The 56098-nt window shown below is 68.1% G+C and carries 48 protein-coding genes, 1 tRNA gene and 7 pseudogenes (1 of these 56 cut by a window edge); 29 read left to right on the top strand and 27 right to left on the bottom strand.

The genetic code is table 11. From position 1 onward, the window contains the following. The 3 genes from recD to IMZ29_RS09680 all read left to right on the top strand — a co-directional run. Positions 1 to 1315 carry the 3' portion of an exodeoxyribonuclease V subunit alpha gene (gene recD, locus IMZ29_RS09690; protein WP_216183186.1) on the top strand. It extends 770 nt beyond the left edge of the window, so only the last 1315 of its 2085 coding nucleotides appear in the window; its start codon lies off the left edge, out of view; it ends in the stop codon at positions 1313 to 1315. 81 nt (positions 1316 to 1396) lie between these two features. Next, complete coding sequence (locus IMZ29_RS09685; RefSeq protein ID WP_216183184.1) at positions 1397 to 2179, top strand: EAL domain-containing protein; 783 nt, start codon at positions 1397 to 1399, stop codon at positions 2177 to 2179. A 256-nt stretch (positions 2180 to 2435) separates the two neighbouring features. Then, the gene (locus IMZ29_RS09680; protein WP_216183182.1) at positions 2436 to 3401 is read left to right on the top strand and encodes a Bug family tripartite tricarboxylate transporter substrate binding protein; all 966 of its coding nucleotides are present in this window, start codon (positions 2436 to 2438) and stop codon (positions 3399 to 3401) included. Between the two features lie 7 nt (positions 3402 to 3408). Here the strand turns inward: IMZ29_RS09680 and IMZ29_RS09675 are convergent, their stop codons facing one another. Further along, positions 3409 to 4140, bottom strand: coding sequence for a TetR/AcrR family transcriptional regulator (locus tag IMZ29_RS09675; RefSeq protein WP_216183180.1), 732 nt, complete (start codon positions 4138 to 4140; stop codon positions 3409 to 3411). A 108-nt stretch (positions 4141 to 4248) separates the two neighbouring features. Between IMZ29_RS09675 and IMZ29_RS09670 the strand changes: the two genes are divergently transcribed. Continuing rightward, positions 4249 to 5580 carry an aspartate aminotransferase family protein gene (locus tag IMZ29_RS09670; protein ID WP_216183178.1) on the top strand — a complete coding sequence of 444 codons (1332 nt, stop codon included), beginning with the start codon at positions 4249 to 4251 and terminating at the stop codon, positions 5578 to 5580. On the opposite strand, the gene IMZ29_RS09665 is transcribed toward IMZ29_RS09670, so the two are convergent. The 6 genes and pseudogenes from IMZ29_RS09665 to IMZ29_RS22715 form a co-directional block, all read right to left on the bottom strand. Further along, entirely contained in the window at positions 5577 to 6653 is a 1077-nt protein-coding gene (locus IMZ29_RS09665) for a DUF1176 domain-containing protein (protein ID WP_216183176.1), read from the bottom strand. The genes IMZ29_RS09670 and IMZ29_RS09665 overlap by 4 nt on opposite strands. An 83-nt stretch (positions 6654 to 6736) precedes the next feature. Then, complete coding sequence (locus IMZ29_RS09660) at positions 6737 to 7594, bottom strand: transglutaminase-like domain-containing protein (RefSeq protein WP_216183174.1); 858 nt, start codon at positions 7592 to 7594, stop codon at positions 6737 to 6739. Positions 7595 to 7652: 58 nt separating this feature from the next. Next, a complete protein-coding gene (locus IMZ29_RS09655; RefSeq protein WP_216183172.1) occupies positions 7653 to 8768 on the bottom strand; it encodes a lipocalin-like domain-containing protein in 1116 nt (371 codons plus the stop codon). 72 nt (positions 8769 to 8840) lie between these two features. Further along, positions 8841 to 11423 (bottom strand): ABC transporter permease, encoded by a 2583-nt coding sequence (locus IMZ29_RS09650; RefSeq protein WP_216183170.1) that lies wholly within the window; start codon positions 11421 to 11423, stop codon positions 8841 to 8843. Continuing rightward, positions 11420 to 12013: pseudogene (locus tag IMZ29_RS22720) on the bottom strand (ABC transporter ATP-binding protein); the annotation flags it as partial. The gene IMZ29_RS09650 and the pseudogene IMZ29_RS22720, both read right to left, overlap by 4 nt. A gap of 129 nt (positions 12014 to 12142) precedes the next feature. Further along, a pseudogene (locus tag IMZ29_RS22715) lies at positions 12143 to 13126 on the bottom strand (Lrp/AsnC family transcriptional regulator); the annotation flags it as partial. 80 nt (positions 13127 to 13206) lie between these two features. Between IMZ29_RS22715 and IMZ29_RS09640 the strand changes: the two are divergent. Both IMZ29_RS09640 and IMZ29_RS09635 read left to right on the top strand, forming a co-directional pair. Then, complete coding sequence (locus IMZ29_RS09640) at positions 13207 to 14502, top strand: MFS transporter (RefSeq protein ID WP_216183166.1); 1296 nt, start codon at positions 13207 to 13209, stop codon at positions 14500 to 14502. Positions 14503 to 14513: 11 nt separating this feature from the next. Continuing rightward, positions 14514 to 15941, top strand: coding sequence for an amidase (locus IMZ29_RS09635; protein ID WP_216183164.1), 1428 nt, complete (start codon positions 14514 to 14516; stop codon positions 15939 to 15941). Between the two features lie 36 nt (positions 15942 to 15977). Here the strand turns inward: IMZ29_RS09635 and IMZ29_RS09630 are convergent, their stop codons facing one another. Beyond that, entirely contained in the window at positions 15978 to 17093 is a 1116-nt protein-coding gene (locus IMZ29_RS09630; RefSeq protein WP_216183163.1) for a Zn-dependent alcohol dehydrogenase, read from the bottom strand. Positions 17094 to 17246: 153 nt separating this feature from the next. Beyond that, the gene (gene garD, locus IMZ29_RS09625) at positions 17247 to 18800 is read right to left on the bottom strand and encodes a galactarate dehydratase (protein ID WP_216183161.1); all 1554 of its coding nucleotides are present in this window, start codon (positions 18798 to 18800) and stop codon (positions 17247 to 17249) included. 230 nt (positions 18801 to 19030) lie between these two features. Between garD and kdgD the strand changes: the two genes are divergently transcribed. Further along, the gene (gene kdgD / locus IMZ29_RS09620; protein WP_216183159.1) at positions 19031 to 19945 is read left to right on the top strand and encodes a 5-dehydro-4-deoxyglucarate dehydratase; all 915 of its coding nucleotides are present in this window, start codon (positions 19031 to 19033) and stop codon (positions 19943 to 19945) included. A gap of 243 nt (positions 19946 to 20188) precedes the next feature. Here kdgD and IMZ29_RS09615 read toward each other — a convergent pair whose 3' ends face one another. Further along, positions 20189 to 21175, bottom strand: a complete 987-nt coding sequence (locus IMZ29_RS09615; RefSeq protein WP_216183157.1) for a Bug family tripartite tricarboxylate transporter substrate binding protein — start codon at positions 21173 to 21175, stop codon at positions 20189 to 20191. A 226-nt stretch (positions 21176 to 21401) separates the two neighbouring features. On the opposite strand from IMZ29_RS09615, the gene IMZ29_RS09610 reads away from it, so the two are divergent. The 8 genes from IMZ29_RS09610 (at position 21402) to IMZ29_RS09575 (ending at position 27388) form a co-directional block, all read left to right on the top strand. After that, a complete protein-coding gene (locus IMZ29_RS09610) occupies positions 21402 to 22145 on the top strand; it encodes a FadR/GntR family transcriptional regulator (RefSeq protein WP_371820195.1) in 744 nt (247 codons plus the stop codon). A gap of 78 nt (positions 22146 to 22223) precedes the next feature. Then, positions 22224 to 23069, top strand: a complete 846-nt coding sequence (ypfJ, locus tag IMZ29_RS09605; RefSeq protein WP_216183155.1) for a KPN_02809 family neutral zinc metallopeptidase — start codon at positions 22224 to 22226, stop codon at positions 23067 to 23069. A 158-nt stretch (positions 23070 to 23227) separates the two neighbouring features. Beyond that, entirely contained in the window at positions 23228 to 24031 is an 804-nt protein-coding gene (locus IMZ29_RS09600) for a PAS domain-containing protein (RefSeq protein ID WP_216183153.1), read from the top strand. Next, the gene (locus IMZ29_RS09595) at positions 23956 to 24555 is read left to right on the top strand and encodes a methyl-accepting chemotaxis protein (RefSeq protein ID WP_216183151.1); all 600 of its coding nucleotides are present in this window, start codon (positions 23956 to 23958) and stop codon (positions 24553 to 24555) included. Before IMZ29_RS09600 ends, IMZ29_RS09595 begins: the two co-directional genes overlap by 76 nt. 52 nt (positions 24556 to 24607) lie before the next feature. Then, a complete protein-coding gene (locus IMZ29_RS09590; protein ID WP_216183149.1) occupies positions 24608 to 25273 on the top strand; it encodes a thiopurine S-methyltransferase in 666 nt (221 codons plus the stop codon). Between the two features lie 15 nt (positions 25274 to 25288). Continuing rightward, positions 25289 to 25561, top strand: coding sequence for a hypothetical protein (locus IMZ29_RS09585; RefSeq protein WP_216183147.1), 273 nt, complete (start codon positions 25289 to 25291; stop codon positions 25559 to 25561). Further along, positions 25561 to 26307, top strand: coding sequence for a hypothetical protein (locus IMZ29_RS09580; protein WP_216183145.1), 747 nt, complete (start codon positions 25561 to 25563; stop codon positions 26305 to 26307). The genes IMZ29_RS09585 and IMZ29_RS09580 overlap by 1 nt, the downstream gene beginning before the upstream one ends. 103 nt (positions 26308 to 26410) lie before the next feature. Continuing rightward, entirely contained in the window at positions 26411 to 27388 is a 978-nt protein-coding gene (locus IMZ29_RS09575) for a Bug family tripartite tricarboxylate transporter substrate binding protein (RefSeq protein WP_216183143.1), read from the top strand. Positions 27389 to 27409: 21 nt separating this feature from the next. Here IMZ29_RS09575 and IMZ29_RS09570 read toward each other — a convergent pair whose 3' ends face one another. After that, positions 27410 to 27859, bottom strand: a complete 450-nt coding sequence (locus IMZ29_RS09570) for a DUF6389 family protein (RefSeq protein WP_216183141.1) — start codon at positions 27857 to 27859, stop codon at positions 27410 to 27412. A 79-nt stretch (positions 27860 to 27938) separates the two neighbouring features. Here IMZ29_RS09570 and IMZ29_RS09565 point away from each other — a divergent pair, with 79 nt between their 5' ends. The 3 genes from IMZ29_RS09565 to IMZ29_RS09555 all read left to right on the top strand — a co-directional run bounded on the left by IMZ29_RS09565 (position 27939) and on the right by IMZ29_RS09555 (position 30986). Next, complete coding sequence (locus IMZ29_RS09565) at positions 27939 to 28514, top strand: DUF1415 domain-containing protein (RefSeq protein WP_216183139.1); 576 nt, start codon at positions 27939 to 27941, stop codon at positions 28512 to 28514. 207 nt (positions 28515 to 28721) lie between these two features. Then, a complete protein-coding gene (locus tag IMZ29_RS09560) occupies positions 28722 to 29858 on the top strand; it encodes a hypothetical protein (RefSeq protein WP_216183137.1) in 1137 nt (378 codons plus the stop codon). Positions 29859 to 29873: 15 nt separating this feature from the next. Beyond that, a complete protein-coding gene (locus tag IMZ29_RS09555) occupies positions 29874 to 30986 on the top strand; it encodes a hypothetical protein (protein WP_216183135.1) in 1113 nt (370 codons plus the stop codon). Positions 30987 to 31080: 94 nt separating this feature from the next. Here IMZ29_RS09555 and IMZ29_RS09550 read toward each other — a convergent pair. Next, positions 31081 to 31156, bottom strand: a tRNA-Ala gene (locus IMZ29_RS09550). A 150-nt stretch (positions 31157 to 31306) separates the two neighbouring features. Between IMZ29_RS09550 and IMZ29_RS09545 the strand changes: the two genes are divergently transcribed. Next, the gene (locus IMZ29_RS09545; protein ID WP_216183134.1) at positions 31307 to 31867 is read left to right on the top strand and encodes a helix-turn-helix domain-containing protein; all 561 of its coding nucleotides are present in this window, start codon (positions 31307 to 31309) and stop codon (positions 31865 to 31867) included. A gap of 19 nt (positions 31868 to 31886) precedes the next feature. Here the strand turns inward: IMZ29_RS09545 and IMZ29_RS09540 are convergent, their stop codons facing one another. Next, positions 31887 to 32306: a DUF2069 domain-containing protein gene (locus IMZ29_RS09540; RefSeq protein WP_216183132.1), complete on the bottom strand. Its 420-nt coding sequence runs from the start codon at positions 32304 to 32306 to the stop codon at positions 31887 to 31889. A 59-nt stretch (positions 32307 to 32365) separates the two neighbouring features. On the opposite strand from IMZ29_RS09540, the gene IMZ29_RS09535 reads away from it, so the two are divergent. Together IMZ29_RS09535 and IMZ29_RS09530 are read left to right on the top strand one after the other, a co-directional pair. Next, positions 32366 to 33700: a YihY family inner membrane protein gene (locus tag IMZ29_RS09535; protein WP_371820194.1), complete on the top strand. Its 1335-nt coding sequence runs from the start codon at positions 32366 to 32368 to the stop codon at positions 33698 to 33700. A 46-nt stretch (positions 33701 to 33746) separates the two neighbouring features. Beyond that, the gene (locus IMZ29_RS09530; RefSeq protein ID WP_216183130.1) at positions 33747 to 34211 is read left to right on the top strand and encodes a CBS domain-containing protein; all 465 of its coding nucleotides are present in this window, start codon (positions 33747 to 33749) and stop codon (positions 34209 to 34211) included. A gap of 17 nt (positions 34212 to 34228) precedes the next feature. Here the strand turns inward: IMZ29_RS09530 and dusA are convergent. Both dusA and IMZ29_RS09520 read right to left on the bottom strand, forming a co-directional pair. Continuing rightward, positions 34229 to 35202, bottom strand: a pseudogene (gene dusA / locus IMZ29_RS09525) (tRNA dihydrouridine(20/20a) synthase DusA). Positions 35203 to 35307: 105 nt separating this feature from the next. Beyond that, positions 35308 to 35826 carry a hypothetical protein gene (locus IMZ29_RS09520; protein WP_216183128.1) on the bottom strand — a complete coding sequence of 173 codons (519 nt, stop codon included), beginning with the start codon at positions 35824 to 35826 and terminating at the stop codon, positions 35308 to 35310. Positions 35827 to 36072: 246 nt separating this feature from the next. Between IMZ29_RS09520 and IMZ29_RS09515 the strand changes: the two genes are divergently transcribed. The 6 genes and pseudogenes from IMZ29_RS09515 (at position 36073) to urtE (ending at position 42108) form a co-directional block, all read left to right on the top strand. After that, on the top strand, positions 36073 to 36330 hold the full coding sequence (locus tag IMZ29_RS09515; RefSeq protein WP_216183126.1) for a hypothetical protein: 258 nt from the start codon (positions 36073 to 36075) through the stop codon (positions 36328 to 36330). Positions 36331 to 36532: 202 nt separating this feature from the next. Continuing rightward, a complete protein-coding gene (gene urtA / locus IMZ29_RS09510; RefSeq protein WP_216183124.1) occupies positions 36533 to 37792 on the top strand; it encodes an urea ABC transporter substrate-binding protein in 1260 nt (419 codons plus the stop codon). Positions 37793 to 37932: 140 nt separating this feature from the next. Continuing rightward, entirely contained in the window at positions 37933 to 39474 is a 1542-nt protein-coding gene (gene urtB / locus IMZ29_RS09505; protein WP_216183122.1) for an urea ABC transporter permease subunit UrtB, read from the top strand. Beyond that, positions 39471 to 40595 carry an urea ABC transporter permease subunit UrtC gene (gene urtC, locus IMZ29_RS09500; RefSeq protein ID WP_216183119.1) on the top strand — a complete coding sequence of 375 codons (1125 nt, stop codon included), beginning with the start codon at positions 39471 to 39473 and terminating at the stop codon, positions 40593 to 40595. Before urtB ends, urtC begins: the two co-directional genes overlap by 4 nt. Positions 40596 to 40654: 59 nt before the next feature. Beyond that, positions 40655 to 41413: pseudogene (gene urtD / locus IMZ29_RS09495) on the top strand (urea ABC transporter ATP-binding protein UrtD); the annotation flags it as partial. A gap of 2 nt (positions 41414 to 41415) precedes the next feature. Next, positions 41416 to 42108 (top strand): urea ABC transporter ATP-binding subunit UrtE, encoded by a 693-nt coding sequence (urtE, locus tag IMZ29_RS09490; RefSeq protein ID WP_216183116.1) that lies wholly within the window; start codon positions 41416 to 41418, stop codon positions 42106 to 42108. A gap of 30 nt (positions 42109 to 42138) precedes the next feature. On the opposite strand, the gene IMZ29_RS09485 is transcribed toward urtE, so the two are convergent. From IMZ29_RS09485 to IMZ29_RS09475, 3 genes are all read right to left on the bottom strand, one after another. Next, positions 42139 to 42984 carry a DUF817 domain-containing protein gene (locus tag IMZ29_RS09485; protein WP_371820201.1) on the bottom strand — a complete coding sequence of 282 codons (846 nt, stop codon included), beginning with the start codon at positions 42982 to 42984 and terminating at the stop codon, positions 42139 to 42141. A gap of 115 nt (positions 42985 to 43099) precedes the next feature. After that, positions 43100 to 43921: an ethanolamine ammonia-lyase subunit EutC gene (gene eutC, locus IMZ29_RS09480; protein ID WP_216183114.1), complete on the bottom strand. Its 822-nt coding sequence runs from the start codon at positions 43919 to 43921 to the stop codon at positions 43100 to 43102. Then, the gene (locus IMZ29_RS09475) at positions 43918 to 45312 is read right to left on the bottom strand and encodes an ethanolamine ammonia-lyase subunit EutB (RefSeq protein ID WP_216183112.1); all 1395 of its coding nucleotides are present in this window, start codon (positions 45310 to 45312) and stop codon (positions 43918 to 43920) included. Before IMZ29_RS09475 ends, eutC begins: the two co-directional genes overlap by 4 nt. Positions 45313 to 45507: 195 nt before the next feature. Between IMZ29_RS09475 and IMZ29_RS09470 the strand changes: the two genes are divergently transcribed. Continuing rightward, positions 45508 to 45768: a DUF2789 domain-containing protein gene (locus IMZ29_RS09470; RefSeq protein ID WP_443083796.1), complete on the top strand. Its 261-nt coding sequence runs from the start codon at positions 45508 to 45510 to the stop codon at positions 45766 to 45768. Between the two features lie 98 nt (positions 45769 to 45866). Here IMZ29_RS09470 and IMZ29_RS09465 read toward each other — a convergent pair. From IMZ29_RS09465 to IMZ29_RS22710, 4 genes and pseudogenes are all read right to left on the bottom strand, one after another. Next, positions 45867 to 46604 (bottom strand): annotated as a pseudogene (locus tag IMZ29_RS09465) (Bug family tripartite tricarboxylate transporter substrate binding protein); the annotation flags it as partial. Positions 46605 to 46940: 336 nt separating this feature from the next. Beyond that, positions 46941 to 47912 (bottom strand): arginase, encoded by a 972-nt coding sequence (rocF, locus tag IMZ29_RS09460; RefSeq protein WP_216183108.1) that lies wholly within the window; start codon positions 47910 to 47912, stop codon positions 46941 to 46943. Then, a pseudogene (gene ocd, locus IMZ29_RS09455) lies at positions 47909 to 48762 on the bottom strand (ornithine cyclodeaminase); the annotation flags it as partial. The gene rocF and the pseudogene ocd, both read right to left, overlap by 4 nt. Beyond that, complete coding sequence (locus IMZ29_RS22710; RefSeq protein ID WP_253207001.1) at positions 48735 to 48881, bottom strand: hypothetical protein; 147 nt, start codon at positions 48879 to 48881, stop codon at positions 48735 to 48737. The pseudogene ocd and the gene IMZ29_RS22710, both read right to left, overlap by 28 nt. A 122-nt stretch (positions 48882 to 49003) precedes the next feature. Here IMZ29_RS22710 and IMZ29_RS09450 point away from each other — a divergent pair, with 122 nt between their 5' ends. Further along, positions 49004 to 49453, top strand: a complete 450-nt coding sequence (locus tag IMZ29_RS09450; protein ID WP_216183106.1) for an Lrp/AsnC family transcriptional regulator — start codon at positions 49004 to 49006, stop codon at positions 49451 to 49453. Positions 49454 to 49532: 79 nt separating this feature from the next. Here the strand turns inward: IMZ29_RS09450 and IMZ29_RS09445 are convergent, their stop codons facing one another. From IMZ29_RS09445 to infB, 5 genes and pseudogenes are all read right to left on the bottom strand, one after another. Then, on the bottom strand, positions 49533 to 50231 hold the full coding sequence (locus IMZ29_RS09445) for an aspartate/glutamate racemase family protein (protein ID WP_216183105.1): 699 nt from the start codon (positions 50229 to 50231) through the stop codon (positions 49533 to 49535). Between the two features lie 156 nt (positions 50232 to 50387). Further along, positions 50388 to 52210 (bottom strand): annotated as a pseudogene (typA, locus tag IMZ29_RS09440) (translational GTPase TypA). Continuing rightward, a complete protein-coding gene (truB, locus tag IMZ29_RS09435; RefSeq protein WP_216183103.1) occupies positions 52207 to 53136 on the bottom strand; it encodes a tRNA pseudouridine(55) synthase TruB in 930 nt (309 codons plus the stop codon). The pseudogene typA and the gene truB overlap by 4 nt, the downstream one beginning before the upstream one ends. A 41-nt stretch (positions 53137 to 53177) precedes the next feature. Next, the gene (gene rbfA / locus IMZ29_RS09430) at positions 53178 to 53594 is read right to left on the bottom strand and encodes a 30S ribosome-binding factor RbfA (RefSeq protein WP_216183101.1); all 417 of its coding nucleotides are present in this window, start codon (positions 53592 to 53594) and stop codon (positions 53178 to 53180) included. Then, on the bottom strand, positions 53594 to 56098 hold a 2505-nt coding region (gene infB / locus IMZ29_RS09425; protein ID WP_216183099.1), incomplete at its 5' end, for a translation initiation factor IF-2. The genes infB and rbfA, both read right to left, overlap by 1 nt.

Here is a 56098-nt window from a genome sequence, read left to right as displayed (position 1 = left end):
AAACGCCGTGGCCTCGCTGCCGCTGGGCGGGCTGGCCGGCGGCGAAGCCGTGCGCGAGCACATCCCTCGCCAGGTGACGACGCTGCATCGGCTGCTGGGCACGCGACCCGGCAGCCGGCAATTCCGCCACGATAGGCACCACCCGCTCGCGCTGGACGTGCTCGTGATCGACGAGGCCTCCATGGTGGACCTGGAGATGATGGCCGCGGTGCTCGATGCCCTGCCCGAACGCGCACGGCTCGTGCTGCTGGGCGACAAGGATCAGCTGGCCTCGGTGGAGGCCGGCGCAGTGCTGGGCGAACTCTGCCGGCGAGCCGCCGACGGCCATTACACGCCGGCCACGGCACAGTGGCTCACGGCTGTCAGCGGCCAGGCAATTCCGCCTGCGCTCGTCGATGACGCCGGCACGCCCCTGGACCAGGCCGTCGTCATGCTGCGCCACAGCCACCGCTTCTCCGCGGCAAGCGGCATCGGCCAGCTCGCCGGCGCCGTGAACGCCGGCAACCCGCGCAGCGTGGAGGCGGTGTGGCGGCAGGACCACGAGGACATCGCCCGGGTGAGCCTGACGGACGCGACCGATCCGGCGTTCACGGCGCTGGTCGTCGCCGGCGGCACGCCTGCCCAGGGCCAGGCACAGGCGGATCTCTTTGCCGAGCCCGCGACGCTCGCGCGGCACGGCTATGCGCATTACCTGCAGGTGCTGCGCGACGGGCACCCTGCGCTGCACGCCGGGCGCGACGCATTTGACGCGTGGGCGCGCCGCGTACTGGCCGCCCACACCGCGTTCCAGGTCCTGTGTGCACTGCGCCGCGGGCCATGGGGCGTGGAGGGGCTGAACCTGCGGATCGCGCGGCTGTTGCGCGAAGCGGGCCTGATCGACGACGCCCACGAGTGGTACCTGGGCCGGCCGGTGCTCGTCACGCGCAACGACTATGGTCTGGGCCTCATGAATGGCGACATCGGTATCACGCTCGCGCTGCCCTCGACCGACGCCCGCGGCTGGACGCTGCGCGTGGCTTTCCCCGCCGGGGATGGCGATGCCGGCATCCGCTGGGTGCTGCCCAGCCGGCTGCAGGCCGTGGAGACGGTCTTCGCGCTGACCGTGCACAAGTCGCAGGGCTCGGAGTTCGGGCACGCGGCGCTCGTGCTGCCGGACACGCTCAACCCGATCCTGACACGCGAGCTGCTCTACACCGGCATCACCCGGGCGCGCCACTGTCTGACGGTGACCGAGCCCGCGGGCCGGCATCTGCTGGGGCAGGCCGTGCAACGGCGCGTCCTGCGGGCGAGCGGGCTGGCCGACACGCGTCTCTGAACCATCGGGAAAGCCCGCCACGAGGCCCGGGCACGAATCCCGCTACACACGCTGTCACTTCTTGCCTGCCAGCCCCATCCCATGCCCCTCGCCCTGCACCGCCCGCGCGCGACACTCGCTTCGCCGACGGCCTGCGCCGGCTGCCGAAGTGACGTCGCCACGCCCGACATCGCGTTCGCCTTCCAGCCGATCGTGGATCTCTCGTGCGGGGAGATCTTCGCGCACGAAGCCCTCGTGCGTGGCATCAACGGAGAATCCGCGGCCAGCGTGCTGGCACAGATCGACGCCAGCAACCGCTACCGCTTCGACCAGCAATGCCGGCAGGTGGCCATCGAGCAGGCAGCCGAGCTCGGCCTGCCGGGCGGGCTCTCGATCAACTTCATGCCCAACGCGGTGTATCGCGCCGAGGCCTGCCTGCGCAGCACGCTGAAAGCGGCCGAGAAGCACAATTTTCCGATCGAGCGCATCATCTTCGAGACGGTCGAGTCCGAGGATACGGCCGGGCAATCGCACTTCATCGAAGTCTTCAAGGCTTACCGGCGTCTGGGCTTTCGTACCGCCATCGACGATTTCGGCTCGGGCTACTCAGGGCTGTCCTTGCTCACGGAATTCCAGCCCGACATCGTCAAGCTCGATATGACGCTCTTGCGCGGGATCGACACGGATCGCGTGCGACAACGCATCGTGGCCGGCGCCATGGCGATCTGCCGCGACCTTGGCATCGATGTGATCGCCGAAGGGATCGAGACCCGCGAAGAACGCGACTACCTGGCGGCGCAGGGCGTGCAACTCATGCAGGGCTATTACTTCGCGCGTCCGGCCCTGCGCGCGCTGCCGGCCGTGGCGCACGCCGCCCTGCACTGAGGCTGTCGCCCAGCGCCCGTCCCGGCACCACACCCCTGCACGGAAGCACCGAGAAGGTGCGCTGGCCATCCGTCCCGATGCCGCCAAACACCCCGCGCGTGCAGCGTCGGGATACTCCCTAGTCGCCCCGTCGAATAATTGATCTATGATCGATTAATAAAAAATCAAAGTTCGATAAGTGGATGGACGGGAGATGATTCTGGCGCGGTTCGTGCAACCGTCGCAGCATCCCGTGTCTACCTCGATGGAGACTGTCATGCTGCTCTCACGCGCTTTCGTCACACTCCTGTCCACCTGCGCGCTGGCAGGGCCGATCATGGCCCAGCCCGTCTTTCCCACGCAGCCCGTCACCCTGGTGGCTCCGGTGCCGCCCGGTGGAACGGGCGACACCATCGCGCGTCTGCTGGGCAACGCATTGGAGCCGCGGCTGGGCAAGACCGTGGTGGTGGACAACCGCCCGGGGGCCAACACCAGCATTGGCACGGTGCATGTGCTGCGCGCCAAGCCGGACGGCCACACCTTGCTCGTGACCGGCGCGCCGACGCTCATCATCAACCCCGGCCTGTATCCCGACAATGCCTACGGCATTGCGGATTTCGACTACGTCGGCAAGGTTGCGGCCATGCCCATGGTGCTGCTCACGCATCCCAAGTCGGGCCTGCGCACGGTCGACGCCGTGGCGGCGGCAGCGCGCAAAGATCCGGGTGGCCTGAGCTATGGCTCGTTTGGCAATGGCTCCATGCCCAACGTGATTGGTGAGCGCTTCGCGCAGCGCGCCGGCGTATCCCTGCTGCACGTGCCGTTCCAAGGCAGCGCGCCCTCGCTCACCGCGCTGATGGGCGGGCAGACCCAGCTCGCCGTCGACAGCCTGGTCGCAGCCGCGCCGCATCTGCGCTCGGGCGCCCTCACGGCGATCGCCATCACCAGCGCGACGCGCTCACCACTCTTGCCAGATGTCCCTACATTCGCCGAACAAGGCCTGGATGATCTGGTCGTGGACAACTGGGTGGGCGTGGTGGGCCCCAAAGGGATCCCGGCGCCAACGCTCGAGCGCCTGCGCGCCGTGCTGGCCGAGACGCTCGCCGACGCGAGTGTGCAGCAACGACTGGTGACGCTGGGCTTTCAACCCGCGTGGGAAGATGGCGATGCGCTCGAGGCGCGCGCCACGCGCGAGCTTGCGGCGAACACCGAGATCCTGAAACTCGGCGGCCTGCGCCCCTGAACGTGGCTCAGCCAGCCGTTTGCCGCTGGGCGCGCGCAAACGCGTCCAGGCCGGCCACGATGATGGCGGCATGGCGCTCGAAGCTGGCGTCCATTGGCGCGGTCACCCCGTTTTCCCAGCGCACGATGAACGCACGATTGGCCAGCACCGGCAGCGCGCGGGCAAGACTCGGATGATCCAGCGGGCGCACGGTGTGTACGCGCTCGCGCAGTTCGTCGGCCCAGCGCTGGGGATTCTCTGCCGGGAGCGGGGCGAATTCCATCGTGAGAAAGCCGAGCATCGCGGCGATGACGGTGTTGTAGGCCTCGAGCAGGGACTCGTCCGCAAAGCCCGCACGCTCCAGCGTACGCAGCACGCCATCGACGAGATCGGCCGGCAGGCTGGCATTGGAGACGAGTTGCGCACCGATGAGGGGTGTCACGTTGGGATGCCGACGCACGGCCTGCCGGCAACGCCGAAAGAGGGCCACGATCCAGGCCTGCCACGGCATGTCGTCCGCCGGCACGGAGATGTCGGCCATGACCGAGCCCGCAACGGCTGCGAGCAGGTCATCCTTGGTCTTGACATGCCACTGCACGGATGCCGGATACACCTGCAGGCGCGCGGCGATGTCGCGCATCGTGAGGGCTCCGAGACCGGCTTCATCGATGAGGGCAAGCGCCACCTCGACGATGCGCTCGCGCGAGATGGCTGCGCCGCCCGCCGGACGGCCTGCCTTCTTGCGTGGCGGTGAGGTCATGCCCGGTGCCCCGTCGATAAAACGTTGATTGTATCGCCGGCTTTATTTGTCCAACGTATAATTAATGCATCGATGGTCGATTGGACCGTCGCACCGAGAGAGTCCGCCATGACCGATGTCACTGCCGCCCCGAGCCGTCACGCCGATCTCGATGCCGCACTCGCGGCGAGCGTCGAAGCCTTCGCCAACGCCAACCCAGCGAGCCGCGCGGCCTTCGAGCAGAACGCTCGCCACATGCCGGCGGCCAACAGCCGATCCGTGCTGTTCTACCCCCCCTTTCCGCTCACGATCGTGCGCGGGGAAGGCGCGCGCGTCTGGGATGCGGATGGTCATGCTTACATCGACGTGATCGCCGAGTACACCGCGGGTGTCTATGGCCATTCGCCTGAACCCATCCAGGCCGCTGTGACGGCGGCGATGCGCAACGGCATCAGCCTCACCGGCCACAACCCCTACGAAGGCAGGCTGGCGGCCCTCTTGTGCGAGCGCTTCGCGCAGCTCGAGCTGGTGCGGTTCACGAACTCGGGCACGGAAGCCAACCTGATGGCCGTGACCGCCGCCCGCCACTTCACGGGCCGCAACCGGATCGTCGTCTTCGCCGGTGCCTATCACGGCGGCGTCCTGGGCTTTGGCGATGCGCCCCTGCCCACGACCGTCCCGTTCGATTTCATCGTGCTCCCCTACAACGATCCCGATGCTGTGAGCGCAGCTTTCGTCGAACACGGCGACCAGATTGCGGCGGTGCTCGTCGAGCCGATGATGGGCGCAGGCGGATGCATCCCCGGCACGGCAGCATTCCTCACGCGCGTACGCGAGGCGAGCCTGGCGGCTGGCGCACTGCTCATCGTCGATGAAGTCATGACCTCGCGACTTGCCCCCCACGGACTCGCCGCCCTGCATGGCATCCGACCGGATCTCACCACGCTCGGCAAGTACCTGGGCGGTGGCATGCCCTTCGGCGCCTTCGGCGGGCGCCGCGAGATCATGGCGCTCTTCGACCCGCGCACCGGGCCACTCGCGCACTCGGGCACCTTCAACAACAACGTCGTCACGATGGCTGCGGGCCATGCCGGCCTGACCGAGCTCTTCCCGCCCGAGGCCGCCGCCCGGCTGTCCGCCCGGGGTGAAGCCCTGCGCGCACGGCTCAATGCCCGATGCACCTCGCTGGGCGTGCCGCTGCAGTTCACGGGGGTGGGCTCCGTCATGAACGCCCACCCGGTGGCAGGCGACATCGCCCGCCCGGCGGATCTGCTCACGTGCGATCCGCGCGTGCGGCAGCTGCTCTTTCTGTGGCTGATCGCCCAGGGCATCTACACCGCACCGCGCGGCCTCATGGTCCTGTCCCTGCCCCTGTCCGACGAGGACATCGAGCGCCTCGTCGAGACCATCGAGGGCTTCGTGCAGACCTACGGCGCCCTGCTCGGCCGCAGGGACGGCTAAGGCCGCACCCGGGCCCGATACCAGATGGGCCAATCCTGCGGCACGCCGCCGCACACGGCCTGCTCGGCGTACTCGATGAGCTCGAAGGCGACGCCGTCATACTGCCAGGTGGCGCGCAGGCCGCAATCGCCGTCGCTCAGCGGCGAGTAGCCCCCCGCCCCCTCTGCCATGGTCAGCCGGCCGTGCTCGGCATCGAGCGTCGGCCTGGGCACGCCCTCCATCTGCAGGTATTGGGCATTGGCCACCATGGTCAGGATGAGTCGCTCAGGCGGCGCACTCGCGTCGTGCCGGACCCGCAACGGCACATAGCGACTGCTGTGTGCCAAGCGCTCACACTCCAGGAAGACCAGCGCCTCGTCCTTCGTGAAGCCAAAGCCCAGATCGCGCGGCGCGTCTGGCGCCCTGGGGCATTCCCAGTGCTGATCCGCGGCCCGGTGCTCACGCGCCTGCGCCATCATGGCTGGCGTGGGGGGCGTGGTATCGAAGGCCACCGCGCGGGCCACCACCGGCAACGGCGAGGCCGGCCACGCACGGTTGTCGTCGAGGGGACCCTGCCGGATGATCGCGGTGGTCGTATCGAGCCGGCCCTGGTGATCCTCCATGGCAAGCAACGATGCGGTCATGCCGGCCAACGCCAGATCCGAGTCTCCCAGGCGCAGCGTCTCGGCATTGCGCAGCAGGGTCACGGCTTGTACGGCTGCCTCGCCGTCGACGGTCCACGCCGTGACACCCGACGGCGCAGCCTGCGCCGCCCAGGACAGCTGCGACAGGGCGGACGGCATGCCATCGACCGTCAGGTCTTCCAGCGGCAGCGGGCCCTGACGGGCGAGGCGCACGATCACGGGCTGCGCCGGGCCGCCGTTGCGGATCACGCTGACGGTGGCATCGGCCCGGTGCGTGAGCGAGCGTGCCTCGCACCGTCGCACGTTGTCGCACACGAGCCCCCACTGCTTGAAGGTCGCGACAAGCGGATTGATGTCGGCTCGCGCCAGCGGCGCAATGGCACACAGCGCGAGGGCCAGGATGAACACGCCGGAGCGGCGCGGGAACGACAGAGCGGGCGACGGGTGCATGGCGGTCAGGATCAACGCGATGTGCGCAGCCTACACGGGCCCGCGCCGACGCTCAACGGTGCGGCCCGGACCCGCGCCAACGGCTAGGCGGTGCTGAGCGCCAGCGAGGTCGCCGCCGGCCATGCATGGCCATCCTCGGCCAGCGCCACCACGGTGATGGCCGGTGGGGCGACAGGCACGACGGCACCGAAGAGCGAGGCGAACGGGATATCACTGGCATCGCGCCCGGTACCGATGCGCAACAGCCCCGTTGGCAACGCCACACCGGACGGATCGAACAGATACCAGCGCCCCGAGAGAAAGACTTCGACCACGGCATGGAAATCCGAGGGCCCCAGAGCCGGATCCTTGCCGTAGTCCAGGCTGGTCGTGAATCGTGCCGGCAGGTTCAGCGCACGGCACAGGGCGGCCATCAGATTGGCGAAATCCCGGCACACGCCGACACGCGTGATGATCGAATCCGTGGCCGACGTCGTCTCCACGCTCGATTGCGACACGTATTGCAGATGCTGCTGGACCCAGGCCCGCACGGCCATCACGCGACCGTACCCAGGCGCCAGGGCCCCGAACTCTCGCCACGCCGAGGCGCGCAGGCGATCCGATTCCGCGTAGCGGCTCGGCGCCAGATACGGCAGCACCTCGAAAGGCAGATCGCCGACGAAGGGCTCGCTCAGCGTGAGCGGATCCGCCTCGTGGGCATTCACGTCCACCACGGCCTCGTACTGGATCGTGAGCGGCCCTGGCGGCGCATGCACACGCAGCCAGCGATTCGCGAGCACAGGGTCGGTATGCCGGTCGACCTGCACGCCGGGCGGGAGGGTGAGCGACTCGCGCACGATGGCCTGATGGGCCGTGCGCGCGGCTTCGATGTTGAGGATGACACGAGCCGCCGCGTCCTGGACCTCGTAGGCGAGGGACACGGTGTAATGGAGGCGAGGCATGGCAGCCACCGAGACAAGGGGGCGTCAGCAAAGCAATCCATGTGCCTACATGTGCCGCTCAGTACCCCGTCATCTCCAGATAGCCCATGCCGCCTGCGCCATTGATGCGCACCGGCCCTTCCCAGTACGGGAACGTGCCGCACATCCAGGCCTGCGGCACGAGTGCCGTCACGGTGGTGTCCACGCCCGCCACCGGCACGCGCACCGCCCAGGTCGTCGGCACCTCGCGTCCATGCACCTGGCGGCTGCGCGTGCGGGCTTCGAGGCCGATCTCGCCGGACGCCAGCGCACGTTGCTGTCCATCCGGCCGGATCCAGGTGCCGGCTCGGTAGTGGCTGCCGTCGCGCTGACGCACCTGGAACACCATCAGCTTGTCGCCGTTGGCCAGATGCAGAGAAAACCAGTCCCAGCCCTCCTGCTCCGGCGCGAGGGGCTGGCTGCTCCACTCGCGGTCGAGCCAGGCGCGGCCGGTGACCGCCACTGCCTTGCCGTCGCGTATAACCTCACCCGTCACGCGATAGAAGGGCTGACTGTAGTAGTAGGACGCCTGGCCGGCGCCGGACTTCTCGCTGTAGCCGGCATCCCCGTGCAGGACCAGCGGTGCGTCGCTCGCGAGGGCGAGCGAGTAGGCGAAGCCATCGCCACGCGCGGTCATCTGCAGTCGCGCCAGCGCGTCCTGCCCCGCAGGGGCAGCACTCACTGGGGCTTCGAGGGCCCAGTCGTCGATGCCGGCCCGGAATGGCGCGACCTGGACGTCAGCCTGACCGATGCCGCCACGGGCCAGACGCTCGGCGTGCTGGTGCCCGCCGGGCCCCGTCAGCGCAGCGTGCGCCATCCAGAGATTGGGACTGTGCCACCCCTCGCCTGCCTGACCGGGGCGTATCGCCGAGCGAAACAGCGTCCACTGCACGCCCCAGTCGTGCCCGGCCTCATCGCGCAGGTTGGCCGTCACATACCACCATTCGATGCGATAGCCGTCATGCGCGTCGTGATCCTGCGGGAAGACCAGCGGGCGGCCGCGCTGCACCGGCAGGTAGCTGCCCGCGGCTTCGCCCAGGCCGGCAAAGCCGGCAGCCGGACGCGCCGCGTCCTCGCGCCCGCAGCCGACGAGCGGCATCAGCATCCCGGCGCTGCTCAGACGCAGCCAGGCGCGGCGCCCAAGGAAGCGACTCACGGCAGAACCGGTGTCACGCATCGCACACCTGTCGGTTCGATTGGGCTGCCGGGGTGACGCCTCGCATCATGCTCATCGCTCCTGAGCGAATTGCCGCAGCAGATCCGCCGGCGGACGCCGGGCGAGCCGCCAGAGGGGGCCTGCCGCGGCAGCCAGGCTCGTCACGAGACCGAGCAGACCCAGCTTGAACAGCTGATCCGGGAAGACATACAAGGGCAGCTGCCACCCGAAAGCCTGCACATTGACCACGGCCACCAGACACCACGCCAGCGCGAGGCCGAACGGCATGGCCAGCACGATCGTGAGGCCGGCCAGCAGCAGCGTCTGGGCCAATGACAACGTGGCAAGGGTGGCGCGCGACGTGCCCAGAGCCCACAGCGGGGCGAGTTGCACGAGACGGCTCTGGCTGAGCGTGAGCAGGCTGATGAACAAGGCCACCCCCGCGACGGCGAGCGTCAGCGTGTTCAGCGCGGCTGTCGCCTGGAAGGTGCGATCGAACACTTCCTGGGACCAGCGCTTCAACGTGGCCTGATCCTGGACGCGCGCCCCTTCGCCGGCATAGCGCGTCTCCAGGCGCTCGGCGAGCGCCTGGGCATCGGCGCCGGGGTCCAGACGAGCCCCCATGCCTGTCATGCGCGCCTGCGGATCGTGACGGCGCAACCAGTCTGCGTTCACGAGCACCTGCCCCTGCGGGTTGCCGTAGTCGGCATACCAGCCGACGATGCGCAGCGCCACCGGTGTCCCGGCCAACGTCAGATCGACGGAATCGCCGGGCCGCACGCCGAGGCGACGGGCAAACTGTTCGCTCACGAGCGCCCCTTCGCCTGCCGCGATGGCCGCCCATGGCTGCGGCTGCGCGGACAGCAGGGGCCAGGATTCCTGGAAGCTCGGATGATCCGGCACGCCCACCCACTGCGTGGGCCAGCCGGCCACGCGGCTTTCGCTGCGCCATTGCGGCAGCACGGCGTCCACGCCCGGCTGGGTCTCGAGCCAGGCGGCGAGCGCCACGCCCTGCGCTGTGTCACGCGGCGTGATGAAGAGGTCCGCCGACAGGCGGCGTTCGAGCCAGCCGGTGAACGTCTGTCGAAAGCCCTCAGTCATGCTGCCCACGCCCACACTGGCCGACAGCGCGAGCAACAGCGCCATCAGAGCCAGTGACAGGGACGGCAGCTGCTGGCGGCTGTCGGCCACGAACCAGGTGGCCAGCGGCCGACGGCACACCCGGGCCAGGGCGGCCAGGATGGCATCGAGCAAGGCGGGCAAGGCGAGCGCGGCGGCCAAGAGCAGCGTGCCCACCATGCCGAAGGCCGATGCCAGGCTGTTGCCCCAGGCCCAACACGCGCCGCATACGGCAAGCAGCGCCACCGCGAGCCCGGCCTGGCGGCGCGATGCCCGTGACTGCGCCGCGCGCCAGGCCTGCGGCTGCGCCACGGCCAGCACCGGCAGGCGGGCCGCACGCCACAGGCTGCTCGCGCCGGCAAGCACAGCCCCCAGCAGGCTGATCGACAGGCCGGCCAACCACCAGGACGGCGACAAGGCCAATTGCCCTGCCACCTCGGCCCCATACAGCCCGCGCAGGCTGGCCGAGACGTCCGGCAACAGGACACCCGCCAGCGCATAGCCGCTTGCCACGCCCAAGGCCCCACCTAACACGGCGAACACACCGAGCTCTGCCGCGAGGGCACCGATCAGCGTGCGCAGGCTCACGCCGCAGGCGCGCAGGGTGCGCAGCAAGGGACGGCGCTGTTCAAGCGCCAGGCCGATCGCCGCATTCACGATGAAGAGACCGACGATGAAGGCCAGCAAAGCCAAGGCCGTGAGATTCAGATGGAAGCTGTCGGTCAGCCGGCGCAGGTCACCGGTGTCCTCGGCGGGCAGCGTGCGCACGCGTTCGGCGAGGGCCGGCGGCATCGGCATCGCCGGCGCGGCCTCGTCTAGCAGCAGTCGGGTCACCTGGCCCTCGGCGCGCAACACGGTCTGGGCATTGCCGATATCCATCACCACCACACCGGGCGCGAGCGTCGGCTGTGCGACAAGCCGCGGCAACGCACTGCTGTCGGCTGCCGCAGCGGCCTTGGGCGCCGGTGCCGCCTCGTCGGACGCAGCCACGCGCCACCGGTCACCGGGTGCCGCGCCCAGGCGACGCAAGGTGTCAGGCGCGATCCACGCCTGCCCGGGCGGGCCGATGAAGGTGGCCAGGTCCCAGGACTGCGCACGCTGCCCGGCCACCGCCGTGCCGGCGGGCAGCGTCAAGGGTTCGATGCCCACGATCTGCAGCGTGAGCGGCCCCCCAGCCGCGTCCACCACGCGCAAGCGCCCCTCCAGCACGGGCGACACCGCCCAACCTGCCCGGCGCAAGGCCACGTAGTCTGACTGGCGCAACGCCCCACCCTGCGCCGCCACGAGCTGCGCCTCGGCAGGCCCGGTGAGCGTGGCCGCGGCGCGGTCGTAGTCTGCCCGCGCCTGCGCGTTCAGCGCCTGCACGCCCGTCCACAACGCGGTCGCTAGCCAGAGCCCGACGACGATGCTCGCGCCCTGGACCGGGTGCCGCCGCCAATGACTCAGCAACGCCCCGATGGCCGCCCAGAAAGCCGGGGCACTGCCCAAGACGGGCCGGCGCACGCGCTCCGGACGGTACGCTGCGCGCGCGCTCACGCGGGATCCGGCAGCACGTGGCCGCGTTGCAGCACCAACCGGCGCGACAGCCGGGCCGCGAGGCGGGCACTATGGGTGACCATGAGAAGACTGCTGTGGCTGTCCGCCACCAGGGCGAGCAGCAGGTCGAGCACGACGTCGCTGCTCGCCTCGTCCAGGCTGCCGGTGGGCTCGTCGGCCAGCACCAACGGCGGGCGCGCCGCCAGTGCGCGGCCGATCGCCACGCGCTGCTGCTGCCCGCCCGACAACTGTTCGGGATAGCGAGCGAGGAGCTCGCCCAGACCGAGCCGCTGCGCCACGTGATCGGCCCAGGCCGGATCGTGCCGGCCGGCAAGCCGCGCCTGAAAGGTGAGATTGGCGCCGACGGTGAGGCTGCCAAGAAGGTTGTACTGCTGGAAGATGAGGCCGATGCCCTCGCGGCGCCAGCGGGCAAGATCGGCTTCGCGCCGGCCCTCCAGCGGCTGCTCGTCGATCAGGATGCGGCCTTCGTCTGCGCGCTCGAGCCCCGCGATCACGTGCAGCAGCGTGCTCTTGCCGCTGCCCGACTCGCCCATCAGCGCGAGGCTCTCGCCCGCGGTCAGGGTGAGATCGATACCGCGCAGCACCGGCAGATGGCCCTGAGCGGTTGCAAATGCCTTGTGGACGTTCTCGACGCGCAGCATGGCGCTCCAGCAGGTGGGGTCACGCCCATTGTAGGCGTGCGGGGGTTCAGCCTCGGCTGCCTCAGCACGCAGGATGCCGCACCGTTTGTGGGCACGCATGACCACGCAGACGTCGCTGCTCAAGACCCCTTCAGCCTCGCCCAGCCGGCGCGTGGTGACGTTCCAGAGGTGCAGGCTGTCGCGGCAGAGCACGTGCCAGAAGAGCTGAGCGCCGCCACTCGTGCCAAAGAGGCAGCGCGTGTGCGGATCGCTCGCAAGATGCGCCGCCATGGCATCCACGGCCTGGGGCCGCACGCTCACCGAGATCACGGCCTCCACGGGATAGCCGACCAGCGCGGGCTCGACTTCCACCCGAAAACTGAGGGCGCGGCGCTCCGTGAGACCGTGCAGGAGCCGCTGTGCGGTCGGCTCGCTCACCCCGGTGCGCTCGGCCAGTTCGGCCAGCCCCGCGCGGCCATCCACCATGAGGTGGGCCACCATGCGCTGCTCAGCCTCGTTCAGCCCAGCGGGACGCGGCGTGTCACTGCCCTGCTCCGGGAGCGTGGCCGGCGCCTCGACCGGTTGGATCCGCCACTGGCCGGCACGGCGGAACGGCCGCAACACCAGACGGGCTTCGACCCGCTCCACGCCATCGATGGAGGGCAACTCACGCGTGATCACGGCCGGCATCCGGGCAGCGTCCGCCAGCGTGAGCTCTGCCATCAGGTCTGCCGAGCCTGCCAGCGTCACCACCAGTTGGCAGTGATCGAGCTGCGCCAGACGCTGTGCGACGTCGTCGGCCCGGCCGGCGCGGCAGCGCACCCAGGCGTGAACAACCACGCCTCGTCCCGTGATGAGCGGATCGGGCTCGGCCACGACGCGCAGCGCACCGGCATCGACGAGCCGGCGAATGCGGCGCGCCACAGTCCGCTCGGGGACCCCTGTGGCCGCGCCGAGCTCGCGCCAGGACGCCCGCGGTTCGGCCTGCAGGGCGACGAGACAGGCCAGATCCGTGTCGTCCAGGATGGGAGATAGGGGACTACCCCGACTTGACGTGTCCATAAAAATAAATTCAACTAAGTTTTTCTGATAAATACAAAAAAATAACCGACTCGATTGACCAAAAACAAACAACCGACATCATGACAGCCCAATCCCCGGCCTCGACGGCCGCCTCGCCCGCACCGAGCTCGCGCGCCCGCATCATCCTCGCCGGCAGCGTCGGCAACGCAGTCGAATGGTTCGATTGGACCATCTATGCGGCCTTCGCGATCTTTTTCTCCAAGCAATTCTTTCCGGAAGGCAACGACACGACGGCGCTGCTCGCCTCCTTCGGCATCTTCGCCGTGGGCTTTTTCATGCGGCCCATTGGTGGCTGGCTGCTGGGCATCTACGCTGATCGACACGGCCGCAAGGCGGCGCTTGCCCTGACCATCGTCATGATGGCGGGCGGCTCGCTCATCATCGGCATCACGCCCACCTACGCCACCATCGGCATCTTCGCCCCGGTGCTCCTCACCCTGGCCCGCTTGCTGCAAGGCCTGTCGCTGGGTGGGGAGTATGCCTCGGCCACCACATTCCTCACGGAGATGGCGCCCAACAAGCGGCGCGGGTTCTACTCGAGCTTCGTGTTCTTCAGCGCCGCCATCGGGATTCTCGCCGCCTCGGCCGTGGGCTGGGTGCTCACCTCCACCTTGTCGGATGCGTCCATGCGCGAGTGGGGCTGGCGCGTGCCCTTCCTGATCGGCGCGGTCGGTGGCGTCGTCGGCATGTGGATCCGCCGCACCGTGCGCGAGACCGAAGCCTTCGCGCACAACAAGGCGGCCGGCGTACAGAAGCAGCCATTGCGCACGCTGCTGCGCGAGCACCCGCATGCCGTGCTGCGCATTGTCGGCTTCTCGATCCTCAGCACCTTCGCCTTCTATATCTTCGTGGCCTACGTGCCGACCTACGCCATCCGCCATGTGGGCGCCGAACCCAAGACGGCGTTCGCTGCCAACACGGTTGCCCTGATCGTGTTCATGCTGCTGCAGCCGGTCTTCGGCGCGCTCTCGGACCGCATCGGCCGCAAGCCACAGCTCATCGCCTTCGCCCTGGGCTATCTGGTCTTCTTCTTCCCGGTGATGACCTCGCTCGGCCCCACGTTCGGCTCGATCCTGATGGTGGAGATCTTCGGTCTCGTGCTGTATGCGATGTACACCGCCATTGCGCCCGCGATCATGTCTGAACAATTTCCCACGAGCGTGCGCGCCGTGGGCATCGGCACGCCCTACAACCTCATGGTGGCACTGCTGGGCGGCACCACGCCCTACCTGCTCACCTGGCTGCAGAGCAAAGGCATGGAGACGTGGTTCTTCTACTATGTGCTCGCGGGCGCGGCGATCTCGCTCTTCACGTTCGTGCGCATGCCCGAGTCCGTGGGCAAACCTCTCCAGTGATGCCCCTGTCGATGTCCGAGTCTGTCCACGAACTTCCCTGGCACGCCCAGCCCGCGAGCGCATTGGCGCAGGCCGTGCGCGAGCGGCGCGTGAGCGCGCTCGAGCTGACCCGGTACTTCCTGGATCGCATCGCACGCGGTGCCGCGCTGGCAGCCTTTGCCGAGGTCACCGCCGAGCGTGCCCTCGCCCAGGCCGAGGCGGCCGATCGCCTGCTCGCGGCAGGCATCGTCCTTGGCCCCCTGCACGGGGTGCCTGTGGCCATCAAGGACAGCCTGGCCTGGGAAGGGATCCGCGCCACGCTGGGGTCACGCACCCGGCTGGCCGAGGTGAGCACGCGCACCAGCACGGCCGTGCACCGCCTGCTGGCGCACGGCATGCCCATCCTTGGCAAGACGCGCATGACTGAGTTCGCGTTCGGGCTCTCCGGCCAGAACCCGATGCAAGGCACGGCACGCAATCCTTGGGACAGCCGCGAGGAGCGCGCGCCAGGCGGCTCGTCCAGCGGCTCGGGGGTGGCCGTCGCTGCCGGGCTGGCGCCGCTCGCCGTCGGCGGCGACACGGGGGGCTCCGTGCGCGCGCCCGCCGCGCTCAACGGTCTCGTGGGCTTCAAGCCGTCGTCGGGCATCATCAGCCGCGCCGGCTGCCTCCCCTTGTCCGACAGCCTCGACGTGCTGGGCCCGATCACGCGCACCGTGCAGGATGCGCGTCTGCTCACCCAGGTGCTGGCAGGCCCGGACAGCGAGGACGCGATCACGCTGCAGACGTCGTCCGCCACGTGGGCGGCACTCCCGCATGCCCACCCCTTCGCGCCGAAGCGCGCGATGTTCCTGCCACCAGAACACTGGCCAGTCGCGTTGTCTGCGCAAGCCCGGGCGCACTGGGACGGCACGCTGACCGCTCTCGTCGGCGCGGGCTGGACGCTCACGCCTTGGCAGGTGCCTTCCTCACTGTCCTTCGCCCGCATGGCACAGGACAACTCCTGCGTCCTGGGCTACGAGGGATGGCGGCACTGGGGTCATCTGGCTGACGACGCCGCTCAGCCGATGTGGGATGTCGTGCGTACGCGGCTCTTCGGCGGCCGTGACACCCCGCGCGTGGCCTACGAGGCGGCGCTCGCGCGACGCAGCGCCGATCAGGCGGCGTTCGCCCAGGCCATGCCGGCGGGCGAGGTGCTGCTGCTGCCGGCTTGCGACCAGGGTGCACAACCCCTGGACGACGCGGATGTGCGCCATGCGGGCCTTGGCCTGTTGCTGCGACCGGCGAATTTCCTGGATGCGCCGGCCGTGGCCCTGCCCAGCGGACGGGACGAGGACGGCATGCCGCTCTCGCTGCAGGTCATGGCGCCGACCGGCCAGGATGCCCGCCTTCTGGATGCGGCCAGTGCGCTGATGTCAGTGCTGGGGATTGGTCTACCCGACCTCTCGGCCTGGCAACTCTGAGCCGCTGGCGGCCCGGGCCGCGCCGGGCCGCCGCCATCATCCAAAGACAATGACACCGCGCGCGTTGCGCCCTTGCGCGAGATCGTCGAACGCCTGCGGTGCCTCCTCGATACCGTAGGTGCGGGTCACCATCTCGTCGAGCTTCAACTGCCCGTTGCGATACAGGCCGATCAGACGGGGGAAATCCTCGCGCGGGCGGGCCGAGCCGAAGTAGCTGCCCGTGAGCGTGCGCTCGCCGAAGGTCATGAGCGCCGGGCGGACTGCCGCGGTGTCTTTCGCCCCGGCCACCCCCACGGCGACGGCCGTGCCGCCCTTGGCCAGCACCCCGACGGCCTGGGCCACGATGTCGCCCACCCCCACACACTCGAAGGCGAAGTCCGCGCCACCGCCGGTCATCGCGAGCACGGCCTTGACGACGTTGTCCACTGTCCTGGCGTTGACCACGTGCGTCGCGCCCATGTCGCGCGCCATCTGCAGCTTGAAATCCAGCGTGTCCACAGCCACGATCATGCCCGCACCCGCGATCCGGCAGCCCTGGATCGCCGAGAGCCCGACGCCGCCGCAGCCGAACACCACTGTGATGTCGCCCGGCGACACCTTGGCCGTGTTGAAGGCCGCCCCCACCCCCGTCATCACACCGCAGCTGATGAGGCAGGCCTTGTCCATCGGCACGTCACCCGGAACCTTGACGACGCTGTCCGTCGAGAGCGTCGCCACTTCGGCCATCACGCCGCAGCCCGCGAACACCTGCATGCCCTCGCCGCGCGCATCGCGAAACCGCGGCTCGGCGCCGGGGGCCGCGAGCGCGGCGGTGGCCGGCTGATCGCACAGCTGCGGGCGACCGGTGGCGCAGTAGCGGCAACGGCCGCACATGGAGATGAAGGAGCTCAGCACCGTGTCGCCCACGGCAAACTCGGTCACGCCCGGCCCGACCGCCTCGATCACGCCGGCGCCCTCGTGGCCAAGCACCATGGGCAAGGCCCCCCGGATGGTGCCGGTGACGATCGACAGATCACTGTGGCACACACCGCAGGCCGAGAGCCGCAGCATGACCTCGCCGGGCCCTGGCGGCTTGACCGTCAGGGTCTCGACGGTGATCGGGCCGTCCACGGCTCGACAGACAGCGGCCCGGGCTTGCACAGGCTGGGACATGGTCACTCCTCCTAGTGAAGCGCACACTGTCGGTCAGCCTGGCCGGCTTGGCAAGCGAGGGAAAGCGCGGGTTTTGCCTGGCAGAACCGCGTGCAGCATGCGACTCGCCGGGGTGCGGCAGCCCCTCGCGCCTGGCCCGCCGCCCCCAGACGATCAGGTCACCGGGCCGGGATTGAAGAGCACCAGCGCGTTGTGCAGCTTGAGCTTCTCGGCGCAGGTCTTCTTGCGCCCGCTCGCCACGTCCAGCAGCGTGTGGAACATTTCCCAGCCTACATCCTCGATGGTGGCTTCGCCCGTGGCGATGCGCCCGGCGTTGATGTCCATCAGGTCGTGCCAGCGCCGGGCGAGATCCGAGCGCGTGGCCACCTTCACCACGGGTACTTCCGCCAGGCCGTAGGGCGTGCCGCGGCCCGTGGTGAAGACGTGCAGATTCATGCCGGCGGCCAGCTGCAGCGTGCCACAGATGAAGTCGCTCGCCGGGGTGGCCGTGAAGACGAGCCCCTTCTTCTTCAGGCGCTCGCCGGGCGAGAGCACGTCCGTGATCGGCGCCGAGCCTGATTTCACGATCGAGCCCATGGCCTTCTCGACGATGTTGGAGAGCCCGCCCTTCTTGTTGCCCGGCGTGGTGTTCGCACTGCGATCCGCGCTGCCGCGCTCCAGGTAGGCGTCGTACCAGGCCATCTCGCGGGCCAGCGCGGCGGCGACTTCCGGTGTCTCGGCGCGCGCGGTGAGCTGGTCGATGCCGTCGCGCACTTCCGTGTTCTCCGAGAACATGACCGTGCCGCCCGCCCGCACGATGAGATCCGAGGCAAAGCCCACGGCCGGATTGGCCGTCACGCCCGAGAACGCGTCGCTGCCGCCGCATTGCACGCCCACGACGAGGTCGGAGATCGGACACGGCTCGCGGCGACGCTTGTCGAGGATGGCGAGGTGATGCTCGGCGGTGCGCAGGATCGAATCGATCATCGATTCGAAGCCCACGTTTTGCTCGTCCTGCAGCACGATGGTGTCCGGGGCCGCCGAATTCCGGATCGGAATGCTTCCCGCGGACATCAGGCGATCGGGCTGGAGCTTCTCGCAGCCCAGGCTCACGATCATGGCCGTGCCGCCGAAGTTCGGGTTGCGGCTGATGTTGTGCAGCGTGCGAATGGGGATCGCCGCGCCAGGCGCGTCGATGGCGACGCCACAGCCGTAGGTGTGCTCCAGGCCGACCACATCGTCCACGTTCGGATAGCGGGGCAGGAGCTCCGCGCGGATGCGTCGCACGGCATGCTCGACCACGCCCTGCACGCACTGCACGGTCGTGGTGATGGCGAGGATGTTGCGCGTGCCCACCGTGCCGTCGGCGTTGCGAAAGCCGTCGAACGTATAGCCTTCGAGCGGCGGCAGATCGCGCCGTGCCCGCGTGCCCACGGGCAGGTCGTCCAGCGTGCGGGCGCTGGGCATGGTGGTGACCCGTTCGTTCACCCAGCTGCCGCGCGGCAGGGCGACGGCGGCATACCCGATCACCACGTGGTAGCGGATGATCTCGTCACCCGGCGCAAGATCGACCAAGGCCACTTTGTGCCCTTGGGGGACGGCCTCGCGAAGGACGAGTCCGCCAGGGAGTTCCGTGCCTGCGGGCAGGCCGCCATCGTTGGCGACGATGGCGACGTTGTCCTCAGGATGCACCTTGATGGTGAGGGGCTTGGCAGGGGATGCCGACATGAAGGCCTCGTCTGACTAGGGAAGCACTGGCGATAGCGCAACAGCGCAGAACAATGCAGTTATCGTACAACAAACGACTGCGCTCTGCGCAGGAGCACAGCGAAGAACGTTGCTTTTCCTCTAAGGAAAACCCGGACTTCGACGCGAGCGCTTGTTCCGACGACGGCTTGTGTTGTACGATGACTTACCTTGACAAACGATCAAGCCAGAACCCCCTCGAGGACCGCGACATGACGACTCCCCAAGAACTCAAGACGATCATCTCGGAAGGCCTGCTGTCCTTCCCGGTGACCGATTTCGACGCCAACGGCGATTTCCGCGCCGACACCTATGCAGCGCGCCTGGAATGGCTGGCGCCCTACGGTGCCACGGCGCTCTTCGCTGCGGGCGGCACGGGTGAGTTCTTCTCGCTGACGCCGTCGGAGTACTCGCAGGTCGTCAAGACCGCGGTGGATACCTGCCGCGGCAAGGTGCCGATCCTCGCGGGCGCCGGCGGCCCGACGCGCACCGCGATTGCCTACGCGCAAGAAGCTCAGCGCCTGGGCGCGGCGGGCGTGCTGCTGATGCCGCACTACCTGACTGAAGCCTCGCAGGAAGGCGTTGCCAATCACGTCGAGGAAGTCTGCAAGTCGCTCGACATCGGCGTCGTGGTCTACAACCGCGCGCAACAGCGCCTGAATGCCGACAGCCTCAAGCGCCTGGCCGATCGCTGCCCGAACCTCATCGGTTTCAAGGATGGCGTGGGCGAGATCGAATCCATGGTGCGCGTGCGTCGCGTGATGGGTGATCGCTTCGCCTACCTCGGCGGCCTGCCCACCGCGGAAGTCTATGCCGCGGCCTACAAGGCGCTGGGCGTGCCCGTGTACTCCTCGGCCGTCTTCAACTTCATTCCCGAGACGGCCATGCGCTTTTATCGCGCCATCGCCGCCAACGATCACGAGACCACGAATCACCTAATCGACACCTTCTTCCTGCCCTACCTCGAGATCCGCAACCGCCGCGCCGGTTATGCCGTGAGCATCGTCAAGGCAGGCGCCAAGATCGTCGGCCACGACGCGGGTCCGGTGCGCGCCCCGCTCACCGACCTCACGGAGGAAGAAGTCGAGATGCTCGCCGCGCTGATCCGCAAGGCCGAAGCGAAGTAAGCTCCTCGTCGGCTGCACCCCCGCGCCCGAAGCCGTCCTTGCGGTGGCTTCGGGCGTTTTGCATTCAGCGCGACGACCCTTTCCGTGGCGTTCGGCACACTGCCCGGCGCCGCTCTCGGGCGAGGGCGAAGTCGAGCTCTGCCCTCTGCGCTCGCTGCCTCCCTGACCTTTGCCATTCACGACGACACCAGGCGCAAAAAAGCGCCCCCGAAGGGACGCTATCGCGCGGGCCTCAAACCCGCGTCAGTTGTTCACCTGGACGTTGCCGTCCTTGATGATCTTGGCCCACTTGGCCTGCTCTGCCGCCTGGAACTCGGCGAACTCGGCCGGCGTGTTCGGCGTGTACTGCATGCCCAGGTCCGCCACGCGCTTCTTCATCTCGGGCTTCTCGAAGATCTTGGCGAGCGTCTCGTTCAGACGCGTCACGATCGGCTCGGGCGTGCCGGCCGGCGCGTAGACGGCCTGCCAGCTGCTGACGTCGAACCCGTCCACACCGGCTTCCTGCATCGTCGGCACGTCGGGCATGATCGGCGAGCGCGCGGCCGAGGTCACGGCCAGCGCGCGGATCTTGCCGCCCGACAGGTGCGGCGCAGCCACCAGCACGGTCTCGAACGACGTGGGGATCTGCCCGCCGATGAGATCCTGCACCGCGGGTGCACTGCCCCGATACGGCACGTGCGTGAGCTCGGCGCCTGTGAGCAGCTTGAACACTTCGCCCGACAGATGCTGCGAGGTGCCCTGCCCGGCCGAACCGAAGGCGATCTCGCCCGGCTTGCCCTTGGCGGCGTCGACGAGCTCCTTGACGCTCTGGTAGGGCTGGCCACTGCTCACGAGCAGGACGTTGCTGATGTTGCCCAGGCGCATCACCGGCGTGAAATCGGCTTTGGCGTCATAGGCGATGCTCGGCAGCAGCGCGGGGTTGATCGCGTGCGTGGCGATCGTGCCCAGCAGCAGCGTGTAGCCATCCGGCTTGGACTTGGCAACGTTGTCCGCGCCGAGCACGCCGCCGGCACCCCCGCGGTTCTCGATGAGCACCGTCTGGCCCAGCTCCTTGCCGAGCTCCTGGCCGATCGCCCGGCCCAGCACATCGGACGTCCCGCCGGCGGCAAACGGCACGACGAGCGTGATGGGCTTTTGCTGGGGCCACTCGGCAGCGACGGCTGGGCCGCCCGCCAGCGCGGCACTCGCAAGCGCAAGGGCTGCGGTGAGGTGGGAAAGACGGAAGGCCATGCGAAGTCTCCAATGATGATCGACATCTTGTACGTTGTCGTATAACAATGGTCGCGGAAAGCGCTCGTGGCTGTCAATGCTTATGAATGAAGGAATGTGAGGGTGCACGCCGATTCCGAGTGCATTCAATGGGATGACACCCTGTGTTGTACGATGAGAAAAGCCGATCGGCGATTTGCTGTGACCCGACGGTGCGCCCTTTCCCGCCATTTGCTACAGTCGCGCCGTGACCTCCCTCGACACCTCCCCTTCTCTCTTCGTCCGCAAGCCGCGCAATCTGGCGCAGGCACTCGTCGACGAACTCACTGCGCGCATCCGCAATGGACTTCTCAAGCCTGGCGTGAAGCTGCCAACCGAGGCGGAGATCATGCGAGAGTTCTCGGTCAGTCGCACGGTGGTGCGTGAGGCCATTTCCCGCCTGCAGGCCGCCGGCCTCGCCCACACTCGGCATGGCGTGGGGACGTTCGTGAACGAGGCCAGTGCAGGCACGCCGTTTCGCATCACGGCGGATCAGCTCGAGACGCTCAACGACGTGATCGCAATGCTTGAGCTGCGCATCGGCCTGGAAGCCGAGAGCGCTTCGCTCGCGGCCATGCGACGCACCGAGGACAACCTCGCTGCCATGCGCGCCGCGCTCGATGCATTCCGGCAGGCCATCGATGTGGGCGAAGACGCGGTCGCCGCGGATTTCCAGTTCCACCTGGAAATCGCGCGCGCCACGCAGAACGTGCATTTCGCCGCCATGCTGGGCGCGCTCGGCGCCACGGTGATTCCGCGCGCGCGGCTGGCCCAGGCGATTCCGAGCGAAGCCCGGCCCGCGGCGTATCTGGAGCGCGTGCACGCCGAGCACGAGGCCATCCTCGCTGCCATCGCCTGCCACGACGCCGAAGCCGCCCGCACCGCCATGCGCATCCATCTGGCCAACAGCCGCGAGCGCCGCCGCGCCCTGAGCGCCGAATCGGCCGGCTGACGCACGGTTCGCGCAGCTTGCGCGAACCCGGCGCATAATCCGGCTGCGCGCCCTTTCATTGGCGCGAAGAGTCCTGTCATGCGCCTGAATCGCTCCCGTACCAGCTCGAACGTCGAAGACCGTCGTTCCGGAAGATCCGGCCTGGGCCGCGGCGGCAGCCTGGGCATTGGCGGCATCGTGCTCGCCCTCGTGGCGATGTACTTCGGCGTGGATCCCAACGTGGTGCTCAACCTGGTGGACGGGCCCGCCAGCACGACGTCGGGCAGCACCGTGGCGCCCGACGATCCCCAAGGCCAGTTCGTGGCCAAGGTGCTGGGCGACACGGAAGAGACATGGCGATCCATCTTCGCGACACAGACCAACGGGCAATATCCGGAGCCCCGCCTGGTGCTGTATCGCGGCGCCACGAGCACCGCATGCGGCATGGGTCAGGCGGCCATGGGCCCCTTCTACTGCCCGGCCGACCAGCGCGTCTACCTGGACCTCGCCTTCTTCGACGAGATGCAGCGGCGCCTGAACGCGCCAGGCGACTTCGCCCAGGCCTACGTCATCGCGCACGAAGTCGGCCATCACGTGCAGAACGTGCTTGGCATCTTCGAGAAGCATGCCGCCGAACGTCAGCAACCGGATCGGGCGCGGGCCAATGCCGTCTCCGTGCGAATGGAATTGCAGGCCGACTGCTATGCCGGCGTCTGGGCCCACCATGCCCAGGCGCAGCGCGCCGTTCTGGAGCCGGGCGACGTCGAGGAGGCGCTGGCCGCCGCCAGCGCGGTGGGGGACGACACGCTGCAGCGCAAGGCTCAAGGTCATGTGGTGCCCGATGCCTTTACCCATGGCAGCGCGGCGCAGCGCATGCGGTGGTTCCAGCGCGGGCTGGACAGCGGGCAGTTGCGTGACTGCGATACGTTCGCCGCAGGCGGCTGACACGTGCCTGGGCGGGCCCCAACAAGGCTGGTGGACGGCATGCGTCGCGCTTTGGACACTCTTCTGCCCCAGCCGACATTGCGCTTGACGCAAGCTCAGGTACGATGATTGCGCAAGGACGATCCTCCCCTCCATCCGCCCCTTGGTGATCCGTGTTCATGCTCAGCACTCTCATTGCGCGCATCCTGCGTCGTCCCGGCCCGCGCTCAATGTCCCACCTCGCCGCCATCAGCGAATCGCACGCAGTTCTGGAGCTCGACGCCGACGGCGTCATTGTCTCGGCCAACGCAACCTTGCTCCGGCTCTTTGGGTATGCGCAGGACGCACTGGAGGGACATGATCACCGTGTGCTGATGCCCGCGTCGGATCGCGACACGCCTGCCTATCTCGCCTTGCGAAGCGCGCTCAGGAATGGCACGCCTTGCCAAGGCCGCTACCGACACGTGGACAGTCTCGGACGCGACGTCTGGATGCACGCCACCTACACGCCCATACGCAACCGGCGCGGCGACGCGCTCGGCACGGTGCTCGCCGGCGTGGACGTCACCGCCGACATGCAGCGCCTGTCGGACATGGAGGGCCAGATCGCCGCGATCAGCCGATCGCAGGCCGTCATCGCCTTCGCGCTGGACGGCACGATCCTCGATGCCAACGACAGCTTCCTCGCCACCATGGGCTACACGCGCGCCGAAGTCGTAGGCCAGCATCACCGCATGTTCGTCGGGGCCGAGACGGCCGCCACCCCCGCCTATACCGCCTTCTGGGAGCGACTGGGCAGCGGCCACTACGATGCCAACATCTACCGTCGCCTCGGCAAAGGGGGACGCGATGTCTGGATCCAGGCCACCTACAACCCGATCTTCGATCAGGACGGCCGGCGTTCAAGGTGGTCAAGTACGCCACCGACATCACGCGGCAGATCAACAGTACGCGCATGGTCGTGGACGCCGTGGGGCACATGACAGAGGTCGTGCAGTTGAACGCCACCTACGCTGAGGACGCCGAGGCACGCGCCCGCACCGCCACGGCCGAAGCGACGCGCGCTGGCGATGACGTGGGCGAACTCGTCGCCCGCCTCTCCGCGCTGGCCGATGAGTCCTCGCGCATCTCGCAGATCACGACGGTGATCGACAGCATCGCATTCCAGACCAATCTGCTCGCTCTGAACGCCGCCGTGGAAGCCGCGCACGCGGGCAGCCAGGGGCGCGGCTTTGCCGTGATCGCGGGCGAGATCCGCGAGCTCTCGCAGCGCAGCGCGGCTTCCGCGCGCGAAATTGCCTCGCTCATTGCCACGTCGGTCGAGCAGATCGACTCGAGCCGGCATCGCGCCCAGGCCGTCGGCCAGACAGTCGGCGCGCTCACGGAATCTGTGGGCAGCGTGGGTGCGGTCATGGCTCGCATCGGCAGCTCAGCCACGGAGCAGACGGCAGGCATGACGCAAGTGAACCGCGCCATCCTCGAGCTGGAGAACGCGCGCGCGGCCTGAGCGGGCCAGCCATGGCAGAATGCGAGTCCGACCCCAGGAAAGGACACGCATCATGGAACCCGATTTCTGGCTCGAGCGTTGGCGTGAAGGCCAGACGCACTTTCACCAGGAACGCGTCACGCCCCTGCTCGCGAAGTACTGGCCTACCCTCGAGCTCGCCCCGGGCAGCCGGGTGCTCGTGCCGCTGTGCGGCAAGTCACTGGACATGGTCTGGCTGGCCGAGCAGGGCCATCGCGTGCTGGGCGTGGAGCTCGCCACGTTGGCCGTCGAGCAGTTCTTCGACGAGCAGCGATTGACGCCTGTCGTGCATACCTCGCCGATGGGCGTGCATTACGTGGCCGGCGACATCGAGATCCTCTGTGGCGACATCTTCGATCTCGATGCCGACACGTTCGCCAGTTGCGTCGGCGCTTACGACCGCGCCGCGCTCATCGCCCTGCCGGGCGGCATGCGCGGGCGCTACGCACGCCACGTCTACGGTCAACTGCCCGCGGACTATCGCGGGCTGCTCTTGACACTGGACTACCCGCAGGCCCAGATGGCGGGTCCGCCCTTCTCGGTCCCGGACACCGACGTCCAGGCCCTGTTCGCCGGTCATTCCCACGCCAAGCTGCTCGACCGCCGCAACATTCTCGACAAGGAACCCAAGTTCGCGGCACGCGGTGTGCAGCGGCTGGACACGCTCACCTACCGCGTGCAGGCTGCTCCGCGCAGCTGATTTGCCTGGAGGCCCATGCCGCTACTCATCCTGCTCGTCATCGTCACCACCACGCTCGCGCTGTTTCTCATGCTGCAGACGCGCAGCCGCTTCTGGCTTCGCGCGGGTGTGGCCTACATCGCGCTGGGCAGCGTCAATCTCCTCATGGCGCTCAATCTCTGGATGGTCGCGCAGCCCGTGCGCACCCTCACCATCGCCGCGCTGCTCATGGCCACGCTGTTCCTTCTGCCGGCCGGCGTCATCTCGGCCTTGCGCCGCGCGCAGGCGCGACCGGGCGAGGACCGCTGATGTCTGCCACGCCAGCTCTTGCATCCACGACGCCGCTGCCGGGCAGCGGGGCCGAGCGCACGGCGATGGCCGTGCGCTTCGCCTGGGCGGCCGGACTCGTCAGCATCCTTCCGGATCTGTTCGATGCACTGGGGTTTCTGCTGGTGGGCTCGCGCCTCGGCGTGCCGATACTGGATGTGCCCACGCTCGCGCTGATCGGGCGCCTGATCGGCGCCGTGGCGAGCGAAGCCTTCCTGGCCGTCGGGTTCACAGGCGTGATCGCCCTCGCGCTCTTGAAGGGGCGCCGCATCGCCCACCCCATCACTTCGGTCCTCGTCTTCGCGCTCGCCTTCGCCATGGTGCGTCGAGCGATCGACGTTGGCCTCATCACGCTCATGTTGAGCTTCCTGAGCTCGGGATGGCTTCCTGGCCAAATCATCACGTCGATCTTCCTCATCGTGAACGTTGCCTTCAGTGCAGGCATCGCCGTCTGGCTGGCCCGTGGCGTTGGTGGCACCGTGGCGCACCGTGAAGCACAAACGACAGCGCGCGCTGCCGGCCTGGCCGCAGGGGCTTGGGTGCTCGTGAGCGGCCTGCTGCTCTGGCGTCTCTTCCCCCAGGGTGATCTCGTTCCGGACCCGGCGGGCGGGATGGGGATCGGGCTCACGCTGGCTGCCGACGTGCTGCCGCTGTTGCTTATCGTCGGCGTGGCTGGCCTCGTCGTCTGGCGCCGTACGCAAGTGGGCACGGCGTCGACGCGCCCCTGACGCGCATGCCTCGCTCTTTCCGGGTAAACCCGCTGGCGTGCGCAAGCCGCATGCGTATGATCTTCTCTAATGCGTTTGCATATAACAAACACCTGGAGACGACATGCCTGCCCTCTTTCGCCGCCGCGCCCTCGGCGCCCTGTTGAGCCTTGCCGCGCTCACCCTGGCCGCCACCCCGGCCATGGCGCAATCCGATCGGCCGATCGAATGGGTCGTGGGCTACGCCGCCGGCGGCGGCTCCGACGTGCTGGCCCGGACCATCGCCGAGCAGCTGAGCAAAGGCCTGAACCGGCCGATCCTGGTCACCAACAAGCCGGGTGCCGCGACGAATATCGCCGCGGAGTATGTCGCCCGCTCCAAGGACTACGGCAACGTCATCTTCACCGCGGATTTCGCGACGCTGGCGGCCAACCCTGGCCTCTTCGCCAAGCTGCCCTACGACGTGGAGAAAGACTTCAAGCCCGTCGGCATGCTGGCGCGCTTTCCGCTGCTGCTCACCGTCTCTCCGCAGGTCCCGGCCAAGGATTTTCGCGAGTTCACCGAGTGGGCAAAGAAACAGGGCACCGTGAGCTACGGCTCGGCGGGGCTCGGCAGCCCGCATCACCTGGCGGGCGAACTGCTGCGTGAACGCTCCGGGCTGAATCTGGTGCACGTGCCCTACCGGGGCGGCGCGCCCGCGGCCGTCGATCTGTTGGGCGGCCAGATCCCGTCCGCCATCCTGGATACGGCCACCGTTCTGCAGTACATCGAAGGCGGCAAGCTACGCGCGGTGGGGGTAGCCAGTCCGCAGCGCATCGCGCGCGCACCGGACGTCCCTACCCTGGCCGAACAAGGTCTGGACGGCTTCGAAGCCTACGCCTGGCAAGGCGTGGTGGTACCGGCAGGCACGCCTGACGCCTTCGTGAACGACGTGGCCAAGGCCTTGCAGGCCGCCCTGGCCTCGGGCCCGGTCAAGGAGCGCATGGCCGCCCTCGGCCTGGAAGCCTTGCCCGGCACGCCGCAGGACATGGACACCTACGTGCGGGCCGAGCGCACCAAGTGGATGGGCCTCATCAAGGCCAACAACATCCGACTGGAATGATTCCCGGTGCGCTGTCTGCCGTCAGGCGGGCAGCGCCAGCGGATCGGTCGTGCCGTAACCTTCCTCGCCATACACCCAGCCCGGGAGCGTCGTACGCCCCGGCGCCACCGCCGCCCATCGCGCGGCGACCCATGCCATCGCGGTATCCACGATCGCATCCTGCACCGAGAACGCCGCATCGGCATGCGCGAAGTACGGCACCTCGGGCCACAGGCCCTCGGCGGTGTGACGTACGTCGAAGAGGTACCGATGCCCCTCGATGGCCTTGTTGAGCACGAAAAGATCCGGGCCACTCAAGCTCGCCACCACCGAGAACGTGCCCTCGCCGTCTTGATCTGGGTGGACGACGATATGGATCTCCTGCGCGCGCGGCGGCAAGGCCGCGAAGAGCCCGACGAGCGTGGCTTCCGCGGCCGCGTCATGGGCGGCCAGCACGGCCTGCAAGGCAGCGATGTAATCGTCTCGATTCATGGACCTGGGCCCGGTGAGGATGACGGGGCATTCTACGGCGGCGCGCATGCTGCACCGGGCAGCGACTAGAATGCCGCCCATGCCCACGTCCGTTCCCACCAAGTCCACCGACGACGCCGTCATCGCCGCCACGACGCACTGGCTCACGCGCGCCGTCATCGGGTTGAATCTTTGCCCATTCGCACGTGCCGTGCACCAGAAGGGCCAGATCCGCTATGTCGTCTGCCGCGCCGAGACCGTACCTGACGTGCTCGACGCCCTGCGCGAAGAACTGGATCGGCTCGCCGCCACGGATCCCGAGGTGATCGACACTACACTCCTGATCCTGCCGCAGGCGCTGGCGGAATTCCACGCCTTCACGCATGCGCTCACCGACGCCGAGCGCGTGTTGAAGCAACGCCGTCTGCGCGGCGTGATCCAGATCGCGAGCTTCCACCCCGACTTCGTTTTTGCCGACGCCGAACCGGACGACGTGGAGAACCTCACGAACCGCGCGCCATACCCTATCCTGCACCTGCTGCGCGAAGATAGTGTCGGCCGGGCCGTGGACGCGCTGCCGGACGCGGACCGCATCACCGAGCGCAACCAGGCCAGGCTGCGCGAACTGGGGCATGAAGGCTACGCCGCCTGGATGGCGCGGGATCCCGCCGACTGAGCCATGGCAGGCAGTACCGCAGCGGGGTGTTCCGCCCGCCTCGCGGCCAGCGCAAAGGCCTGCGACGATCGCAGCGGCTGCTCAAGGATGCCGCTATCGAGGCAGCGACGGCGCCAGCGCGGCCCTCGCGCGAAGGCACCTCAGACACGGATCGTAGGTATATTGGACCCGACGCGGGCCTTTGCCCGCCTTAGCCTCGGAGACCTGATGCCGCTTCCCCGCCCACGTCCTTCGCACCCTCCCATTCGCATGGCTGCGGCCTTGTTCGCGGCCCTGGCCGGCACGTCCGCAGCCGCTGAACCCGGCTCACCGGACGCACTCGCGACAGCCTTGGCCCAAGTGCCGCAATCGGCCTTCCAGGAGGCCAAGACCGGGCCCGTGCGCTTCGTCGATCTTGACGTGGTGCAGCGCCTGACGGGCAAGCCGCCGGCGCGCGACAACCTGGGTCGGGTGTTGCTGGCGCAAGGTATTGCGCCGCTCATGTCTCTCGCGATGGCCGAGGGCGATACGTGGCAGAAGGACGCCGGCATCGCACCAGACCAGCTCGCCTACGTCGCAGGCTTTGGCATGGCGCCCGCGGAGTTCTCGCTTTGGGGCCTGCGCAGCGAGGCCGATGCGAAGACACTGCAGGCGGCACTGTCCGAACGCGGCTTCACGCAGCGCAGCGGCATCCTCGCGAACGGCGAGGACAACGCCATGGACCTGAAGGCGCGCGCGCCGGGCAATCCGTGGCGAGGCCCGATGGGTCGCACCGCCGCCGTGGCGTTCCAGGGCAATACCGTCATTCAGGGCCCGGCAGCAGGCGCGGTCCGGGCGCTGCGCTCGCCGCGCCACACCGCGGCGGAAGGCCCCGCCATCGTCGCTGTCGAAGGCGCCGCATCGGCCGGCGGCGACATCGTGCAGGCCCTGGTGTATGGCCCCGCGCTCGGCCTCGCGCCTGCTGTCGATCCCGCCATCCTCAGGGGCAAGACACCGGCAGCCGCGCGCGAGGCGGTGGCCGCGGCGATGGGCCAGAACACCACGGGTGTGCCGCCGTATGGCGCCGCTGCCTTGGCCGACCTGCAAGGCCCCGAAGGTGCCGCGCTGGCCATCTCGCTCGCCTACGAGGATTGCGACACCGCACAAAGCGCGGCCACCATCGCCGCGGATCTGTGGAAGACCGAAGACGCCGCGGCGCAGGGCGTGACGGCAACCACCCATGCCAGCGCAGAGGCTTGCGCGGCGGTCGTGCACATCCCGGCGGGCCCCGGCGAGCCCAATGCGGCCAACCCGGTCTTTCAAAAGGCGCTGGCACAGTTCTATCGCCGCAACCTGACCGCCACGCGCATCGGCGCTGCGCCCTGACACCGAGGCTCCACCATGGCCGACACGCCCATCGCCGGCGCCCGGGTGCCCCACCCGATCCGGAACCGCGCCACGCATGCCGCGCACGCCCTATCGAGCATCGGGCAAGCGCGCGCAGCAGGATCCGACACGCGGCCGCCCGCACGGTGGGCGGGCTTCGCGCTGATCGCAGCCATGGCGCTGGCACCCGCCGGGGCTCGCGCCGCGAGCCCGAGCGCGGCCGACGCCGCCCTGCAATTGGCCGACGCCCTCTACCCTGGCGAGCTCGAGGTCCACGACACGCACCTGCGCAAGGGCTACGTCGAGGTCGTTCTGGCGCCCAAGGGTGATCCGGTCACGCGCATCCGACTTGCCATGGACCCGGACCCTGCCGATTGCCGGTTGGGCACGCCCTGCGAGACACGCCTGCGTCGCGCCTATGCCCAGGGCAACGCGCAAGGCCAGGAGATGCGCACGCTCGAGGCCGCATTTCGTGCCTGTGGCATGCCGATCCTCGCGGTGGAAGAGCCTGGCAGCGCGGCGTTCTATACGCCCGTCCTGCACGCCAGCCTGACCCAGGACAAGCGTCAGCAAGTCACTCAGGACGTCGCGGCCTGCGCCGCCGAATTTCGCGCACAGGCACAGGACCAACCCTGGTGGGCGACACGCACAGGCATGCGCGTGTTGCTCACCGACGCCGTCGCGACACCGCCCGCACCACTGACGGTGGATGCAGCCGTGCCCGCGGCCTGGCAACGCGCACCCGCCTACGCGGCCATCGTGGCGTTCGACGCGACGGGCGCGACGGTGCGTGAGCTCGCATTTGCACCCTGGCGTGCCTTCACCGCACAGATGCAGGAGACGATCACCACCGCGACCGACCGCTTCCTGCGCCGTGAGCGCGGCGACATCCAGCGGGAGACCGTGCCGACGCTGCGCCAGACCCGCCTGGTTCCAGACAACGTCGATGTCGTCAGCACCTACCTGCTGGCCTGCACGCCGGCCGCACGTCGCGGTGAGCGGTGCCTGCGCGGCGATGTGGCGCTGGACGTGCGCTACGACGTCCGCAAGGACAGCGTGATCGAGATCCGTCGTGTGCCCTTCGAGCGCGATCGACTGGGCTCGCCTGAACTACCGGCCCGGCCTTGAGCGGCTGAGGTTCGAAGGTTGGGGTGCGGGCGCAGTCCGCGCCCAAACAAAAAAGGCACGGCGCCTTGCAGCGCCGTGCCTTTTTACAAATCCTTGGTGGAGCGGAGGAGGATCGAACTCCCGACCTTCGCATTGCGAACGCGACGCTCTCCCAGCTGAGCTACCGCCCCAAAGAAGCGAGGATAGTAGCACGATTGCAGCGGATTGAGTACCCGGCTCGACAGGACCTCATACTTTCGGCTAAGGTTAGAACATCTTATTTGTGACATAAACGATATTCATGTTACAAGCCTAGAGAGACAACGCGCAGAGAGATCCTTATGCATATTGGCGCAGCTATTCGGCACACCCGAGAAACCCTCCGGCTCAAGCTGGAGATGGTGGCCCTGGACGCCGGCTTCGACCCGGGAAACCTCTCCCGTATCGAGACAGGCCGGCAGAACCCTTCCGTACCCCGGTTGGAAGCGATTGCGCGAGCCATGGAAGTGACTGTCGCAGATCTGTACGCCCTGGTGGAGCCGCCCCGCACGCTGGGCGCCTGCGCTTCTGGCACGCCTGCCAATGCCCGGGGCCGCTCCCTGGAGCAGAGTGAATGGGTGCAATTGCGACGCTCCTATGAGGGTCTGGATGCCACCCGCCGCCAGTTGGCGATGGAATTTCTGCAGATGCTTGAGCGCATGCAGCACGACGAAGCGCCGGCTGACGACAACGTGGCGCAACTGCCCGTGGACGAAGCGGCTGCCGCTCGCCGCGAGAGCGCTCGCCGCACGTTGACCGACGTCAGCGACTCCTCCGTGTTCAGCGGACCGTCCCTGACCGGGACGCACCGCGTGGACACCCCCGCCCTGCGTATTCTGGCAGCTGCGGGCGATTCGCGCTAATCCGCCGTGTGGCCGGGGCTCAGCCCCGCGGCCCAGCCTGGCGCGCCGCGGCCTTGGCGGCGCGCTTGGCCGGGCGCACATAGATCACGGCCGCCGCGAAGAAGGCGCCCGCCAGGGCGAGTTCTATCCCGGCCAGCGTCCGCGAGATCGGGCTCGGGTCGCTCACGACCCGTACCGCCCCCTCCATCACATACAGCAGCGACAGCATCGACGCCCACTGGAAGGTGTAGAGGTTGCCCCGCAGCACGCCTCGCAAGGGCAGCAGCAGCGGCACCACCTTCAGCACCAGCCACGAGCCGCCCGGGTGCACGGGCGCGAGCGCCAGCTCCCACGCAAGACACACCAGAATCAGCAGGATCAGCAGGCCGGCACTGGTGCGGCGCAGGCCGTCGTTGAGCACGGCGGCCTCGGCGGGCCGGGAGGAGGCGATCGGAGTCATGCGCTATTATCGCCGGTGGCCCGTTGCTGTGACCACCGCTCGCGCGGTGCACCTCATCCATGATTCGCCCTGCTGCGACCACGGCCGATCCGGCCGATGATGCCCTCCTCGCCGATGCGCTGCCGCCGGAGGACAAGCCGGTGCCTGCGCCGATGCGCGACCGCCCGGCCGCTTTGCTGCGGCTGTTGCGCTTTGCCGCGCAACGTGCGGGCGAGGAGAACGTCCTGCAGGTGGGCTCGGCGCTCACCTTCACCACCGTGCTCTCGCTCGTGCCCATGCTGGCGGTGGTGTTCGCCTTCTTCACGGCCTTCCCGCTGTTCGCGCAGTTCCGCCTCGCGCTCGACGAGTTCATGGTGACGAGCCTGATGCCCGTCAACGTGGCCGACACGGTGATGAACTACCTGAACCAGTTTGCGCTGCAGGCCTCGCGCCTGTCGGCCCTGGGCGGTCTTTTTCTCGTCGTGACGGCGGTCTCGTTGATCATGACGATCGACAAGGCCTTCAACGACATCTGGCACGTGACGCGGCAGCGCCCGCTGATGCAACGCATGCTGGTGTACTGGGCCGTGCTGAGCCTGGGGCCCATCATGCTCGGCGCGAGCCTGTGGACGACCTCGTTCCTCGCGCGCGAATCCCTGGGCCTGGTGGGCGATCTGTCCGCCATGGGCGGGCTCGCCCTCACCTTCCTGCCCATGCTGGTGTCGGGGCTGTGCATCACGGCAATGTTCCTCGTCGTGCCCAACCGCTATGTGCGCTGGCGCGATGCGCTCACCGGTGGCTTTGGCACGGCCATCGTGCTCGAGCTCATGAAGACCGGGCTCGCCTGGTACCTCACCAAGTTCCCGACCTACACCGTGGTGTATGGCGCCTTCGCCATCCTGCCGATCTTCCTGCTCTGGCTGTGGCTGTCCTGGGTCGTCGTGCTCTTTGGCGCGACGGTGGCGGCCAGCATGCCGCTCATCCGGCTGGGCCGCTTGCAGATCAACCGGCAGGCCGGCGCACCGTATCTCGATGCGCTCAACGTGCTGCGTGAGCTGAGCGCCGCGCGCGGCAGCGTGCCGCCTGGGTTGGCCGGGCGCACGCTCAATCGCCGGTTGCAGCTGAATCACGACGAGCTGGCCGAGGTGCTGGATGGCCTGGCCGAGATCGGCTACGTGGCCCGGATCGGCGAGGGCGCACGCGAACGCTGGGCGCTCGTCTGCGATCCGGCCGTCGCTTCGCTCGGCCCGGTACTGGACCGCTTCCTGCTCGACCGCTCGCAGCCGGTGCTCGCCAATGACGCCGAGCTGCGGCGCATCGTGCACGACACCGGACGACGCCTCGCCCACGGGGAAATGCCCACGCTGGCCGAGGCGCTCGCTTCCCCCGACGCGCAAATCGCCGGCAAGGAATAGAATCAGCGGAATGCACGCGGGCATACCGCGGCGCCGGGAGACCACCATGTTGAAAGTTCACGAGATACTTCGCGTCAAGGGCGACGCCCTCTACACCGCCACGCCAGACATGCCCATCCGCCAGGCGGTGGACACCATGGCCACCCATGACATCGGTTCGCTGGTGATCATGGAGTTCGGCCAGCTTGCCGGGATGCTCACCTTCCGCGAGATCATCCGCCAGATGCACGTGTGTGAATGCACCATCGGCCCGGAGAGCACCATTCGCTCCGTCATGGACGATGCCCCGGTGAGCGTGTCGCCCAATACCGACATCGACGAGGTGCGCCGGCTGATGCTGCAGCGCCACGCCCGCTACCTGCCGGTGATGGACGGCCCCACCCTGCTGGGTGTGATCTCGTTCTACGACGTGGCGCGGGCTGTGGTGGACGCGCAGGAGTTCGAGAACAACATGCTCAAGGCCTACATTCGCGACTGGCCGACCGATACCGGCAACCCGTCGGCGCCCTGAGCGACACCGTGGGGGGGTCAGGCCGCGAGCCGGCCTGCGCCCGCGGCCACATGCGCCCACGCTTGCGTGATGAGCCCGGCGTCGCCGGCGGCCAGCCGGCGCGAATCCGACAGCCATTGGCGAAAACGGCGGCGCCCACCTGCCCGTTGCCCAAGCCCAGCATGGGCTTGACCACGCAGCGCAACGGCGTGCCACGCGCCACCTCGCGGGCTGCGTACTGCGCCATGCGCGCCACGATCGTATCGTCGTCCGGCAATGCCTCGCCAGGCCAAAGCCGCTCGGCAAGCTCGGCCAGGATACGCGGACGGTGCCAGGCCTCGCGACCGATCATCACCCCGTCCAGCGCCGGGCCGGCCTCGGCGTCCTCGGCCAATGCGGCGAGCGAGGCATCCACGGTGGCGAGCCCGCCATTCAGCACGAACACCGCGTCCGGGAAGTCCCGCTTCAACGCGCGCACGACGCCATAGCGCAGCGGCGGAATGTCGCGATTCTCCTTGGGTGACAGGCCCTTCAAGACCGCGTTGCGCGCGTGCACGACGAAGACGTCGCAGCCCGCCTCGCGCAGCGTGCCGACGAAATCCCGCACGGGACCATAGCTTTCGTCGTAATCCAGACCGATGCGATGCTTGACCGTGACCGGGATCGACACCGCGTCACGCATGGCCTTCACGCCATCGGCCACCAGCCCGGGCTCGGCCATCAGGCAGGCGCCGAACGCGCCTTTCTGCACGCGCTCGGAGGGGCAGCCACAGTTCAGGTTGATCTCGTCATAGCCCCACTGCTCACCCAGCCGCGCGGCCGCAGCAAGATCGGCGGGCTCGCTGCCCCCCAGCTGCAAGGCCACCGGATGCTCGGCCGCATCGAAATCCAGATGCCGCGCCACGTCGCCATGCAGCAGCGCACCCGTCGTCACCATCTCGGTATAGAGACGGGCGTGCGGCGCGTATTGCCGGTGCAGGTAGCGGCAATGGCGGTCCGTCCAGTCGAGCATGGGGGCCACGCAGAGCGACCAGGGGTTGGTATTCACGGCGTATTCATCCTGAACCCGGAAAGCCCGGGACAACCCGCTATTGTAATCGCCGATGCCAGACCCTGCTCAGAGCCGCGGGCAGATCGTCACGCTGTTGCCTTCCGTATAGCAGCCGCTCGGTCCCTCGACGGCCGCCGGCGCGAGCGGCACGGGTACGCTCAGCGGGCGCGGCAGGATCACGGGCACATCGCACGGCCAGGGCAGGCCCTGGGCGAGACACACGGCCTGCCGGCGCTGGCGATCCAGGGCGGCTTCGTCGACGATGATGTTCTGCGTATCGACCACCGAGCGGAAGCGACCCGCGCTGTCGAAGGCGAGCATGGCCGAGCGGGTCAGGTGCGAATCCACCGGGCCACGCCAGCCGTGCGACCACAAGGCCTGGAACGAGCCGTCCACGGCGCGGTACGTCTGTGCCGGCGCCGCCTTCAACAGCACGCGCGCTTCCTGGAAGGTGGTCTGGCCCGGCACGAGGCGGCTGATCCCGTCCGCATCGAAACCATGGCCGAGGGTCGTGCAGCCTGCCAGTCCGATGACGAGGACAGCGGCCCAACGCTGCCAAGGGGTACCGCGTCGCGCGTCGCGCATGGAATGACTCCGTCGATGGCGGCGCCCCACGGCAGCCGCTGCGCGGGATTATCCCGCCAAGCCGTGGCCGGCACTCGGGCGAGCAACGCCAGCTTTCGCCGCCAATTCCGCAGGTCGGCCCGCGCTGGCTGTGAGGCCGGCAGGACGTCGTGCACCGCCACCGGCATCAGCAGTCAGGCTCGCAGGCATGGCCTGCTGCTGCGGTATGCTCGCGGTCACCTCAAGAACCCCTTTTTCGGACGCCCCATGACCCGCCTCCCGTTGCTCGTGCTCACCCTGTCCCTGGTTGCTTGCGCTCACGTCGACCCGGCCGAACGCGCGGAAGCCTATCGCAGCGCCGAGGTGGCGGCCTTCCAGGGGGCGGACAAGACGCATGGCCTTCGCGATGCGCGCATCGTCTACGACGCCCGCCAGTGCGCGTCCTACCAGGGCACGGCCGACGACGGCCAAGTTCGCACCATCGCGCTGAAGGACTGGGAAGCCCGGCCCCTCTGCCGCCCCTGATCGGTACGCGATGGGGCCATGAGCCCCATCGTGGCGCGCGGCATGCCTGGGGATGGTGCACTCGCACCAGCGTTGGACACCAGCTAGTACACAAGACGGTGTACTTGCCGGCATCCATCCTGCGGTAACCAAAAATGGCATGGTGCTTGCATAAAAAGCAACGCAGCCAGACACCGCTGGCGTTCATCCCAAGGAATCGATCATGCAACGACGCACCCTGCTCAAGCTGGCTTCTGCCGCCGGCGCCGCCGCCCTGGCGGGCCGCATGCCGCTGGCCTTTGCTCAGGACAAGACGCCGATCAAGGTGGGGATCCTGCACTCGCTCTCGGGCACGATGGCGATCTCGGAGACCTCGTTGAAGGACGTCGCGCTGATGACGATCGCGCAGATGAATGCCGAGGGCGGCGTGCTGGGTCGCAAGCTCGAGCCGGTGGTGGTGGACCCGGCCTCCAATTGGCCGCTCTTTGCCGAGCGCTCGCGCCAGCTGCTCACGCAGGACAAGGTCTCGGCCGTCTTCGGCTGCTGGACGTCGGTGTCGCGCAAGGCCGTGCTGCCGGTATTCGAAGAGCTCAACGGCCTGCTCTTCTACCCCGTGCAGTACGAGGGCGAGGAGATGTCGCGCAACGTGTTCTATACGGGTGCTGCGCCCAACCAGCAGGCCATCCCGGCTCTCGAATACCTGCTGTCCGAGGAAGGCGGCGGTGCCAAGCGCATCTTCCTGCTGGGCACGGACTATGTGTACCCGCGCACCACCAACCAGATCCTGCGCGCCTTCCTGAAGACCAAGGGATTCCAGGACAGCGACATCCAGGAGGTGTACACGCCCTTCGGTCACGCGGATTACCAGACCATCGTGGCCAACATCCGCCAATTCTCGCAAGGCGGCCCGACAGCCGTGGTCTCCACGATCAACGGCGACTCGAATGTGCCCTTCTATCGTGAGCTCGCCAACCAGGGTCTGTCGGCCCAGGACGTGCCGGTGGTGGCCTTCTCAGTGGGCGAGGAGGAGCTGCGCGGCATCGACACCAAGCCGCTCGTGGGCCATCTCGCGGCCTGGAACTACTTCATGTCCGTCGACAATCCCACGAACACCGCCTTCAAGAAGGGCTGGGCCGATTACGTGAAGTCCGCGAATCTGCCCGGCGGCGCCGGGCGCGTCACGAACGATCCGATGGAAGCCACCTGGGTCGGCCTGCACCTCTGGAAGCAGGCCGTCGAGAAGGCGGGCACGGCTGACGTCGATGCGGTGCGCAAGGCCATCATCGGCCAAAGCATCGATGCCCCGTCCGGCTTCACGCTCACGATGGACGGCAACCACCATCTGCACAAGCCGGTCATGATCGGCGAGATCCAGGACAACGGTCAGTTCGACGTGGTCTGGAGCACGCCGAAGGTGGTGCGTGCCCAGCCGTGGAGCCCGTACGTCCCCGGCAACCAGGGCAAGCCCGACACGGTGGCCTGACGCCGAGCGCACCGCGCTGTCCCTGGGCGGCAGCGCGGTGGCATCCGGCGCGCTGCGCCGCGACTCGGGATGTCGTCCCAGCCTGACCGGCCAGCCCATCGGCCCGATCCCCGTCGGACCGGCCCCTTCTGGTAGCTCGCATGACCCACACTCTTCTCTCTCGCCCGGCCTGGCGCCTGGCGTGCTGGCTCGGGCTCGCCCTCGCGGTCTGGGCGATCGCCCTGCCCGCCCACGCGCTGGACGCCAGCGTGCGCGAGGCCCTCGCCGATCGCGACTTTGGCGCCCGCTCGGCCGCCGTCGGCCAGATCATCGACGCGAGCGCGGCGGGCGATGCCGAGGCGCAAGCGCTGCTGCGTGCCCTGGCCGCCGGTGAGATCACCGAAGCCCGCCTGAACAACGCCTTGCGCTCGCGGGTGAGTGCCGCAGCCGCCGTGCTCGAGCTGCAAGACCCCGACGCCGCCACGCGCAGCCGCGCGGTCGATACGCTGATCGGCTCGCCGCCACCGCCGGCGCTCATCCCCCTGGTGGATGGCGCCGTCGCCCGCGAGCAGGATGCCGGTCTGCAGGAGCGCATGGTGCTCCTGTCCGCGCTCATGGGGTTGAGTGCCCAGGATCCCGTCGCGCGCGCCCAGGCCGCCACCCGCATCGGCGAGACAGGCAACCCGCGCTATCGCCCGCGACTGCTGCCCCTGGTGGACGGCGCAGGCGCCGACCCTGACGCCAACGTGCGCCAGGCCGCGGACGCGGCCCTGCAGAAGCTCGATGCCGCCGAGCGCCGTGCGCGCCAGGCCGGGACGCTCTTCGCCGGCATCAGCCTGGGCAGCGTGCTGCTGCTGGCCGCACTCGGTCTTGCGATCACCTACGGTCTCATCGGCGTCATCAACATGGCGCACGGCGAGTTCCTGATGATCGGCGCCTACGCCACGTACGTGGTCCAGCACCTGTTCCGACAATATGCGCCGGCAAGCTTCGACTGGTACCTGCTGGCCGCGCTGCCCGTCTCCTTCGCGGCCGCCGCCCTCGTCGGTGTCGTCCTGGAGCGTCTGGTGATCCGTCACCTGTACGGCCGCCCGCTCGAGACGCTGCTGACGACCTTCGGCATCAGCCTGCTCCTCATGCAGACGGTGCGCATGGTCTTCGGTGCGCAGAACGTAGAGGTGATGAACCCCTCGTGGATGAGCGGCGGGCTGACGGTGATGCCCGGCCTCTTGCTGCCGTGGAACCGGATCATCATCATCGGCTTCGCGGTGGCCGTGGTGCTGTGCGCGTGGCTCGTGCTCACCCGCACGCGACTCGGGCTTTTCATCCGCGCCGTCACGCAGAACCGCAGCATGGCGGCTTGCGCGGGCGTGCCCACCAGCCGCGTGGATACCCAGGCCTTCGCCTTCGGCGCCGGCATCGCAGGGCTCGGCGGCTGCGCGCTCACGCAGATCGGCAACGTGGGTCCGGATCTCGGCCAGGCCTACATCATCGATTCGTTCATGGTGGTGGTGCTCGGTGGCGTGGGCCAGCTCGCGGGCGCCGTGATCGGCGCTTTCGGCCTGGGCATCATCACCAAGCTCATCGAACCTTTCTGGGGCGCCGTGCTCGCGAAGATCGCCGTGCTGCTCCTCATCATTCTCTTCATCCAGAAGCGACCTTCCGGGCTGTTCGCCCTGAAGGGCCGCAACGCGGAGGCATGACCATGGCCGCGATTCCCCTGAACGACACCCTGGCCAGCCCTGCCGCGCCGCAGCGCGATGCGGATGGCGGCCGCCGCTTCTGGCTGTGGCTGGGCTTGCTGTGCCTGGCCGTGCTGATCCTCGTGCCCGTCGGTGCGCTCGTCATGCCGGCTGGCCATGCGCTGCACCTGTCGGACTATGCCCTCACGCTCACCGGCAAGATCCTCTGCTATGCCGTGGCCGCGCTCGCCCTGGGCCTGGTCTGGGGCTATTGCGGCATCCTGAGCCTGGGCCACGCGCTCTTCTTTGCGCTGGGCGGGTACGCCTTCGGCATGTACCTCATGCGCCAGGCCGCGGGCGACGGCCTGCCAGGCTTCATGACCTTCCTCTCCTGGCAGGAACTACCGTGGTTCTGGTGGGGCAGCTCGAGCTTTCTGTGGGCGATCCTGATGACGGTGCTGGTGCCCGGCCTCATCGCCTTCATCTTCGGCTACTTCGCCTTTCGCTCGCGGGTCAAGGGCGTGTATCTGTCGATCATCACGCAAGCGCTGACCTTCGCCGCGATGCTGCTCTTCTTTCGCAACGAGACGGGCTTTGGCGGCAACAACGGCTTCACCGGCTTCACGACGATTCTGGGCTTTCCGATCGCGCATTCCGGCACGCGCGTCGTCCTGCTGCTGCTGTCCTTCGCCTTGCTGGTGGCGTCCTTTCTCCTGTGCCGGGCCCTGGTCGATTCGCGCTTCGGCCAAGTGCTCACCGGGATCCGCGACGCCGAGACCCGCACGATGTTCCTGGGCTACCGCCCGCTGGGCTACAAGCTCTTTGCGTGGACGGCCTCGGCCATGCTCTGTGGGCTTGCCGGTGCCCTCTATGTGCCGCAGGTCGGCATCATCAACCCCGGCGAGATGGCGCCGGTCAACTCCATCGAGATGGCGATCTGGGTGGCCATCGGCGGACGCGGCACCCTGCTCGGGCCCATCATCGGCGCCATCAGCGTGAACGGCGCCAAGACCCTCTTCACGGCGTGGTTCGCCGAGTACTGGCTGTTCTTCCTGGGTGCGATCTTCGTGCTCGGCCCGCTGCTGCTGCCGCGCGGCATCATCGGCCTCATCCAACGTCGCCGCGAAGGAGCCCGCCCATGAGCGCCATCCTCGGTACTGCCAGCGACGCCAGCGGTGCGCACCTGCGCGATCGCGACGCCATCGACGTCACGCACGGCCAGATCCTCTATCTCGAAGACGTGGAGGTGAGCTTCGACGGCTTTCGCGCGTTGCGCGGGCTGTCCCTCATGCTCGCCAACAACGAGCTGCGTTGCATCATCGGCCCCAATGGCGCGGGCAAGACCACGATGATGGACGTGATCACCGGCAAGACACGGCCCGACAAGGGCACTGTGTTCCTGGGCCAGACGCTGGACCTCACCAAGATGGACGAGGCGTCCATCGCCCAGGCCGGGATCGGTCGCAAGTTCCAGAAGCCCACCGTGTTCGAGAACCATACCGTGTGGCAGAACCTGGATCTGGCACGTGCCACCGACAAACGCTGGTTCCGCGCTCTGCGCGCGAAGCCCTCGCCCGCCGCCCTGCGGGCGATCGACGACACCTTGCAGCGCACCGCGCTCACCGGCGTGGCCCACCGCGCGGCGGGAGAACTCTCGCATGGCCAGAAGCAGCGCCTGGAGATCGGCATGTTGCTCATGCAGGAGCCACGACTCCTGCTGCTGGACGAGCCGGCCGCCGGGATCAGTGACGACGAGACCATGCAGCTCGCAGAACTGCTCAACAGCCTGCGCGGCACCTGCTCGATGATGGTCGTCGAACACGACATGGCGTTCGTGGCGGCCTTGGCCGGCGAACAGGGCCGCGTGACGGTGCTCGCCGAAGGCAGCGTGCTTGCCGAGGGCACGCTCGCGCAGGTCCAGTCCGACGAACGCGTCATCGAATCGTATCTGGGGCGGTAGCCATGCTCGACATCGCAGGTCTGAATCAGTACTACAGCGGCAGCCACATCCTGCGCGACGTGAGCCTGCAGGCGCCCGAGGGCAAACTCTCGGTGCTGCTCGGGCGCAACGGCGTGGGCAAGAGCACCCTGCTCAAATGCCTCATGGGCGTGGTGCCGATCCGTTCTGGCAGCATCCAGTGGCACGGCCAGGCGCTCGAAGCCTTGAAGCCGCACGCCCGCGTCGCGGCCGGGCTGGGTTACGTGCCGCAGGGGCGCGAGATCTTCCCGCGCCTCACCGTCGAGGAGAACCTCCTCGTGGGCGCCGCGAGCCGCAAGGCGCCCAAGGGCATCCCAGCCCAGATCTACGAGCTCTTTCCCGTGCTCAAGGACATGAAATCGCGCCGCGGAGGGGATCTGTCGGGCGGGCAGCAGCAGCAGCTCGCCATCGGCCGCGCGCTCATGAGCGAGCCGCGCGTGCTCATCCTGGACGAGCCCACCGAGGGCATCCAGCCCAACATCATCCAGGACATCGGCCGCACGCTGCGCCGGCTGGTGGATGAATTCGGCATGACCATCGTGCTGGTGGAGCAGTACTACGAATTCGCCGAGATGCTGGCCGATCACTATGTGGTGATGGACCGGGGAGAGGTGATCGCGCACGGGCCCGGCGCCGAGATGCAGGACAAGGGCGTGCGCAGCCTGATCTCGGTGTGACGCCCAAGGGGCGGTGGCCTGCCGCCCCCGTCAATCCGGCACGTGGATGCTCGCCTTGATGTGCTTCAGGTTCGCGACGATCGTGAAGGTCATCACGACCAGCAGTGACCACGAACTCCATTTGCCCAGGTGCACCGTGGACCACGCGCCCAGCTGGTTCGGATAGGCCCAGATACCGAAGAAGGTGCTGATGTTCTCGGCCAGCCAGATGAAGAAGCCGATGAGGATGAAGGCAAGCAGCAGCGGCATGCGACGGTCGCGATCCAGCGGCCGGAAGATGACCGTGGTGCGCGCGTAGAGGCCCAGCACGCAGGCTGCGATGTACCAGCGGTAGTCGCCGATGTAGTGGTGCGTGAAGAAGTTCGCATAGAGCAGGATCGCGGTGAGCCAGGCCATCCAGTACGGCGGATGATGGCGGATGCGCAGATCGAAGAGCCGCCACGCCTGGATCACGTAGCTGCCGACGGCCGCATACATGAAGCCCGCAAAGAGCGGCACGCCAAAGACCTTGGTGTAGGCGAAGTCCGGGTAGGACCACGACTGGATGCTGCCTGACGTCTTGAACACTTCCAGCGCGAAGCCGATCACGTGAAAGACCGTGATCGCCTTGAGCTCGTCGAGCGTCTCGAGCTTGGTCCACACCATCCAGGCCTGGATCGCCACCGCGATGATCAGCAAGGCATCGTAGCGGGGGATGAACCACAGGCCGGCGCGGGGCACGAGGAACACGGCCGCGAAGAAGAGCCCGACGAAGAGGCACGCGCGCGCCTCCTTGATGCCGAAGTAGAGAAACTCCAGCATGAAGCGCGGCAGGCCGGCCAGACGGGGCCGCGCATCTGCGCGTTGAAGGTGAGCATCGAGTGCGGCAAGGCGCAGAGGGGACGGCGAGGCGGGAGAAGACACGACGGAGGTTCAGGCGTTGGCGTGACGCGACGATACTACGCAACGCCGTGCAGGGCCGGCCGACCGTACGCGCCGCACGCAAAACGGGTCAATCCAGGACGTCCGGAGCTTGAGACGGCGTCAATGCCGCCTCGCTATCGTCCTTGAGCCGGACGCCGGAGTACCCCAGGCGCAGCGCCTGTTGCACGAGATAGCTCAGCTTGCGGGCCGCCTCCGCGGGCGTGAGCCCCTCAGGCCGCACGTTGGAGATGCAGTTGCGCTCGCTGTCGCGACGTCCAGGGCGCGGATCAAAGGTGACGTAGATGCCGAGGCTGTCCGGCGAACTGAGCCCGGGCCGCTCGCCGATCAGCACGATCACCAATCGAGCGCGCAACGCCTCGCCGATGGGGTCGCCCACGGCCACGCGCCCCTGCTCCACGATCACGATGGGCGTACGTTCCCAGTCAGCCGGCGACGTGTCGCGCAACGCGCACAGCAGGCTGGGCGCGTGACGTTCCACCGCGACTGCCGACAGGCCGTCGGCCACGACGACAGCGATCTCCGGGGCCGGTGCCTCGTGCTTGAGCCGTGTCGCGTCGTCCGCATCCAGCGCTCGCCCCAGATCCGGGCGGCGCAGGTAGGTGGGCCGATCCGGCGCCTGACTGCGCGCTGTCAGGCATCGGAACCCGTCAGCCGCGAGCACCGCGGCCAGTGCGTCGGGATCCAGCGGGTGGTGCACGGCATCGCGAGCGCGCGCATGGGCCAACCCGAAACGCAGCACCTCGGCCGTCGGTAGGCTCGCCCCGGCGCGACCCAGCCCGATGCGCGCGGGCGTGAAGGCCTGAAGACGCCGCCAGAGGTCTGGCGGCGAGTGCGTGGGATCTGAAGCTTCGGGCGACGCATCGGCTGGCACGGTCGGTTCGGTGGTCATCCTTGGCCTCCGAGCGTCGGCAACTGCCGCATGAGCGCGTGGCTGCCGTCGACCGTGCCCAGCCGCCCCTGCGCATCGATGATGCGCATCTGCGCCAGCCACGCCTCGAACTCCGGTGCGCGCTGCAAGCCCAGCACCTCGCGCAGATAGACGCCGTCGTGGAACGACGTGCTCTGGTAGTTCAACATCACGTCGTCCGCGCCGGGCACGCCCATGATGAAGGTGACGCCCGCCGCCCCGAGCAGGGTGAGCAGCGTGTCCATGTCGTCCTGGTCGGCCTCGGCATGGTTGGTGTAGCAGATGTCGCAGCCCATGGGCACGCCCATCAGCTTGCCGCAGAAATGATCCTCCAGCCCCGCGCGGATGATCTCCTTGCCGTCGTACAGATACTCTGGGCCGATGAACCCCACCACGGTGTTCACCAGCAGCGGCTTGAGTTCGCGCGCGACGGCGTAGGCCCGGGCTTCGCAGGTCTGCTGATCCACGCCGTGATGCGCGCCTGCGGAGAGCGCGCTGCCCTGCCCAGTCTCCAGGTACATGACGTTGTCGCCCACCGTGCCCCGGCCCAGGGCCAGCGCGGCCTGGCGCGCCTCGCGCAGCAGCGCGAGATCGATGCCGAAGCCCGCGTTGGCCTGCTCGGTGCCGGCCACGGATTGGAAGACCAGATCCACGGGTGCCCCGCGTTCGATGGCCGCGATCTGGTTCGTGACATGGGTGAGCACGCAGCTCTGCGTCGGGATCGCGAAACGCTCGCGCACGTCGTCCATGAGCTGCCACAGGCGCGTCAAGGCACTCAGCGAATCGCTGGCCGGATTGACCCCGATCACGGCATCGCCCGCGCCATACAACAGACCATCGAGCATGCTCGCGGCGATCCCCCGGGCATCATCGGTGGGGTGGTTTGGCTGCAGCCGCACCGACAGGCGGCCCGGCAACCCGATCGTGTTGCGAAAGCGGGTGACGACGCGGCATTTGCGCGCCACGAGGATCAGGTCCTGGTTGCGCATGAGCTTGCTCACGGCCGCCGCCATCTCGGGGGTGATGCCGGGGGCGACGGCGGCGAGCACCGCGCTATCGGTCTCGGTCTGGAGGAGCCAGTCCCGCAGCCCGCCTACCGTGAGGTGACGGATCGGCGCGAAGGCCAGTGCATCATGCGTGTCCAGGATCAGACGCGTGACTTCGTCATCCTCGTAGGGAATCACCGCCTCGTCCAGGAAGACGGTGATTGGCAAGTCGGCCAGGACGACGCGCGCTGCCATCCGCTCCTCGGCGCTCTCGGCGGTCACGCCGGCCAGGTGGTCGCCCGAGCGTGCAGGGCTGGCCTTGGCCAGCACGGTCTTCAGATCGGGGAAGGCGTAGCCCAGAGAGTCGGCGGTGGTGCGATAGCGCATAGGGGCCTCGTGCAGGAAGCTGCGCCGTGCGATGGCGCAAGCGGGCGGGCAGTGCCGCGCGTGCCGAGCCAGACCGACCCAGCGCTGTGCCGGGCGCTGCAAGAATCAGGCCGTCACGACCCTTGCCCTCCCCTTGCGGTACGGGTCGTGCTAAGCCATTCGCTTCCAGCCTCTTCCCCTGACAGGAGTCTTCGCGTGAACACTGCAGAACCGACCATGACCAACCTCTTCCTGCAACTGGGCCTGGATGCCGACGAGGCGGCCATCGCGAACTTCATCCGGACGCGCCAACTGCCGGCAGACGTGCACATCGCCGATGCGCTGTACTGGAACGACGCGCAACGCCAGTTCGTCGCCGAACAGATCAAGGCCGATGCGCCTTGGGCCATCGTCGTGGATCAATTGAATGAATCGCTGCATGAGGACGCGGTCAAGGCCCAGACCGGCCTGGACTGACCGCTTCCCGGTGACGCGCTCGACCCTCAATCCAGCGTCAGGTTGATGTCCCGGATCATCTGGCCCCACATGGGGCCTTCTTTCTGCATGCGCGCCGCCATCTCCTGCGACGTTGTGCCGCCTGGCATGAGGCTCAGGCCCTGGAAGGCTTCCTGCATCTCCGGCGTACGGATGATCCGATTGATCTCGGTGGAGAGCTTATCCACGATCGGCTGAGGCGTGCCGGCAGGTGCCAGGAAGGCGAACCAGCCGTTCGAGCCCACGCCTTCCACGCCGACTTCGGACAGCAACGGCGCGTCCTTGGCCGTCGGCACGCGTCGCGCGCCGTCCACGGCAAGCACGCGTACCTTGCCCGACGTGACGTGCGGCGTGGCCGTGGTCACGTCCACGACGCCCACGTTCACGTGCCCGCCCAGGGTGTCGTTCAGGAGCGGCGCCGCGCCTTTATACGGCACGTGCGTCATGTCGATGCCCAGCGCCCGCTTGACCCGCTCCATGTGCAGGTGTGCCGACGTGCCTGCCCCGTACGAGCCGTAGCTCAATTTGCCCGGGTTCTTGCGCGCTTCGTCCACCAGTTGCTGGAACGACTGGATCGGCGAGCCGGCCGGCACGAGCCAGAGGTTGGTCGAGAAGGCGAGCACGCTGATGGGCGCGAAATCCTTGTGCACGTCGTACGGCAAGTTGCGATACAGATACGGCGCCTGCAGGAAGGAGCTGATGCCGAGCGCGATCGTGTAGCCATCGGGCGCGGCGCGCGCAGCGGTGTTCAGGCCGAGCTGGCCGGCCGCCCCGGCCACGTTCTCCACCACCACCGTCTGCTTCCACTGCTGAGACATGTGATTGGCCACGAGGCGGGCCATCATGTCCGTGCCGCCGCCGGCCGGATACGGCACGATGAGGCGAATGGGCTTGCTGGGATAGGCGTCCACGGATTCCGCGGCGTATGCGCCAGGAATGGCGGTCGTGGCGACCAGCGCGGCGAGGCTCGCCAGGATGGCGCGGCGCTGTGGCAAGAAAGTACCCGTCATGGGGCTGTCTCCATCGTTGTCGTGGCCTCTGTCCCGCAGGCGCCGGGCGGCGCCGCGGTCGGGCACGTTCAATCTAGGGCGCACCCAGCCCCCGGTCAATGGCCGCAACGATGACGCCGATTGGCCGGAACGTCGCCTTTCCCGTCAACGCCGCGCGCGCAGGGGCGTGCGCACCAGCGTGCTCTGGCCGAAGAGGCTTTGCACGAGTTCGACGACGACCTCGGCCGTCTGGTTGCGCACGTCGAGCGCCGGATTGATCTCCACCAGATCGAGCGAGGCGAGCCTGCCGGTATCGGCGATCATCTCCATGCACAGCTGCGCCTCGCGGTAGTTCACACCGCCCCGCACGGGCGTGCCGGTACCGGGGGCAATCGACGGATCCAGGAAGTCGGCATCGAAGCTCACGTGCAGATGCACCTGGGGCGAGGCAATGCCGTGCAGGGCGCGACGCATCACTTCACGCATGCCGAGCTCGTCGATCGCCCGCATGTCGTAGACCTCGATGCCCAGGTCCCGGATGACGTGTTTCTCCTCGGCATCCACACTGCGCAGGCCGATCTGGCACAGGTTGCCCGGCGGCAAGGCGGGCGTGCGGTCGGACAACCCGCTCAAGGCAGGAGGACCGAGCCCACACAGCGCCGCCACCGGCATGCCATGGACGTTGCCCGTGGTAGACATCGCAGGCGTGTTGCAATCGGCATGCGCATCCAGCCACAGCACCCGCAGACGCCGGCCATGCACGCGGCAATGTTGCGCAACCGCGCTGATCGACCCGGCGGCGAGCTGATGGTCTCCGCCCATCATCACGGGCAGCCGGCCCTCGGCCAGCACGCCGGCTACCGCGTCCTGCACCGCCCGGTTCCAGGCCACGCACTCGTCCAGATGACGCACGCCATCCACGGCCACACCGCGCGGATTGGGCGGGCCGGCCAGGTTGCCCAGGTCGCGGACATCCAACCCCAGGCGTTGCAACGCGGGGCCGATCTGCGCCACGCGCAGGGCGTCGGGCCCCATCGCGGCGCCCAGGCTGGCGGCGCCCGCGTCGCTGGGCGCGCCGATCAAGGTGAGCCCCGGCAACGTGATCTCGGCATCGGGCACTCGATTCACATCGGTCATGCGGGCACTCCTGCAGAGAGCGTGGCGGCGCGCGACGGCGCCGGATCGCGACCGGCCTCAACCACCCGCTGGAACAGGTCGCGCGGATCGGCCAACGCCGGGACGAGATCCAGCGTCTCCAGCAAGCCGGCGGCCCGCGCCCGATGGCGCATGAACTGCATCGCCGCGTAGTCCTCCAAGGCGAAGCCCACCGAATCGAAGATGGTGATGTCCTGCGGGGTGCGCCGCCCGATCGCCTCGCCCGCGATCACCCGCCAGAGTTCGGTCACCGGGAAATCGGCCGGCATCTGCTGGATGTCGCCCTCGACCCGCGTCTGCGGCTCGTACTCGACGAACACCGCCGCCCGCTGCAAGAGGCCGGCATCCAGTTCCGTCTTGCCGGGGCAATCGCCGCCGATCGCGTTCACATGGGTGCCCGGGCCGATGGCGTCGGCGGCGAGGATGGTGGCCCGGGACTTGTCTGCGGTGGCCGTGGTCACGATGTCGGCACCATGAACCGCCTGGGCCACGGTAGCGCACGGGTGCAGATCGAACCCCAGCGTCCGGGCATACGGCGCGAGATTGCGCACGAGCCTGCGCGTGGCATCGGCGTCCACGTCGTACAGGTGCAGCGTTTGGATGCCCAAGAGGCCGACAAAGGCGAGTGCCTGGAATTCACTCTGCGCCCCGTTGCCGATCAACGCCATCACCCGGCTGTCCGGTCGCGCCAGCCAGCGGGCCGCCATGGCGGACGTGGCCGCCGTGCGCAACGCCGTGGTGAGGGTGAGCTCGCTCAGAAAGACGGGCATGCCGTCGCGACGTCGGCCAGCGCGCCGAATGCCATCACTGTCGGCAATCCGCGCTGCGGATGGCGTCGGCCATGCCGCGCAGGCAGGCGACGACGCCCTCGCGCGCCACCCATCGCGCGGCCGCCGCGCTGGCCAGGAAATCCGTGCGCACAGGCACAGGCATCTTGGAGAGTCCGGACATGATGCACCTCGCAGCGGCGTTCTCGGTGTGCTCAGCTTGGCACAGTCGAGCGTCAATGCCCATGAACACAAATCATGACAAATCGCTGAAAACCTGCCGTTCTGCAGGCGTAGACTGACAGAATGAACAACCTCGATCAGCAACTCCTGTCGCTGCTGCGCCACAACGCCCGGGAAAGCGTCGCCACGCTGGCCAAGCGCCTGGACGTGTCGCGCGGCACGGTGACGAATCGCCTGCGCAAGCTCGAGGACGACGGCGTCATCGTGGGCTACACCGTCCGCCTGCGCCCTGGCAACGATGCCACGGGGCTGACGGCATGGATGAGCATCGCCATCGACGGCAACGAGGAACGCCGTGTGACGGCCTCGCTGCTGGGCGAGCCCAGCGTGCTTGCGCTGCACGCCACCAATGGACGCTGGGACCTGCTGGCCGAACTGCGCGTGGCCAGCCTGCCCGAGTTGGCCCGTGCGCTGGAGCGCATCCGCCTCATCAAAGGCATCAGCAATTCGGAAACTTCCATCCATCTGGAGACACTGCGCGCGGCGCCCGCCGATGCGCGCGGTGACGGCTGAACGTCGCCGGGCCGGGGACGCTTGAGGGCGCGTTGCGCGCTCGCCCGGCGCGAGACGTCAGCAGCCGGAGGTCACCGCGTTAGGGCCGCAGGCTCCACTCGGCCGCGTGCACGGCATGCAGTTGCGTCGTGTCAAAGAGCGGCAGATCCGGCACATGGTGCGGCGCCACCAGCAGGGAGATCTCGGTGCAGCCCAGAATGATGCATTCGGCACCCGCGGCGCGCAGGCGCCCGATCACGGCCAGATAGGCCTCGCGCGACGCCGGGCGAATATCGCCCAGGCAGAGTTCGTCGTAGATGATGCGGTGCACGGTGTCGCGATCTTCGGGCGTAGGGATCAGGACGTCCAGGCCGTGCCGCTCGGCGAGGCGGGCGCGATAGAAGTCCTCCTCCATCGTGAAGCGCGTGCCCAGCAGCCCGACCCGGGACAGCCCGGCCGCCCGGATCGCGGCGGCCGTGGGATCCGCGATGTGCAACAGCGGGATACCCACGGCGGCCTCGATCTGCGGCGCGACCTTGTGCATGGTGTTGGTGCAGAGCACGAGCCCCTGCGCGCCTGCGCCTTGCAGACGGTATGCCGCCTGCGCGAGACGCTCGCCCGCCGCGTCCCATTGCCCGGCGTGCTGCAGACGCTCGATTTCCTGGAAATCCACGCTGTAGAGCACGAGATGCGCCGAGTGCAGACCGCCCAGGCGAGCTTTCACGGTTTCGTTGATCTGTCGGTAATAGGGAATCGTCGATTCCCAGCTCATGCCGCCGATCAGGCCGAGTGTTCTCACGCGCATCTCCCAAAAGCCTCACCATACACGCTGCGCCAGCGCGGTTGGCGCGGCGCGCCACCTAGCGTGCGCCGCCCATGAAAAACGCCGCCTGCGATTACTCGCAGGCGGCGTTCTCCATGACCAGACATCGAGAGCCCGGGCAGGCCCCTACCCTCAGGCCGCGGCTTCGCGCGAGGCGCGACGACGCTCGTGTTCCTGCAGGTAGCGCTTGCGCAGGCGGATCGACTTGGGCGTGACTTCGACCAGCTCGTCCTCGTCGATGAATTCGACGGCGTACTCCAGCGTGAGCTGGATCGGGGTGATGAGGCGCACGGCTTCGTCGGTGCCCGAGGCACGCACGTTGGTGAGCTGCTTACCCTTGATCGGGTTCACGACGAGGTCATTGTCACGGCTGTGGATGCCGATGATCATGCCTTCGTACAGGGCTTCGCCCGGGCTCACGAACATGCGGCCGCGATCCTGCAGCTTCCACAGCGCGTAGGCCACGGCAGCGCCGTCGTCCTGGCTGATCAGCACGCCGTTGTGACGCTCGCCCAGGCCGCCTTCGCGCACCGGTGCGTATTCGTCGAACACGTGGCTCATCAGGCCCGTGCCGCGCGTGAGCGTCAGGAACTCGCCCTGGAAGCCGATCAGGCCACGCGCCGGGATGCGGTATTCCAGGCGGGTGCGGCCCCGGCCGTCCGGGCCATGTCCTGCAGGTCGCCCTTGCGGCGGCCCAGCTCTTCCATCACGGCGCCCTGGTGGCCGTCTTCGACGTCCACGGTCAGCATTTCGTACGGCTCGCACTTGACGCCGTCGATCTCCTTGAACACCACGCGCGGGCGCGACACGGCCAGCTCGTAGCCTTCCCGGCGCATGTTCTCCAGCAGGATGGTCAGGTGCAGTTCGCCCCGGCCCGCCACTTCGAACACGGTGTCATCACCCGTGTCGCGCACGCGCAGCGCCACGTTGGACTTGAGCTCGCGATCGAGGCGGTCACGCAGCTGGCGGCTGGTGACGAACTTGCCTTCGCGACCGGCCAGCGGCGAGGTGTTGACCATGAAGTTCATGGTCAGCGTGGGCTCGTCGATGGTGAGCATCGGCAGCGCATCCTGCTGCAGCGGGTCGGTCACCGTGGCACCGATGCCGATGTCGTCGATACCGTTGATGAGAACGATGTCGCCAGCCTGGGCTTCTTCGACGATCTCGCGCTCCAGGCCCTTGAACATCAGCACCTGGTTGATGCGGCCCTTGATCGGGGCGCCATCGGGACCGTACTTCACGACCACGTCCTGGCCACCGCGCACACGGCCACGGTTCACGCGGCCAATGCCGATCTTGCCGACGTAGGAGCTGTAGTCCATGGAGATGATCTGCATCTGCAGCGGACCATCAGCATCGTCGTTACGCACAGGCACGTACTTGAGGATGGCTTCGAAGAGCGGACGCATGTCGCCGTCGCGCACGTCGTCGGTCATGCCGGCAAAGCCGTTCAGGCCCGAGGCATACACGACCGGGAAGTCGAGCTGCTCTTCGGTGGCGCCGAGCTTGTCGAAGAGATCGAACGTGGCGTTCACGACGAAGTCGGTACGCGCACCCGGGCGATCCACCTTGTTGACCACGACGATGGGCTTCAAACCCAGGGCCAGGGCCTTCTTGGTCACGAAGCGGGTCTGCGGCATCGGACCTTCGACGGCATCGACCAGCAGCAGCACGCCATCGACCATCGAGAGCACGCGCTCGACTTCGCCACCGAAGTCCGCGTGCCCCGGGGTGTCGACGATGTTGATGTGCGTGCCTTCGTATTCCACCGCACAGTTCTTCGACAGGATCGTGATGCCACGCTCCTTTTCGATGTCGTTGGAGTCCATCACGCGTTCGGCCATCTTCTCGTTGTCACGGAAGGTGCCGGATTGGCGCAGGAGTTGGTCGACCAGCGTCGTCTTGCCGTGGTCCACGTGGGCGATGATCGCGACGTTGCGAAGCGCTCGTGTCATGTCGAAGATTCCTTGTTCAATGCCATTAATCGGTCGGGTTTCACCCAGCCGCCTACCCGGCGGGCCGTACCCAGAAAGGTGTCGCCCGGACCGTAAACGCGTGTGCGCCCCGCCGACGGGCCCCCGGGCGGGGCCGCAACGGTCTGGCCGAGGCTGAAGCGTGTGGCGAGCGCAGGCTCGAGACCACACACCGGCAGATCTGCCAGCAAGCTGTCCGGCGCCAGGAGCGCAGCCGTCGGCTCGGCCATCGCTTCCAGCTGTTCCAGCGTGAGCGCCTGGGCCAGGTCGAAACCCGCCGTCCGCGTGCGCCGCAACGTCGTCAAATGGGCCCCTGCCCCTACCGCTCGCCCGATGTCCTGGGCGAGCGTGCGGATGTAGGTGCCCTTGCTACAGGCCACGGAGATCACCATCTGGCCCGCCGCCACGTCCCGGGAGACGAGCTCGATGCCATGGATCGTGATCTCGCGCGGTTCGCGCTCGAGTTCGATGCCCTCGCGGGCATACGCATACAACGGCTTGCCGTCGCGCTTCAAGGCCGAGATCATCGGCGGCACCTGCTGCTGCACGCCAACGAAGCCTGCCAGCAGACGGGTCACCGACGCCTCGTCGGCCAGCCAGTCGTAAGGACCCGGCACGGCATCCCCGACGGGCGTACCCGTAAGATCGCCGCTGTCCGTTTCCTGACCGAACTGCACGGTGGCCGCATAGGCCTTATCCGCCTCGAACATGCCGCCCGAGAACTTGGTGGCTTCGCCGAAGCAAAGCACCATCAATCCCGTGGCGAACGGGTCCAGCGTACCGGTGTGACCGGCCTTGCGTGCGTTCAGGATACGCCGCGCACGTTGCAGAACGTGGTTGCTCGAAAGCCCGATGGGCTTATCGAGCAGCAACACGCCATCGATCGCCAGGCCGCGCCGCGATGCCATTGGTTCACCAACAAAAACTGTGAAAAAACGACTCGCCGCGCTCAGGCGGTCTTGTCGTCAGGGTCTTCGGGCTCGGCGGTCGCGTCGTCCGCGCGCGTGCCCGGGCGGTTGGCCCGCTCGATCAACTCGTTCATCGCAAACCCGCGCGCCAGCTGCTCGTCATGAAGGAAGTGCAGCGTCGGGATGGTATGGATGTGCAGAAGCTTGAAGAGCTGCGAGTGCAGCCAGCCGGCTTTCTCGTCGAGCACGGCCTGAGCCTGCGCGGGTTCCGCGCCCAGCACGGTGAAATACACCTTGGCATGGGCGTAGTCCGCGGTCAGCTCCACGCCCGTGAGCGTGACGAGGCCGGCGCGCGAGATCGGAATCTCGCGCTGGATGATGCCGGCCAGATCCTGCTGGATCTGATCTGCGAGGCGCTGATTGCGCGCCGGCATCGTCTTGGGCTGATGTCGACTCATTACAGGGTCCGGGCCACTTCACGCACTTCGAAGACTTCGAGCTGGTCGCCGATCGCGATATCGTTGTTGCCCTTGAGCGTGATACCGCAGTCAAAGCCCTGCTTGACTTCCTTGACGTCGTCCTTGAAGCGGCGCAGCGAATCCAGGTGGCCCGTCCACTGCACGACGTTGTTGCGCAAGAGACGGATCTGGGAATCGCGACGCACCACACCATCGGTGACCATGCAACCCGCAATGTTGCCGATGCGCGAGACGCTGAACACTTCGCGGATCTCGACCATGCCGATGACTTCCTCGCGCTTTTCCGGTGCGAGCATGCCCGACATCGCCGACTTCACTTCGTTGATGGCGTCGTAGATGATGTTGTAGTAGCGGATGTCAACGCCGTTGGCTTCTGCCACCTTCTTGACCGACTGGTCGGCACGCACGTTGAAGCCGATCACCACGGCGCCGGAGGCGATCGCGAGGTTGATGTCGCTTTCCGTGATGCCGCCAACTGCGGCGTGCACGACCTGCACACGCACTTCCTCGGTGGAGAGCTTGAGGAGCGACGTGACCAGTGCTTCCTGCGAACCCTGCACGTCCGTCTTGACGACGAGCTGCAGCGTCTGCGTGCCTTCGCCCAGGTTGTCGAACATCGACTCGAGCTTGGCGGCCTGCTGGCGGGCGAGTTTGACGTCGCGGAACTTGCCCTGACGGAACAGCGCGATTTCGCGCGCCTTGCGCTCGTCGGTCAACACCATGACTTCGTCACCGGCAGCCGGGACTTCGGTCAGGCCCTGGATCTCGACGGGCAGCGACGGACCGGCTTCGGCCGTGTTGCGGCCGTTCTCGTCCAGCATGGCACGAACGCGGCCATAGCTGGCGCCGGCGAGGACGATGTCGCCACGGCGCAGCGTACCGCTCTGCACCAGGATGCTGGCGACCGGGCCGCGGCCCTTGTCCAGGCGGGCTTCGATCACCAGGCCCTTGGCCGGGGTCTCGACAGGTGCCTTCAGCTCCAGCACTTCGGCCTGCAGCAGGATGTTCTCGAGCAGATCATCGATGCCGGCACCGGTCTTGGCGGACACGGGCACGAAGGGCGAATCGCCGCCGTACTCTTCCGGCACGACTTCCTCGGCGACGAGCTCCTGCTTGACGCGATCCGGGTTGCCGTCGGGCTTGTCGATCTTGTTGATCGCGACCACGATCGGCACGCCAGCGGCCTTCGCATGGTGAATGGCTTCGCGGGTTTGCGGCATGACGCCGTCATCGGCCGCCACCACCAGCACCACGATGTCCGTGGCCTGAGCACCGCGAGCACGCATGGCGGTGAACGCCTCGTGGCCCGGGGTATCCAGGAAGGTCAGCATGCCGCGCGGGGTTTCCACGTGATACGCACCGATGTGCTGCGTGATGCCGCCGGCTTCGCCCGTCGCGACCTTGGTGCGGCGGATGTAGTCGAGCAGCGAGGTCTTGCCGTGATCGACGTGGCCCATGACGGTGACGACCGGGGCGCGTGGCTCCAGGGCGTGCTCGCCTTCCGGCGCCTCGTCGACCAGGAAGGCTTCCGGATCGTCCAGCTTGGCGGCGATGGCGGTGTGACCGAGTTCCTCGACCACGATCATGGCCGTTTCCTGATCCAGCACCTGGTTGATGGTGACCATCTGGCCCAGCTTCATCAACACCTTGATCGCTTCGGCCGCCTTCACCGACATCTTGTGGGCGAGATCGGCCACCGTGATCGTCTCGGGGACGTGCACTTCGCGGGCGATGAACTCGGCCGGCTGCTGGACCTGCTGCTGTTGCTGACGACCACCACGACCACGGCCGCCGCCCGAACGCCAGCCGTCACCACGACCGGTACCCGGCGTGGCGCCGCCGCGGCCCTTGGCCGCCGGCTTCTTGCCGCGCGAGTCATCGGACCAGGTGGAAGCCACCTCGGCCGACTTGATGATCTTCTTGCCGCCGGGGCCCTTGAGCTCCTTCTTGGCGGCTTCGCCGGGCTTGGCAGCCGGCTTGCGCAGCGTGCTGGCCGTGGCGCCAGCCGCGGGTGCACCGGCTGCGGGCGCAGCGGCTGCGGCCGGCGCAGCCGGCTTGGGCGGCGGTGCCGCGTGCAGCACCTTGCGCGGACGATTCAGCATGTCGCGCAGTGCCGCAGCCTCGGCCTCGGCGCGCTGGCGAGCACGTTCGCGGGCTTCATCTGCCGCCGGATCCGAGACGGCCGGCGCACGTCGCTTCACGCCCACGGGCGAGCGGCCGGTGGTCGGAGGTGCGGACGTCTTGGTGGGCGCTTTGTTCTGAGCGGCTTCGGGGGCTTGCGGCACGAGGTTTTCTGTCTTCGGTTCAGGTTCGGCCACGGCGGGCGCGGAGGTGTCGGCAACGGGCGGCTCGGAGGCCGTCGGCGTCGGGGAAACGGATTCGGCAGGCGCTGCGGGAGCCGGCTCGGGTTCGGGCTCGGGCTTGGCAGCCACGGGCGGCTCGACCGGCGCAGGTGGCGGGTGCGGGCTCGGGCTCCGGGCCGG

The organism is Verticiella alkaliphila (assembly GCF_018904615.1).
Taxonomy (GTDB): domain Bacteria; phylum Pseudomonadota; class Gammaproteobacteria; order Burkholderiales; family Burkholderiaceae_B; genus Verticiella; species Verticiella alkaliphila.
Note: the sequence above shows the minus strand (reverse complement) of the source record. Positions and strands in the feature narration are given on the sequence as shown.

Bases quoted from the DNA above. Each gene is read 5' to 3' on its own strand.
- IMZ29_RS09685 (WP_216183184.1), top strand. From the start codon at position 1,397: ATGCCCCTCGCCCTGCACCGCCCGCGCGCGACACTCGCTTCGCCGACG.
- IMZ29_RS09680 (WP_216183182.1), top strand. From the start codon at position 2,436: ATGCTGCTCTCACGCGCTTTCGTCACACTCCTGTCCACCTGCGCGCTG.
- IMZ29_RS09675 (WP_216183180.1), bottom strand. From the start codon at position 4,140: ATGACCTCACCGCCACGCAAGAAGGCAGGCCGTCCGGCGGGCGGCGCA.
- IMZ29_RS09670 (WP_216183178.1), top strand. From the start codon at position 4,249: ATGACCGATGTCACTGCCGCCCCGAGCCGTCACGCCGATCTCGATGCC.
- IMZ29_RS09665 (WP_216183176.1), bottom strand. From the start codon at position 6,653: ATGCACCCGTCGCCCGCTCTGTCGTTCCCGCGCCGCTCCGGCGTGTTC.
- IMZ29_RS09660 (WP_216183174.1), bottom strand. From the start codon at position 7,594: ATGCCTCGCCTCCATTACACCGTGTCCCTCGCCTACGAGGTCCAGGAC.
- IMZ29_RS09640 (WP_216183166.1), top strand. From the start codon at position 13,207: ATGACAGCCCAATCCCCGGCCTCGACGGCCGCCTCGCCCGCACCGAGC.
- IMZ29_RS09635 (WP_216183164.1), top strand. From the start codon at position 14,514: ATGTCCGAGTCTGTCCACGAACTTCCCTGGCACGCCCAGCCCGCGAGC.
- IMZ29_RS09630 (WP_216183163.1), bottom strand. From the start codon at position 17,093: ATGTCCCAGCCTGTGCAAGCCCGGGCCGCTGTCTGTCGAGCCGTGGAC.
- garD (WP_216183161.1), bottom strand. From the start codon at position 18,800: ATGTCGGCATCCCCTGCCAAGCCCCTCACCATCAAGGTGCATCCTGAG.
- kdgD (WP_216183159.1), top strand. From the start codon at position 19,031: ATGACGACTCCCCAAGAACTCAAGACGATCATCTCGGAAGGCCTGCTG.
- IMZ29_RS09615 (WP_216183157.1), bottom strand. From the start codon at position 21,175: ATGGCCTTCCGTCTTTCCCACCTCACCGCAGCCCTTGCGCTTGCGAGT.
- ypfJ (WP_216183155.1), top strand. From the start codon at position 22,224: ATGCGCCTGAATCGCTCCCGTACCAGCTCGAACGTCGAAGACCGTCGT.
- IMZ29_RS09600 (WP_216183153.1), top strand. From the start codon at position 23,228: ATGCTCAGCACTCTCATTGCGCGCATCCTGCGTCGTCCCGGCCCGCGC.
- IMZ29_RS09590 (WP_216183149.1), top strand. From the start codon at position 24,608: ATGGAACCCGATTTCTGGCTCGAGCGTTGGCGTGAAGGCCAGACGCAC.
- IMZ29_RS09585 (WP_216183147.1), top strand. From the start codon at position 25,289: ATGCCGCTACTCATCCTGCTCGTCATCGTCACCACCACGCTCGCGCTG.
- IMZ29_RS09580 (WP_216183145.1), top strand. From the start codon at position 25,561: ATGTCTGCCACGCCAGCTCTTGCATCCACGACGCCGCTGCCGGGCAGC.
- IMZ29_RS09575 (WP_216183143.1), top strand. From the start codon at position 26,411: ATGCCTGCCCTCTTTCGCCGCCGCGCCCTCGGCGCCCTGTTGAGCCTT.
- IMZ29_RS09570 (WP_216183141.1), bottom strand. From the start codon at position 27,859: ATGAATCGAGACGATTACATCGCTGCCTTGCAGGCCGTGCTGGCCGCC.
- IMZ29_RS09565 (WP_216183139.1), top strand. From the start codon at position 27,939: ATGCCCACGTCCGTTCCCACCAAGTCCACCGACGACGCCGTCATCGCC.
- IMZ29_RS09560 (WP_216183137.1), top strand. From the start codon at position 28,722: ATGCCGCTTCCCCGCCCACGTCCTTCGCACCCTCCCATTCGCATGGCT.
- IMZ29_RS09555 (WP_216183135.1), top strand. From the start codon at position 29,874: ATGGCCGACACGCCCATCGCCGGCGCCCGGGTGCCCCACCCGATCCGG.
- IMZ29_RS09545 (WP_216183134.1), top strand. From the start codon at position 31,307: ATGCATATTGGCGCAGCTATTCGGCACACCCGAGAAACCCTCCGGCTC.
- IMZ29_RS09540 (WP_216183132.1), bottom strand. From the start codon at position 32,306: ATGACTCCGATCGCCTCCTCCCGGCCCGCCGAGGCCGCCGTGCTCAAC.
- IMZ29_RS09535 (WP_371820194.1), top strand. From the start codon at position 32,366: ATGATTCGCCCTGCTGCGACCACGGCCGATCCGGCCGATGATGCCCTC.
- IMZ29_RS09530 (WP_216183130.1), top strand. From the start codon at position 33,747: ATGTTGAAAGTTCACGAGATACTTCGCGTCAAGGGCGACGCCCTCTAC.
- IMZ29_RS09520 (WP_216183128.1), bottom strand. From the start codon at position 35,826: ATGCGCGACGCGCGACGCGGTACCCCTTGGCAGCGTTGGGCCGCTGTC.
- IMZ29_RS09515 (WP_216183126.1), top strand. From the start codon at position 36,073: ATGACCCGCCTCCCGTTGCTCGTGCTCACCCTGTCCCTGGTTGCTTGC.
- urtA (WP_216183124.1), top strand. From the start codon at position 36,533: ATGCAACGACGCACCCTGCTCAAGCTGGCTTCTGCCGCCGGCGCCGCC.
- urtB (WP_216183122.1), top strand. From the start codon at position 37,933: ATGACCCACACTCTTCTCTCTCGCCCGGCCTGGCGCCTGGCGTGCTGG.
- urtC (WP_216183119.1), top strand. From the start codon at position 39,471: ATGACCATGGCCGCGATTCCCCTGAACGACACCCTGGCCAGCCCTGCC.
- urtE (WP_216183116.1), top strand. From the start codon at position 41,416: ATGCTCGACATCGCAGGTCTGAATCAGTACTACAGCGGCAGCCACATC.
- eutC (WP_216183114.1), bottom strand. From the start codon at position 43,921: ATGACCACCGAACCGACCGTGCCAGCCGATGCGTCGCCCGAAGCTTCA.
- IMZ29_RS09475 (WP_216183112.1), bottom strand. From the start codon at position 45,312: ATGCGCTATCGCACCACCGCCGACTCTCTGGGCTACGCCTTCCCCGAT.
- rocF (WP_216183108.1), bottom strand. From the start codon at position 47,912: ATGACCGATGTGAATCGAGTGCCCGATGCCGAGATCACGTTGCCGGGG.
- IMZ29_RS22710 (WP_253207001.1), bottom strand. From the start codon at position 48,881: ATGTCCGGACTCTCCAAGATGCCTGTGCCTGTGCGCACGGATTTCCTG.
- IMZ29_RS09450 (WP_216183106.1), top strand. From the start codon at position 49,004: ATGAACAACCTCGATCAGCAACTCCTGTCGCTGCTGCGCCACAACGCC.
- truB (WP_216183103.1), bottom strand. From the start codon at position 53,136: ATGGCATCGCGGCGCGGCCTGGCGATCGATGGCGTGTTGCTGCTCGAT.
- rbfA (WP_216183101.1), bottom strand. From the start codon at position 53,594: ATGAGTCGACATCAGCCCAAGACGATGCCGGCGCGCAATCAGCGCCTC.